We start from the raw sequence: 46,269 nt of genomic DNA, 5'->3' as shown, positions 1-46,269 counted from the left end.
CCGCCCCAACCTGGCACCCTTCGGCAACAGCGGCTCCAGCACCGCCCACTGCTCGTCCGTGAGATCTCCCCGACCCATGAACCGTGATCATCCACAGCCCAAGATCCACTTTCGATACAGGCCCTAGCGGCGTCGAGGCGAGCAGCTGGGCGGCGAACTGTGCGGTGATCGGCTTGCTGACGTTATCCAGCTTGAGCGGACGGTAAATCTCCAGAGCGGCCTCTTCCAGGGACAGGCCCTGCCCTATCCACGCGTCGACGACCCGGTCGGCCCGTGCGGTGGCCTTCTCCGTCTTGTCGGCGTCCGGCCAGGACCGTGCTGCGACGGATGCCAACTTGACCGCGCGGTACATCAGCCTGGCCATGGTCCAGGACGTGACCGCGAGGTCGTACTCCAGCGTCCACCAGTCGGACACGAACGTCTTCACCGGCCCGTCGTCGCCGGTGGTGAGCTTCGTGACGTACGCGGAGATCTCCTCCTCCGTCATATCCGTCCAGCGCGCGAGCTTGCCCCTCATATCCTCGGGAGTGTCGGCGGGCACGAGATCACGGTCGCGGATACAGGCCACGCGGACCGGGATCTGCTCACCGTCGCGCTGGAAGACCCGGCTGTAACGGAACAGGCCGACGTGGCCGACGTTGACCACGCTGATCCCGTATTCGTTGAAGGGCATGCCCAGGGCGTCGGCGAGCGCGGGCAGGAAGATAGCCTCGGCGTCTCCCTCGACCATCGCCAGCCCCCGGGCGAAGAACATGTTCGCCTTGGTGACGTCCAGGAACCGGGTCAGGAACGCGTATCCCTCTCGGTCAGACGCGTCACACCGCGCCGCAGCGGAAACGTACGTCCCCGGGCGACCAGGGTCAGACACTCGACCGGCGTCGAGGAGGCGAGGTTGGGGCTGTGGGTGGTGAGGATGACCTGCACAGGCGCCCTGTCACCTTCCTGCGGCCCTTGCGCCTTGTCCCGCAGCAGGTCCATGATCCGGGTCTGCAGCTGAGGGTGGAGGTGCGCCTCGGGCTCCTCGATCAGCAGCAGAGGAGCCAATTCGTTCTTGCCCAGCAGGAGCAGCTCTGCGGCCATGAACAGGGCGTTGTTGTAACCGAGTCCGCGGCGCGTCCACTCGTCGGATGCGGTGAAAAGGTTCAGTTCCAGCCGCTCCAGTGCGCGGACCAGCGTCGCGTCCGTGGCAACGCTGATCTTGGCGCGCAGGACGTCGTCACCGATCGCGAACCGCTGCAGGTACGCCGAGTTGATGTCATCACTCACCTCCGCGACAGCCTTGTTGTCGCGGATATCGCACTCAGCTCGCCGCAGGATTCCCCTCAGGGTCGACGGGGGTTCATCAGCGGTCGGGTCGAAGTCGTCGACGTCCTGGTCCTTCATCGCCGGGTAGCCGGCGAGGATCTGGGACAGCCGTGACCCGCGGCCCGAGCGCAGTTCCGCCTCTGCATCGCGAAGGGGGCGCAGGTAGGTTGCGCGCAGGAGTTCGCGAGCAGCGCCGTCCAGGGCGGGGCCGTTGCCGTCCGGCCCGGTCCGGGTGGTGACCGAGACCCGGTTGCGCAGCGGATCCATCCGCTGAGCCTTGAACGTGACACACAACCAGGCGGAGCCGTCGCGGTCGTGGGTGAGCAGTTCCAGGAAGACCGCCTGCTCCTCGGTCGACAGGTCGGTGAAGGCGCACCCAATGGTGAAGGTTTCCGCCCTCCCGTCCTTCCTGAGGTGGAAGTCGTCCTGGGAGACCTGGTAGTAGTCCGCCGCCGCGGATTGCAGGCACAGCCGGATCGCGTCGACGATCGCCGTCTTCCCGCTGTCATTCTCCCCGACGGGCACATTCGTCCCGGCCGTGAACGAAAGGCTCAGCGCATCATCATGCTCGCCCTCGCCGTGCGCCGCGGGTCCGAAGACCCGGAAGTTCTCGACCCGCAGATGCGCCAAGTACACACAGTCCCCCGCCGACAGAGGCCGCGACACCCTCTTCTCCGGAAGGAGCCCCCGGGCGGCACGGCCCTTGATCGATAAATTCGGAATCCTACGCTCTTCGTGCTCCCCGCCCGGGGAGAATCCGGCAAACCGGTAGGCGCCAACACCGCGAGGGCAACTCCCCCCGGCGACGGCAACGGAGCGCTGAAGGCTGTTGCAGAACGCCTGTGTTAGGGCATTCCTCTTGTATGGGTGGGGTGTTGCGGGCTGAGCCTTTGTGGGTGGAGACGTTCACCGGCCTGCGGATGAGCCGTTCGAGAAGTTGGTGAAGGTAGAACGGGAGCGAGGTGGTCACGGGCCTGGCGGGGGCCGCCCGTGGTGCCTTTCGCTGGCGGACCGGGTCCTGCTGGTGGCCGTCTACTACCGCACCAACCTCACGATGCGGCAGCTAGCCCCACTCTTCGAAATCCCCCCGGCCACCGTCTGCCGGGTCATCCAGCGTCTGCGGCCGCTCCTGGCGGTCGAGCCGACGCAGCGGCCCTTCGCAGATGTCGAACGGTTGTGGATCGTGGACGGCACCCTCGTCCCGGTCCGCGACCGTACGGTCGCCGCGTCCTCCCGCAACTATCGGTTCTCAGCGAATGTGCAGGTCATCATCGATGCGGACAGCCGTCTGGTGATCGCCTCGGCCCGCCCCGTCCCTGGTAACAAGGCCGACGCCCACGCCTGGCGGGAATCGGACCTGCCCGCCATCGCGGACGGGACGACCGTCATCGCGGATGGCGCCACTGCCCGGCTGCCGCGCTTCGGCCTCCGGGTGCGAGGGCGCATGAAGGCGGGGTAGCCGGTGAATTTTCCCTCGGCGCGACCCTCGTGCACGTCGAGAACCGCGAACGAGTATGGGAAGAAGGAGCCGCCCCACGGGGGCTGACGATGCGGCCCGGTGGTGCCTGTTCGACCCAGGCGGAGGGGATCTCGTCGACGGCGTACGTGGCGATGATCCGCTGGTATGGGGCGCCTTCCGGCCACCCTTGGCAGCCGTCGCCCTCCACGATGCGTGGGGACAGGCCGACGGCCGCGTTGTTCTTCGCGGCCTGCTCGGCCAAGGCGGGGTCAACCTCAACGGAGACGACCCGGTCGGAGCCCAGACGTTGGGCGAGCCACGCCGCGTTCAGATCCTGCCTGTCGGCAGTGGCGGCCGGGGCTACTGGGAGCTTTCGGGTCGCCGAGATACGGAACGGGACGCAGTGCGCCCTGTGGACGGGAACGGGACTCGGGACGCAGGGCCAGCTGCCCGGTCTCCGGGTGGACGTGACGGCCTGGAGGCGGTCGGACGGCTGCGGTGCGACGGAGGCGGCGATGTTGGGCGGCAGCAGCAGACCGCTGGGGCCAGGCTTTGCCCGCCCGGAACCTGTGGACCTATAATGCCGTTCGATTCACGACGAATTGGCGACCAAAGGGATGCCGGCGGCCCTGCGGAGAGGAGATCCCGATGCCTCGGAGATCAGGTCCCGGTTGGCGTCTGGCCCTCTCACGACGGCGGGGCCGGCCGACCACGCAGGCCGCACGGCTCCGGAGGACACGGAACGAGACCAACACCGCGAGCCCGACTGGTCTCGTGGGGCGCCTGCTTCAGGCGCGGGGATGGCTCGCGGCACTTCTCGGGGGAGCGCTGGCGTTGATGATCACCGGCGGGATCATGGCACTCCCGGGCCAGCTCTTCAACGTCCCTTCACTCAAGGACGACATCCGCTCGGGCCCTGACGTCTCAGTGGCCGTGGTGAAGGCACAGCTTGAGGATGAGGGCATGAGCAGGGTCACCCGGAAGGACCACCGGCCGAGCACGTCGTTGCGGCAGTTCCTCTCCCGGCAGGGAGCGGCATCCTCGGCGGAGTTCGATCAGCGACTCCAGTCGGTCGGGGCAGTGAATCTGGAGCGTCTCACACTTCGGGTCGTCTTCACCGGCCACCGGAACCAGACGGTCAATATCGTCAACATCGAACCGGAGATCGTGGAGCGCGGTGCACCGTGGTCGGGAACGCTCTTCAGCGTCCCGTCTCAGGCCGGCAGTCCCACCATGAAGATGATGTTCGACCTGGACCGCCCTCGCCCGGCCGCCAGGAAGGCGAGGTTCGACGAGGAGGAGGGCCGGATCACACCGGGCGGCCCCTTCTTCGGCGAACAGACGATCACTCTCAAGGACACCGGGCAGCAAGTGGTCGTGGTGCGAGCCGTGACCGCCCGCCACTATGTGGCCTTCCGGCTCAAGGCCACCTACATGCTGGGCGACAGGACGAGGAGCATCACCATCGACGACCACGGGAAGCCCTTCCAGGTCACCGCCATCAGTGGCGGATCGGACCGGCTGAAGGACGCGAAGTACCACCGTGTGTTCGCGCTGGAGAGCAACTTCTCGCTCTGCCAGACCGTTCCTGTCACCACTTCGGCCTGCGATTATCAGGGTTCATGATCGCCCGCCGACTGCGGTGGCCGCTGGCCGTTCTAGTGGCGGTCATAGGCGTGGTCGCCCTGACGCTGTCGTATGAGGACGACACCGGGGTGACAGCGCCCCGCTCATCCGCATCCCGCGCATCGACGCCCGCACGTTGCACGGAGGCCAACCTGGACGGCCTCACGCCGATGGTGCCTGGCGGGGATCACAAGGAGTTGGTGCAGTTCTGGCGGGGCATCGTCGGCCCCACCTACCGGGCGGCCTGCACCGAGGACTACCGTCGCCTCGCTCGCCTGCTGGAGTTCGAGGGATCGCCCGAGTACTTCAGCACCGCGGCTTGCTCGGGCTGCACGTCCCTGGAGATCGTCGCCATGTGGCGCGACGAGTACGGGTTCCGGGGCACCGATCTCGCACGGCTACTGGAAGCCCGCCCCGTCCAGACCCAGGGTGGGCTGATGTTCCGGCGGGGGAACGCCGTGGCGTGGTTCGCCCGGGGAACCCACGAGACCGCAGGTCAGTGGACAAGCTTCTACCCTCGGTGTGATCTGGAGCCCGACTGTGCCACGTACGCCTCCGACACCCCCTGAGCTTGTCGTTCAACCGTTGATCCGCCCTTGGATCGCCTCGTGGGCAGGCACATCCTCTGGCACCGGATTCTCGCCCTCAGCCGGGTGACACAGTGCCGGGCGCGGCGGACGCGGCAGCTGATCGTGTCCGTACCGGGATGCATGCCTCCGGGGTCGATCCAAAGTGTGCTGGCCTGCCGCGTCAACGGCAGGCACGTCCGGTCAACGTCATGTGGCGGGCCCGGGGTTCACCTTGGCGTTGGCAGGCTGCTGTTGGGCAGCGTCGCCGTCGGGATGTGCTGGTGCAGCGCGTTGGCGTCGGCGTCCAGTCCCTTTTCGGTGTAGATCTGGGCGGCCTCCCTCCAGCAGGCGACGGCTTCGGTCGCGTGTCCGAGGTGATGGAGCGAGGTGCCGAGGATCGTCAGCGGCGTGGCGAGTGTTTCGTCGTGGGAGCCGATTGATGTGCGGCCGAGTTCGACCGCGCGCCGGGCGTGGGTGAGGGCTGCGTGATGGTCACCGGTGCCTTGCCAGCCTCTGGCGACGGTGGCGAGGGCGCATGCTTCGCCGTCGGTGTCGCCGATGGCGTGGCGCAGTCCTGCGCTGCGGGTGCCGTGCTCGATGGCCTGGTGGTGGTTGCCGAGGTCAGCGTGGAGGTCGGCGAGGTTGCCTTCTGCGACCGCTTCCCATCGTCCGGGGCCGAATCCGCGGCTGAGTGCGAGTGCGTCCTCGAAATGCCGGAGTGCTTCGGTGAGACGGTTCTGGCGGCGTGTGATCTGGCCGAGTTCGGTGCGTGCGGCGATCTGGAGGTGGATGTTGCCGGTGTCCTGGGCGAGTGAGGCTGCTCGGGTGAGGTCGGGTTCGGCTTCGGGGCGTCGCAGGTGGGCCCGTGCTTCGCCGCGGGCGAGCAGGACGTTGGCCTCGTGGTCAGGTGTGCCGGTCCGCCGTGCTGCTTGGAGGGCTGCGGTGGCGGTGGTGATGCGGTCCTCCCATGCGCCCGTGAGTACGAGGAAGCCGAGGGCGTCGATGAGCTGCACGGCGTGATGGTCGAGCCGGTGGTCGACGGCGTGGTGGAGCGCAGCGACGAGGTTGGTCCGCTCAGTGGTCAACCAGTTCCAGGCATGGTTCCGCTCCAGCGCGCGGGCGAACGCCGTGCCGGTGGTCCGCGTCGGCGGCCGGCGCAGCCGCTCCAGCTCCGAGAACCGCGATCCCTCCGGCGTCTTCAGCGTCGCCACCAGATCCCCGGGCAGCGCCGGGTCCGCGCGGCGGGCGGCGCCCGCGACCGTAGCGTGCAGGCGCTTCTCCGCGGCCTGCCGCGCCTCCGACACCTGCCGGGCCAGCACCGACACCCCAGGCAGCAGGACCCGGTGACGGCGCAACCAGCCCACCGCGTGGTCGAACAACGCCTTCGGACCCTCAGCGTGCGTCCACGCCCGCCCGTGCAGGAACGTACGGAACCGACGGCCCCATTCGGCGTCCTCGTAGGGGTGGTAGCCGTAGGCGTCCCGGATCTCCCACGCGTGGTCGTACAGCGTCTGGCGTCGCTCCTTGTACCGCTTGACCACGGACGGGTCCTCGATGCCGAGCTGCACGGCCAGGAGACTTCACCGGCACCCACCCGCCACGTCGAACTCCACCGACAAATCCAGCCATCCGCGAGATCGAGTTCATCCCGAAATGCGGCATCCCCGCTGTACTCTGCGACAAGCTCGTCGAGGCGACTCGAGTCCGACCGGATCCTTGCCCTGGCTACCTCGCTCACTCACTCAGAGGATCACCACCCGCATGGCGACAAGGTCCGATCTTCGGAACTGATCACAACTGTGACTTAGTGGTCGGCTCCGGAACTCCTTCGGGGGTTGATCAGGTAGCCGGGGCGATGGAGGATTCTTCGTGTCGGCCGGGTTGGTGTCGGTCGAGTCGGGCCAGCAGATCGTCCAGGTCGGAAGTGGTGAACTTCCACTGGAACGGCTGTGCCGTGGTGTTGTAGCGGTCTTCGAAGGCTCGGAGCCGTTTGCGTACTTGGTCGAGGTTCGTGAAGTCGTTGGGTGCCACGACCTTGCGCTGCACGATGGAGAAGAAGATCTCTATCTGGTTTAGCCAGGAGGCGTGGACGGGGGTGTGGACCATGACCGCGTTCGGGAACTTGGCGGCCAGGCGGTCGATGGATTTCTTCCCGCGGTGTGAGGACCCGTTGTCGACGATCCAGAACACGCGTTTCGCCCTGGCGTAGGGCTCGGCGGTCATGACCTGCTCGACCAGGTTCATGAACGGCACGATCCCGGTGGTCGGCTCGCAGCGGCCGAAGACCTCTGCTTCGTGGACGTCGTAGGCGGCCAGGTAGGCCAGCGCGCCGCCGCGCTTGTAGGTGTGATTGACGCGCATCGCTCTGGCTTGGCCGGGGGCCAAGGTCGGATGGCAACGACAGCGGGCCTGGACGGAGGTCTTCTCATCGGCGGAGATGACGTACTCGTCCGCGCCCAGCAGTTCGCCCTCGAAGGAACGGGCGTAAAGATCCAGGACCCGCTGGGCCTTGGGCCGGAAGTCGGGGTCGGTGATGAAGATCCAGGACTGGTACTGCCAGGGTTTGAGCGCGTCTTCGCGCAGCCAACGGCGCACCGTGGACGCGGAGACGGTCGTGGTGATGCCGCGCGCGGTGAGCTCGGCGGCCAGCTCAGGACACGACCAGCGGGAGAGCGGGATGCCGCTCTCGGCGGGGAGTTGGCAGGCCAGTGCCTTGGCCTCAGCGACCTGTACAGGTGTGAACCGGGCAGGGCGTCCGGACCGTTTGCGGTCGGCCAGGGCTGGTAGACCGCCATGGGCGAACCGGCCGCGCCAGGTCCGGACCGTGTCCACGTGCAGGTGGGTCTCGGCGGCGATCCTGGCATTACCGCGGCCACGGGCAGCAAGAAGGACGACTGAGGCACGTTGCCGGGCTTGATGTGGAGTCTTGTGGCCGTAAGTCATCTTCTTGAGCCGGTGGCGCTCGGCGGCGGTCAGCACCACCGCCACAGCGTCGCATCTGGACAAGTGCCGGTCTCCCTGGGGCCTGCGGCAGGCCGATGGGGCCGAGCGTTTTCGACTGTTCCTCCGTTCTTCCCTGCCACTTCACTGGATCTTGAAGGAGATAGGAAGAGCAGGCAGGGACCGGCACGCATGACGGCGGCCCATCGTGATCGTTGAAGGTTCGTCAGCACCGAGGCAGGCAGCCGGCTGCCTACGCGTGCGTCTCGTGTGTCACCGAGGATCGGGGGCGCTCACGCGGCGGACCGGACTTCGATCGCGTGGCTGAGTGCGGTCTGCTCCTCGTCGGGAAGGCGACGTTCGGCGTGGAGCATGCGCAGGGCGGTGGTGATGCGTTCGTCGTCCTCGGGTGTGCCGAGGCTGCCCATGTACGGAGGCAGCAGCAGACTCAGGGCTTCGAGGTCCGTGCGTGCGCAGAGCTGGGTGAGGAGTTCGCTGACCGGGTCCTCGTGCTGCTGTGGTGCGGGCCGGGTGGTGGCGCGCAGTCCTGCGGCGATGCGGTAGCGGAGCCATTGCTGGTGGGGGCCGGCCGGGACCGCGTCGATGTGCTTGGCCGCGGCCTCGAAGTGCTCGCGGGCCTGGTCGATCTGGCCCAGGTCCCGGTGGGCTCGGGCCATGTTGCCGTGAAGTGAGGCGTAGAAGCCGCGGACACGGTCGCCGCCGACCTTGCCGGCCCGGTTCAGGCATACCTGGTTCCAGTGCAGGGTCTCCTGCGGGGTCGGTTGGTGCCGGGCGAGGTAGTGCGCGGCGATGCAGGCGTCGTAGTCGTCCTCGGCTGTGTCCCAGGCTTGGAGGAACAGGTCCCGTGCTTGGGCGTCTCGCCCTTCGGTCTCGGCCTGCATGCCCTGCACGCACAGCTGCACGACGACGTTCTGGGGGTCGGTCACGGCTCTCCTTGGGGTGATGGGGGTGCGGTGTTGCGCGGACGGAGTCAGTTGGAGGTGTTGAGGGCCACCGGCATGACCAGCGTGGTGAAGCTGCCCTGGTCCGCGGAACGCACCACAACGGGACGGTCTGCGGCGGAGATCTCCAGCAGGACGTCGGGCCCGACGCTGGCTTCCAGGGCGGGAGCAAGGATGGCAGGGTCGAATCCGATCAACTGGGGCAGATCTTCGTGGCAGATCGCAGGCAGGGTGGCGGCATGGGATCGATCGGCCAGAGAGACGACCAGCTCGTCGCCGGCGAAGCTCACAGCGATCCGTGCGGCGTCGCCGCGGCTGTTGACCGCGTCGCGAAGGGCCAGGCGATCCACGATCACGCGGTATTCGGTCGAGGGCAGAGCCGAGAGCATCTCTCGGTAGGAAGGGAACTCGGCATCGACCGTCGCCAGGACGCGGGACTGTGTCGCACTGCGTGCTCGGGCGCCGTCCGGTCCGACCTGGAGGGTGACTTGGTGGACTCGCGCCGCCCATTGACCGAACTCGATCAGGTCAGCCGTGTGCATCAGCAGGTGGCAGGGTCCTCCATCGAGTGCCGCCGGCTTCAGGACGCGCATCGACAGGCGATAGCGATCGGTGGCTACCAGACGAACTTCGCCGTCATCGATCTCGATGAGGACGCAGTCAAGCGCAGGATGCTCCCCGTCGGAAGCTGCGGCCGGCACCACCTGGCGTACCGCACTGGCGAGCTCCACGCCGTCGATGCGCATTTCCGTCGAACTGCTTGCAGTCGAGAGGGATTGCAGAGCCACCGCGACGGCTGCCTTGGCGGTCTGCGTCTGGTCCCGCATTCTCTCCAAGTGCCGTTCCAGTACCTCTCGGCCCGCGTGTTCGGGCCCGTCGAGCACCACGGTGACTTCGGCCAGCGGCAGCCCCGCTTCGCGCAGGCCGCGCAGGAGCACGGCACGGGCCTCCTGCGCGGGGCTGTAGAAGCGGTATCCGGTCGCCCCATCGACCCTCGCCGGCCGCAGAACGTGGCTGTCGTCGTAGAAACGCAGGGCGCTCGGAGCGAGGCCGACTCGCCGCGCGAAGGCGCTGATGCTCAGTAGTTCCGTGCTGCCGTCCATGGACCCGATTGTTGACCTTCATCCAACTTGAAGGTCAACCCGCTCTTCGGCCGGGTTCCACGCCACCACCTGGCACGGGAGCTCCCTCAGCGTCAACCCCCGAAGGACTTCCAAACTCGACCACTTAGCGCTGTAATTTGGCCCCTGTGGCAACCCGAACGCTCAGCGGCGGGACCGAGGGCTCGGCCTTCGGGAGTCAGGTGCCGGCCAGGCCCCATGCATCGAGCCCGCCATAGATATGGGCCCTCAGGCAGTGGGGAGCGCTGAAGCCTGAGGCTTCGCCGCGGTAGATGGCGATGAGCGAGTCCTTGCCCCGCCACCAGGTGTCAGCGAGTCCCTGGACTTCGGGTACCGGCTCGAATCCGTCGAGGTTCAGGTCCTCAACAGCGCTGCCTTTGATCTTCGTGATGGTCTTGGCCCAGTAGCCCGCGTGGCTGGTCAGCGCCAGGGCTTCCACCCATCCCTCTGTGCTGACGTGCAGCGGCGTCCAGTGGTCAGCGTCGATCCCGAACTCACCTCCTGGCCCGATCATGAACCCGTGGGCCATGGAGACACGACAGCCACCGGCCGAGAACCGCCATCCGTTCGCGGCCGAGCCCTCCGGGGCATCGGCTTCCAGAACGCGCGGGCCGCCCTCGTACTCAGGGGCCGGGGGCAGGGCGAGACCGCCCCAGCGCTCCTGGAAGGCGACAGCCCGGTCGATCTCGGCATCTGGAATCCCTTGCTTGAGCCATGCCTCCCGGAAAAGCTTGAGGTCGCGGCTTGGAACACGCAGCCCGTGTCCCTCGACGAAGTAACGAGCTCGCCGGCTCAAGCCTTCAGGCGCCTGAGGGATCAGCGGCACTCGGGGGTCTGCCGTCACGGTTGCTGCCTCTCGTATGGAGAAGTTGGTGCGGCCGGGTGCGGCGGTGCCGAGGGCTGTGGAGCGCTGGACCAACGGACGGGGTCGCCGTCGGCGCCGCCGGTGAGCCAGGAACCGTCGCCCAGCGGCACCAGCTCGTACGGGTTGCTCGCCTCGACGGTGAACTCGCCGCTGAGGGTGCCCGTGCGTACGTCGACCAGGTGATAGCGGAACCACTCCTCCTCGTCCTGACTCTCACCGCCCAGGGTGACGATGGCCGTGTCCTCGGTCAGGTAGCCGCCGCTCCATTCCACGAAGGACTCCTCCGGGTCGTACCCGAAGGCTTCGAGAGGGAAGGTGAAGAGCACGTCCCCGTTGGGGTGGTCATGGAAGGCGACGTCCGCCTGCCCGTGGTCCACGGTCATGAACTGACGCCCGGACGGAGCCAGGTCGATCAGGCAGCGGTCCTGCCACGGGTACGTCACGAACTCCGGCTCGCTGTCCACCCCGACCGTGCCCCGGAGAATGACAGAGCCGTCCTGGCCCTCACCGATGTCGAGGTAGATGCTGCCGTCCACGGGATGCACGTGGTGGGAGGCGCCGTGCCCGACCGTCTCCAACTCGCAGCGGGCGAGAACCACACCGTTGTCGGCATCGTGCACGACCCACTGGTCCCCGCCCCCGCGGCCCGCCATCGCGTCCGGCCGGTAGACCCACACCGTCCGACCGTCCCGCGACAGCACACAGCCAGGCCGGTGGCCATGGCGTACGTCAGAGTGCGGTTCGAAGTCCGAGGCCCACATGAGGTCGCCGGCGCGCGTGAGGCAGACGACTCCGTTCAGCGTCGTGTACACGACCCGCTCCAAATCCTGCCGGACCACCGACGCTACAGCCTCCTCGCCATCCCGCGGCTGGAAAACCGCTGCGGGCTCCAGCGTCCCGTAGACGCCGGCGCCCACGACGTAGGCGTGGATCCGCCCGTCGCGGAGACGCGTGATGACCTTCGGTGGCGGCTCAGGAATCATCCGCTGAGGCTAACGCCCAGCTCAGGAACCTCATGAGCCGGGGCGGTGGGCGCCCGAGTCGGGTAGTCGGGCCGAGCACGGTAGTTGGCCCCACTGGACAATTCCGATGCACGACCACAGACCGGTTGCTCAGAACAAGGAGTCCCAGAGGGCCTCTTCCGGGTCAGGTTCTTCTGGGTGGAGCATGCAGCGTCTGCAGCGCAGGAGTCCTGGTTCGTTAGTGCCCGAGGCGGCGCTCATCCACGGCAGGGCCTCCATGGCGTGTGCGCGCTCGTTGTCGGCGAGGGTGTCGACGGCCCGGCGGAGCTCCTCCGGTGCGGATTGGTCGGTGAGGCAGAGCCAGCCGACCGCCGCCGACAGACGGGCTTCGGGGGCCTCCGCTCGATCGTGCCACCGTTCGCGCAGCCACCTGAAAGTCGGCGGGTGCGGGTGGGCCCGGGTGATCTCAGCGGCGGCCAGGAGCAGGGCGGCGCGGACCATGGCGTCGCCTTCGGTGGCGAATCCGTTGGCCAAGGCAGTCCGGATGGTGTGGGCGGGGTCGGCGGCGGTCGCCAGGACGTAGGCGGCGTCGACGCGGACGCTGGGGTCGGAGTCTCCAAGAAGGGGCAGGAGCACGGTGGTGGCGGTGGTGATCGCGGCTCGGGCGGCGGCCACCGACCAGCCGGCCGGGTAGCCGGTCACCTCGTAGCCGTAGTCGTCGTGGGTATCGGGGGCATGGTGCCGGGGATCGTTGCGGTGGAGGAGGAATTCCTCGCGAGAGGCGACACCGTGGTGCCTGGCACGGGCGGGGCCGGAGAGGACTGCGAGGGCGGCGGTGCGGTGTGGGTGGTGGGCGTTGATGGCGAGGGGAATGAGGAACGGCACGGCAAGGGCAGCGGCGGCCCGGCTGTCGTCGGCGCACAGGCCCCACAGCACACCCGTCGCGTCCACGACCGGTTCGCCGCCAGCGCGCAGGAGGGAAACCGCCTCCCGGACGTCGTACCCATGGGGGAAGTTGCCCCAGGGGACGGCATCCAAGTCCAAGGCATGTCGAGGCTCGGGCAGGATGCTGGCCACCGCCGCCCGCACGTCGAACGGACCCCCCGAGAACGAGGCCAGGTCCGCCCCGTCCGTCACTTTCCGACACATCTCGAACGTCGGATCGGTCCGCCAGTCCACGTCACACCCCAACCGTCGAATCCCCGGAACTTGATCATGGCTGGCCCGGCGGCCCACCGGAAGCCTCTCGGCGGTGATCCAGCGGCTCGTACGGGGCCACCCATCATGCAGAGGGGCCAGCCGGAATGCTCAAGGGCCACCTACCGAGTTCAGTCACAGGTAGGCACAGGTTAGCTGCAACACTCGAGGGCCAACGAGAGCGCCAGGTCTCAACAACGCAGCGCTACCGAAGCAAGATCCGCCAACTGCTGCGCTCGTCCGCCAAGTAAAAATCTCGGTCGCAGTGCCGTTTCCACGGTTCCCCGAACGCTCTATCCCGGGACTTCAGGACCGACCGAAAGACCTGTGTTCGATATCGGGGCTGTGTCGTTGAGCCTCGCGAACCAGCCGTGACTGACGACCGACAGGGGGCTCGACTTGACCTCGGGCAGCACAGCCGAGCACGGACGAAGCGGAGGGCACTCCGCCAGACAGCGGCAGCAAAGCGCAGGAGGAGGAGTTCCAGTACCGGGACGAGTCCCGGCTCCAGGCCGGCGCGCAGATGACCACGACCACGATGGCGCGGCGCCTGCCCGTGCTGGTGCGCCGGTCGCTGCGGATGGCGTGGCAGGTGGACCCGTGGCGCGACGGCCGGGCCGCTCGCGTGCCAGATCGCCACCGGAGGGCTCGCCGCGCTGGGCCTGTTCGCCGTGACCGGGACCCTCACCGTGCTGATCGCCTCCGGCGACATCACCGAGCGGCTGCGGGAGGCGGCGCCGCAGCTGGTCGTCATCGCGGCCGCCGCAGGGCTGCGTGCCCTGCTGGGGGTTACGGTGACCTGGCTGACCGGGCGGCTGCGGCCGGTGCTCGCCCGGGCCGCGGAAGTCAGCATGGTCGAAGCGGCGCTCGGCGCGGAGGCCGCGGCGAACAACCAGCCGGGCTACAACGACCAGTACGACATCGCCGACCGCGGCACCCAGGTCACCCCCGACCTCGTGGAGGAAGCCCAGGACGTGCTGGCCGCAACGGCCACCCTCGCCGCCGGCGCAACCGTCCTCACCGTGATCCACCCGTGCTGCTGCCGCTGCTCCTGGTGGCGTGCCTGCCGCAGGCCGCCGCGTACGTACGCGCTGCTCGCGTGGTGTACCTTGCGGGCCTGGAGACGTCGGTGCGCCAGCGGATGCTGCACAAGCTGCGCTGGCACATGTCCTACATGGAGTCCAGCGAGGAGATGCGGGCCTGCCTGGCCGGTCCGTTCCTCCTGGGCCATTACCGGCGGCTGGCCGCGTCCATCAACGTCTCCGAGCGGGAGGCCGCGAACACGGGGGCGTGGATGGGCTTGGCCGGGGCGGCGGCCGGCGGGGTTGCCTCGGCGGCGGTCTGGGCGACTCTGCTGCGGCTGCTGGTCTCCGGCCGGATGGACCTGGCGGCGGGTGGCGGCGCGGTCTTCGCCCTGCAGACGGCGACCGGCTCGGTGCGGGGCATCATCAACGGAGGCGCGCGGCTGGTACGTGCAGGACTGGCAGAACTTCATCGACAACGCGCACGGGCAGGCGATGGTGGCCTCCCGTGGTTCGGAGGTGCTATCGGCGGCTCCGGAGCGGTTCGAGGTCCGTGACGTCACCTACCGGTACGACGGTGCGGACAAGGACAGCCTGTCCGGGGTGTCGCTGACGGTACGGCGCGGGGAGATCGTGGCGCTGGTCGGGGAGAACGGGTCGGGGAAGACGACGCTGTCCCGGCTGATCTGCGGGCTGCTGCTGCCGACCTCCGGGGAAGTGGCCTGGGACCTGCGGGCAGCCCTGCAGGGTCGACGGCAGGGCTGCCACAGTGCGCCGGTCAGGTGGTGGGGAGTGCGGCGGTGAAGGCGGTGGGGACGTTGACGACATCGCCGAAGCTGTACTTTCCGGGTCCGAAGTCGTCCTGGGTCAGGCCCTTCTTGCCGCCGCCCGCGACCACGAGCCATACGGTCGGGTCACCGGGTGAGAGAAGCAGGGTCCCCGGATCCGGGGCGCCCCGGCCGGCCGCGGCAGCGAGCCAGGCACCCGGGGCCCGCTCCAGCGTCTTCTGGTCGTAGCCCAGACCCGTGTAGTCCGCGAACGACAGCGCAACCGCTGTTCCGCCGGCCATGACGAAGACCGTGGCACTGGCGCCCGACACGTCCTTGACGACCGTCTTGTTCACGAGCGGCCGCGCCACCTGGGCCCGCAGCCACGTCCCCGGAACACCCATCAGCGTCTGCTTGTCATATCCGTTGGCCGTCCACTCGGGCCACGAGATCGGCAGCGCCGAACCGTTCACCATCACATACCGGCTCGGATCCGTACCCACCTGATCCATCACGACCAAACCATTGGACAAGGTCTTCGCCGTGGCGGACTTCAGCCATCCGCCGGGGACGCCCATGAGCATCTGCTTGTCGTAGCCGTTGGCCGTCCACTCGGCGCCGGAGATCGGGAGCGCCGCACCATCGACCATCACGTACCGGCTGGGATCCTTGCCGGACTGGTTCATCACGATGAGGCCCGTGGGCAGGCTGTTACCGATGATCTTGTTCAGCCAGGAGGTCGGGACACCCATGTCGGGGCGTTGGTCGTAGCCGTCGGCAGACCATTCCGCTCCGGAGATCGGCAGAGCAGCACCGTCCACCACGACGTAGCGGCTGGAGCCACCCGCCCGGTCGTGCACCACGGTCCCGCTCGGCGGCGCAGCAGGCAGTGAGTTGAACGCCGCGTCGGTCAGCACGACGATCTTGCTGAGGTCGTATCCGCCCGGGCCGACGTCGGCGCTCGCGACAGGCAGCCCGGCACCGGAGATGATCACCTTCACCGTCGGCCCGTTCGGAGCCTTGACCAGAGTGCCGCTGGGCAGCGCGGTGGGGTCGGGGCTGATGTCGTCGACGATCTTCTTGTAGCGAAGTGCCTTGTAGTCGGAGTTGGGGTGTCCGTCGAAGCGGGCCGCGTTGATGGATACGCCGGTGGCATGTCTCACCGGGGTGGTGCCGAACGAATAGTAGGAGAAGGTGGTGCGCGCCTCGTTGTCCCATTTCTCGAACAGGATCACGTGGTCGTAATAGCTGTTGAGGACGTCACCGGGCCGGAGTTCGCTGCGCGCGATAGGAGTGGTCGCGGAGTCGGCGAGTGCTCTGGTGTCTGCACTGAAACCCAGGTGCCAGGCCATCGAGACGTATCCGGAACAGTCCGTCCGGTACGCGCGGCCGCTGGAGTCCCTGTACGTGGCCCCCTGGTTGTAGGGGATGTCCGCGCGTCTGTCGTACCAGTATCTGGCCCGTTCGAGCACTTCCGAGCGGGTGATAGGGCCAGCCACCACAGAGGTGGCCGCCGCCTCAGCGGCGGTGGCCGTGTACGCCGTAGTGGAAACGGAGCCCGCCAGCGCGGCAACCATCACGAGTGCCACGGAGATGAATCTCCGACGTATAGCAGAAAGCACTGTCGCACTCCTGAATGAGGATGTGGATGTGATCAGCAGTGTGCGGAAGTACCGGCGGGCGCTGCCGGTGCGGAAGTGAAGCGAAGTCGCTGTCGCACGCGATGTGCAGGCGGAGGCGCGGAGCAGAGTCCGAGTTCTGTTTCCTGACTGCATTCGGCGTTCCGGGAAGTCGAACCCGAAGGCGCCCTGCCGCGCGCATACCTTATTCATGCGCCGGTAGGCCGGAATGAGCCGTATGCGATCAGATCTTTTCATGATGAGCAAGGAAGCGGCACCACCTTCAGCACAGACCCGGAATGTGCGACGAACTGGCCCGCGAATGGAAAGTGCAATGAGGAGCCTGTCTCAGCTACTCCCCAGTCGTGGGCGCTCTTTCGGGGTCCGGCGGGCAGAACTCGTCCGCGGCAGGAGCCTGCCCGCTGCGCTCGCATTGCTCGACATTTCCCCACCTCGGGACATGAAGGGGCTGGAGTGCTAGCAGGGGCTGAGGTACCAGACCCACCTCCAGTCCGCGGAGGCGTCCTCGCTGTAGCCGCCCGGCGAGGTCCAGCGCAGAACCTTGTCCTCGCTGTAGAACTTCGCGTACAGGGTGGACTTCTGGGCGTTCCTCCAGGATCCGGTCGTGTTCCAGGTGATGCGGTTGAGTGTGCCGCAGGTGAAGAAGTTCAGCTGGGTCCCGGTGAAGTTCTCCCCCTTGTACGCGCACACGTAGGTGCTGGGGCAGTTGCCGGCGGCCTGTGCCCCGCCCTTCGTGCCGAGGTCGCGGGCGTACTTCTCTCCCGGCAGTGCGAGTGTCAGGTCTCCGCCGGGCAGCTTGATCCTGTTGGCGGACACCTGCTTCCCGCCCCACTTGGCCAGGTTGGCGTCGATCTCGGCCTGCAGGGCCCTGGCCTCCGCGCCGCTCAGCCCGGCCTCCCGGGCCTGGCCCGAGAAGCCCGGCCGGGCGTCCGCGGCGGCCGAGCTCACGGTGGCCACGCACGCGGCCATCGCCATCAGCAGCGCGACCACCACCCGCCCCACTCCGGTGGATCCGTTGGTCCGCTGGCCGGTCCGAGTCACTGGGTTTCCCCTCCGTTTGACGTTCCCCTCAAGGGGATCCATCCCACTGTGGGGTGCGGGCGCCGCCCGGGTCGTTAGCGCTGAGCGCAGGGATCCTGTGCAGGGAGTGCATGGCGCCTCGCCGCTCCCCGGGCGTCATCCCGTACGCGGCACGGAACATCCGGCTGAACGCCGCCCCGTTCCCCAGCCCCCACCGGGCCCCGATGTCCTGGATCGACAGCCCCCGGAGCCGCGGCTCGGCCAGATCCGTGAAACAGCGCGCCAGCCGCTGCCGCCGCACGGAAGCGGCCACCGTCTCCTTCCGCTGCCGGAAAAGCTGATGCAGCAGCCGTACGGAGATATGGTGCCGCGCGGCGATGGCGCCGGGCGTGAGCGCCGGGTCGGCCAGGTTGTCCCGTATGAAGACGTCGATACGGGCCAGCAGCAGCCCGTGCCGCGCCTCCGGGGACAGGAACTCCTGTGCGTCGAGCCGTTGGGCGAGAAACCCGGCGGCCAGGTCCAGCCCCGTCTCGCCGAGCCGCGCCAGGCTCAGCTCGTCCAGCACCGCCGCCTGCCCCACCAGCGAGCCGAGGAAGTCGGCGAGTACCTTCCCGACCCCGGCCCGGGCGGACAGGCCGTGGGCGAGCAGGGAGTCGACCCGGGCCTCGGGCAGCGGCACCAGCGCACGCGGCAGATGCAGGATCAACGCCCTTGACGCCCCGATCACCGGCCCGCTCATCGCCTGACCGCTGTACGGCCGGGACGACGTCCACATGCTGAGGTCACCGGCCGCGAGCCGGGTCGTATGACGATCCTGCTCGACCCCCATCGACCCGCCGAGGATCAAGGTCAGTTCGTACGTCTCGGGGTCGGCCCGCCGGATGAGCTCCGCCGTGCGTTCCGACCGCAGACCGGGGAACGACATCTTCGTCAGCTGAATCCGCCCGAGGTCGAGCGAGCCCACGCTCCCCACGAAGTCGGACGCGAAATCGCTGGTGATGCGGGTCGGGGCGACCCCCTGCCCGACGAGCTGCCGCCACCAGTCGAAACGCTGGTCGCCCGGCAACAGCAGCGTGTCGAACTCCGCGAACGCCATCGAATCCCCCACCCGAGCGGCACGTGATCACACCGCTCAGAGTGGCCATCGGACCTGAGACGCGCAATCGTGCCTCGGCGGTACGGCAGAGGGCGAGGCCGGAAACAGTCCCCGTACGGCCCTCCGGTACCGCTCCCCACCCGCGCGGTCGCCTGGTGCGCCGCGTGCAGGCGCTTCCGGGCGCGTGCACTGATCCTTCGTCAGCTCCAGGTTCATGGCCGCCAGGTTCTCCGACTGGGGCCCCGGATCCGCATGTTCTGACGCGGGCCTTGCCGGAGGCGCTGGAAGGGGACCGCGGGAGGGCTCGGAGTGAGGATCTCGGCGGCCACGCGGCACACCCGGGCGGCGCGGAGTAAGTGACGAGCAATGAACCGACCAGCCGCAGAGGCCGAGACCACCAGGCCACCGGACCTCGGCACCGTCAGCAGCACGTCGACCCCGCCCTGTCCCGCCGCGTCGAGCTTTCACCCCGCAGCATCATCGAAGCCGGGATCGACGCTCTCGTTCAACCCCTGCGCCGGTCCATGGACACCTTCGACTACGGACAGGACGACGAGAAAGCGAGGTCGCCGTCCGCACGATCTCGCCGACCGGCACCTGGACCTGCCCCGACAAGGCGGCAGACTACCGATACGCCTACATCTACTGGCACACCATCGCCAACCTGACCGCCGTCCTCGCGACCTCTACACCACCGTCCACGGTGCAGACCACGAGACCTCGGCATGACGTTCGCCGCTCAGGTACCCCGCACGCAACGTCCATGGACCGAACACCTAGAGCGAGCGGTGGCATGGACGGCTTCCAGGCCGCAGTTTTTGGGCGAGGCTGAGGTGCGGTCGTGCGGGAGTGAGGCGGTCATCAGAGCCTGGATGCGGGCGTATCCGAGATGCCGTAGCAGGCGTCGGCGGCCCTGCGGGGCGGGCTGTTGAGGACGGCCGAGGGCTGCCCTTCTTCTTCGGTTCTCTCCCCTCGTACACCTGACGTAGTCGATTGCGGCCTGCGATGATCGGCGGGAACCGGAAGAAGGAGGACTGAAGGTGCAGCCCCTGCGCATCGAGGACCCTCAGTGGGCTGGTGCCTTTCGGCTCCTGGCGAGGCTGGGCAGTGGCGGCATGGGCGAGGTCTTTCTCGCTCGTTCGCCGCAGGGTGAGATGGCAGCGGTCAAGTTGATCAGTGCTCAGTATGCCGACAACACGGAATACCGGCGTCGGTTTCGGAGGGAAGTGGCTGCCACACGAACGGTGACCAGCCGGTGGACGGCCCCTGTCCTTGACGCCGATGTCGACTCCTCCCGACCATGGGTGGCCATGGGTTTCATCGAAGGCGTGACGCTAGGAGAAGCGGTGACGAAGGTGGGCGGGGCCCTTCCTGACAACGCTGTGCTGCAACTGGCCAACGGCCTTGCCGGGGCGCTCAACAGCATTCACCGCACCGGATTGGTTCACCGTGACCTCAAGCCCTCCAACGTGATGTTGACCTCAGATGGTCCGATGGTCATTGACTTCGGCATCGTTCGGACGGCCGACGCGAGTGTACTCACTCGTATCGGCGGGCTGATGGGAACGGTGGACTATATGTCGCCGGAGCAGGCGAGGGGGCGTGAGGCAGGTCCGGCCAGTGATGTATTTAGCCTCGGTTGCGTTCTTGCATTCGCCGCGACCGGCAGGCCGCCGTTCGGTAGAGCTGCGGACTTGGGCGTACCGGCGGTACTGATGAGGATTGTCTCCCACGAATACGACTTGGGCAGAGTTTCCCCGGATGTTTTACCCCTCATCACCGCGTGCCTGGCCCAGCCAGCATCTGACCGGCCGAGCCCCGCCCAGATCATGGAGGCTGCCGCGGTACGGTCCGCTGTAGCTTCGGCGCGCAATGGCGACTGGCTTCCCCAAGTGCTAGCTGATGCTGTCGCCCAACAAGCCGAAGCTGTGGCCGCTCTAGACTCCACACGTAGACGAAACGTTGTTCCCCCAACACCGACGGTCGTGCGCACGGGCAACGCGGCAGCAGAAACCGAGCTGGCTGCCACCCGGCGGCTCGGCCCAAGGCATGCCTGGCAACTACCACCCGCCACCCCGCCGGAACCACAGAAAAATCGGTTGGCCAAGGTCACAGCTAGTCTTCTAGCTGCGATTCTGGCCGGCCTTGTCGCAGCCACTGTAGGGGTCGTGCTCCCCATGTTCCACGGCCCCGATGACAAGCCCGGCGACAAGAATGAAGCAACACCCACACCCGAGCTGGGCGAAGTGCCCGACAGCCTCCTCGGCGAGTGGGAAAGTCCCGTCCCGTCCCGCCCCAATGGTCGGGTCTTTTACATATCCATTGCCCAAGGCTGGGCCTCGCAATTCGATGAGTCAGCTCCGGAGGAGGTGGTCGTCAGTACTGGCGGGCAGTGGGGCCCGACCTGTGGCCATGGTTACCTGACGTCAGCAGGTGAAAGTGGGATCCGATTCGATTTCGTCAGATTCAAGGAAGCGAACAAAATATGCGGTAGCGCCGGAGAACAAACAATCACCCTCGTAGATCCGAACCATATTGAATACCGAACTGAGGGATGGACTGTACGGCTGGCTCGTGTGCGCGGCACGTAAACGAGACCGCGCGAGAATTCGACAGATCGAATTTGACAGGACGTGAGTGGAGACTCAATTGGACGAGTCGAACGACAAATTGACGGCAAGTCGCTGGGATAACTATGTCTCTATTCGGAGCCCACAAGGAAGACCGGTTGTAAGTTCCGATTTGGCTTGTCGCTTGGGACCGCGATGACCAGCGAATTTACGGGAGCGTCCAGCCGACTTGACAGCGGATCTGTCCGGCCGATCTGTCGTTTCCGGCACGTCGGGCCGATGAACGGGAGAGTGAGACCGGCGAACCGTCCAACCAATTGTCAGCGACGGCGCGGAAGAGGGACCACGGCACAGATTCCGGTGTGTCGGCTTCCGACCAGGGGCAGCCTGCCGAAGAGGCAGGACACCCGGGCGATGCCGGGGCCGACCTCCGGAGACAGGAGCCGCTAATAGCGGCTTCAAACCGACAAGTTGCCGACAGAATTCTCGGACAACGACAATTGGCTTCGTTCATCCTCAGAGGTTCTGGCTCGCTTTTCGTGAGGCGTGCACGGTGAGTGACCGCTGACGCTCGGGCGAGCCGCTGGAAACTTGCCCGAAAATAGTCACCGGCGACCTTGGTGCTGACAGTTCGGCGTCATGGAGGAAACGACGCTGTGGCTGAAGGAACTGTTGTTCCCGTCGATCGCGGACGTGACAGTGCTGTCGGCAGACATGAACAACGAAGCGATACGCATCGAGGTCCGTGTGACAACGATCGGCTCAGAATGTCCGGACTGCGGCAGTTGGTCGAGCCGGGTGCACAGCTCCTACCTGCGGTTCCCAGCCGACGTGCCTACTGCGGGGCGGCGGGTGGTCGTCTGTCTGCACGTCCGTCGGTTCTTCTGCCCGGATACTTCATGCGGACGGCTGACGTTTGTCGAGCAGGTGCTGGGGCTGACCCGACGGCACAGTCGGCGGAGCGAGCGCCTGCGTCAGGTGTTGGCCGCGGTTGGCCTCGCGCTCGCAGGCCGGGCCGGAGCACGGATGGCCAGGGTCTTCGGAGTGCCCGTCAGCCGCAGTACTGTGCTGCGGCTGGTCGCCGCACTGCCCGAGCCGCAACCTCCGGCCCCGCGGGTGGTCGGCGTCGACGAGTACGCCACGCGAAAGTGCCGCGTCTATGGCACGGTGCTGGTCGACGTCGAGACCCGACGACCCCTGGACCTTCTGCCTGATCGTGAAGCATCCAGCCTGGCCAGGTGGCTCGCCGAGCGGCCCGGCATCGAGGTCGTCTGCCGGGATCGAGCTCCCTTCTTCGCGGAGGGCACCACGGCCGGGGCGCCCCAAGCGGTCCAGGTCGCCGACAGGTGGCATCTGTGGAACAACCTCGGCGAGGCCACCGAGCGCGCCATTGCCCGCCACCGCCAGTGCTTACGCGTCCTGGTTCCCGAGCCTGTCGGTCAGAGGACCAAGGAGTCCCCCGAGGAGACACCGGACTCGCCGTGGCAGAGCCAGCGGTTCGCCAATCGCATCCGGGCCAGGCACTCCACCGTCCACGCGATGCTGGAAGCCGGCCACAGCCGCCGCGCGATCGGCCGCCAGCTCCACATGACCCACCGCACCGTCAAAAGCCTTGCCGACGCCGCGAGACCCGAAGACCTCTTCCGCGGCCAGTGGCAGTACAACCGGACCTCCGCCCTCGACGAGTACAAGCCCTACCTCGACGAGCGCTGGGACGAAGGCTGCACCAACGCCTGGAAGCTCTGGGAGGAGATAGTCCCACTCGGCTACCAGGGCAGCTATGGCATCGTCAGCGCCTACCTCAGGAAGAAACGCACCTCACCCCGTACGGTTACCGCGCAGCCACCAGCACCTCGGGCGGTGACCCGATGGATTCTCAGCCGCCCGGAAACTCTCACCGAGCTCGAACAGCTAAGGCTCAAGGCCGTATTGGCCGAGTGCCCCGAGCTCAATGCGCTCGCCGGTCACGTGCGGTCCTTCGCCCGGATGCTCACCGAGCGCCAAGGCGAACGGCTCCCGCAGTGGCTCGACGCCGTCCGCCAGGACGACCTGCCCAGTCTCCACAGCCTCGCCGCTGGCATCGACCGAGACCGCGCCGCTGTCATCGCCGGCCTCACCCTGACCTGGAGTTCCGGTGTTGTCGAAGGACACGTCAACCGAATCAAGATGCTCAAGCGCCAGATGTTCGGCCGGGCCGGCTTCGATCTCCTCCGTAAGCGTGTCCTGCTCTACACATAGGGCCACGTCCCGAGTCGCCAGAGGTACTGGCAGACGAGGCTCAGGGCGCCATGTGTCGGACAAGATCCCGTGACTTCTGCTCCAGTGCGCCTGTCCACTCCTTTGCATGGGGATCCGAAGCCGTCTTGAGAGAGTGACTCTCGGCGCGCTTGGCCCCCTGCCAGCTCACCTCGATGTTCGCTATCTCAGCCAAGGCCAGCACCGTGGCAACGAACCCTTCGGACATAGTGGCCATGACGGCGTGCCTGGTTTTGCTGTGCCAGGCGAGCAGGGCATCGACGAACGCTGCGAATGCGACGGGGTCAATCTGACACTCGTCAGCTTCCATGGGGCCGATGCCGGATGGCAGCCCCACTTCGGCTTGATAGACGGTGACCTGGCTCATGAACAGCCGCGACGCCCCGTTGGACGGGTTCCACAAGGTTCGGTCGCCCAAGTCGTAGTACTGGCTCACGTCAGCCTCTCACCGCTGGTCATAGGAGGTCGACATTACGTTCAGTCAGTCCTCCACGGAAAGTGAGCCAGAACCACTGCTGCTCGACAAAGCCACTCGCAGCAGGCATCGACCGCGACCGGGATGCCGTCATCACCGGTCTGACCCTGCCCTGGAACTCAGGCATGGTCGAAGGCCACGTCAACCGGATCAAGATGCTCAAGCGCCAGATGTTCGGCCGCGCCGGCTCCGGCCTTCTGCGAACACGAGTCCTACTCGCTAAGTGACTCCTCAGCTTGCGGGCGGAGATCGTGGATCGGGAACGTCGTGGGATGCTCCTTGCACGCGTCTCCGTGCAGTTCTTCGGGCCGCAGCGCCCAGGCGATGGCCTCGTCCGGACCGCAGAATGAAGGATCGAGGTGGAACGTGGTCCGGGTCCCGAACGGTTTCGGCGCTACGAACTCTTCCCTGGAGCCGGTCGGGTCCATACCTACCAGCTTCTGGCGATAGCCGTGGCCATCCAGCCACACCTCGATGACCGTGTGGGCGCTGAGTGCGGCAGCGGCGGAGGGAGCCCAGCGCCGCCTGTCGAACATGTCGAGCAGGGAGCCGAAGAATCGCGGCAGAAGTCTCTCCCGTTCATCGGCGCTGGGGCGCTGATCGCTCTCCACCGTGAAGCTGAGATCGGATCCGATCTCGACACTGATCTGTCCATGCCTGCCGTCGCGACGGTGCAAAGCATCCCAGGCCACCGAGCGAAGGACCTCGGTGGGAAGCTCCGGGCTGCCCTGATCAACGAGAAAATACCCCGCTGGGCGGCGCCGCACGTGCTCGATGAAATCGACCACCCGAAGCGGCTCGACAGTGAACCCCTCCGCTCGCCCTCCCCTCTCTGCACTTTCAGCCAGCCACAGCCGATCATGGCACCCACCACCTGCAAACACCACGCTCCCTGATCGTCCGGTAGTCGTGACGGCTTGTCACCAATCACGGACGTTGAGCCAGAACCGCTACCGCTCCGTAAAGCCATGCGGAGGGCGCCGTGTGCGGACGCCTGGTCGATCCACGTCAGGTCCTCGGCCACGACAGTGCGCCACAGCGGATGGAAGCCGGTCACCACCGCTGTCACTTCCACTGCGGCCAGGCGCGGAACCTCCTGCCACGCGCCGACACGCGACGCCAGCTGCGGAAGCCGGGCAAGCGCCCGCTCGGCACCGGCCCCGCACAGCACCACGTCCCGATGCACCACCAGGTACAACGGCACGAGCGAGGGCGCCTGGCCCCCGGCAGCTGTCAGATGCCGGCGCAGCACCGCCACGTTCGCGCCGCCTGCCCAAGCATCTGCCACACCTGCTCGGACAGCCCCAGGGGGATCACATGATCGTGTGACAGGTTCTTCAAAAGTTCTTCATGGTCTCCGGCCTACCGTCACCGTGCCCGCCGCATCCGCGGCCGGGTGCGACAGGAGGAGCAGGAGAACCCATGAGGACGAACCGGGTAATACTGGCCGCTACAGCGTCAGTTCTGGCTCTCGCGCTGACCGGCTGCGGCAGTGATGACGGCGGTGCGAAGGTTCCTTCGGCGGGTGGAGCCGACACATCTGCCTCGGCGAGGGCGGACGGGGGTGGCAGCGGGGGCGGCGGTGAGAACGAATTGGCCGTGTATGTGAAGGGCCAGCGCGAGTGGGTGAAGTGCATGCGCGACAACGGCATCGACGTCCCCGACCCGGACGAGACCGGGCAGGTCGACTTCTCCGGGCAGGGTCTCGCCCTCAAGAAGAACCCGAAGTTCATGGACGCTTCGGAGAAGTGCTCCGCGAAGCAGCCCGCCCTTCCCGAGAGCGTCGAGGCGGCCAACCAGCCCAAGCTCACCCCCGAGCAGATCAGGACCAGGCGTGAATACGCCGAGTGCATGCAGAAGAACGGGGCCCAGGACTTCCCCGACCCAGGCCCCGACGGCTACGGCGACGACGACAACTCCGGTGCGGCGGGGTGGGATCAGAGCTCGGCCGGTGCGCAGCGGGCCGTGCGCACCTGCGCCCCCATCATCGGCGATCCGACCAATCCGCCGGCGGGCAAGGGCTGACGATGAGCGAGACAGTGACGCATGTCGATGACAGGCCCCGGAGAGCTTCCACGCCGCCGCGCGGCAGGCGGGGTCGGCGTACGGTGCTGATCGCCCCCGCCGTGGCCGTGGTGGCGGCGGTCGCCGTGGTCGGCGCGCTCGGACTCGGGGGCGGGGATGACGCAGACCCCCGCGCCCCGCTCCGGTCCGGCTCCGTCGTCTCGGTGACGCGGGCGACGTTGACCGAACGCACCACCGTAGAGGGTCAGTTGGGTTACGGTGCGGAGCTTCCGCTGCCCGTCAAGGCACAGGGGACCGTGACCTGGCTGCCTGAGCCGGGCGCCACGGTCGAGCGCGGCGACGAGCTGCTCCGGGTCGACGACCGGCCGGTGGTCCTGATGTACGGAAGCCTGCCGACGTACCGGTCCCTGGGGCTGACGGCCCAGGAGGACGGGCGGGGCTCGGACGACGGGAACTCGGACGAGCGGGAGAACGACGGAGGAGGGGACGCCAAGTCCCCGAACCTCTCCGGACCAACAGCGCCGCCGGGGGGTGCCGGAACCGAGAGGACCTCCGGCTCCTCCCGGGCGGCGCGTGAGCTCAAGGGCATGGACGTCATGCAGTTCGAGACGAATCTCGCCGCCCTGGGCTACACCGGCTTCACCGTGGACGAGAGGTTCACGAGCCTCACGGCCGACGCCGTCAAGCGTTGGCAGAAGTCGCTCGGTGTGGCCCAGACCGGCACGGTCGATGCGGGTGACGTCATCTACGCCACGAGCAAGGTACGGATCGGTCAGCCCGGCACTCGGCTCGGTTCGCCGGTCGGGGAGAACACCCTCACGTACACCGGGACGGCTCGTAAGGTGACGGTCAACGCCTCTGCCACAGAGGCCGCCTGGGCCGTCCGCGATGCGCGCGTCACGGTCCAGCTGCCCAACGGCAACCCTGTGCAGGGCACGGTTGCGGCGATCGGCAAGCAGGCGACCGCCCCCGAGGGGGGCGGAGGTGAGGGCGGCGGGACGGGCCGGCCCGCCACGATCCCGGTGACCGTCGCCATCGGGGACCAGAAGAGCGTCGGACAGCTGGAGAGCGGACCCGTCACGGTCGAGTACGTGGGCAAGGAGGTCAACGGCGCGCTGACCGTCCCTGTCTCCGCGCTCGTCGCCCTCGCCGAGGGCGGACACGGTTTGGAGACCGCGGACGGGCGATTCGTCGCTGTGAAGACCGGGCTGTACGCCGATGGCGACGTCGAGGTCAGCGGCGCCGCGGTCCGCGAGGGCATGAAGGTGAGGATCCCCGAGTGAGCGGCGACGCTAGGACGGTCGTGGAGTTCGACGCGGTCTCCAGGACCTATCCGGGCGGCGTGGCCGCCGTACGGGATGTGAGCCTGCGCATCGAGCGGGGTGAGCTGGTCGCGATCGTCGGCCCTTCGGGGTCGGGCAAGTCCAGCATGCTCAACCTCATGGGCAGCCTCGACCACCCGTCCGCGGGCCGGGTCCTCGTCGACGGCCACGACGTCGCGAGCCTGTCGGACCGGGAGGTCTCCGCGCTGCGCGCCACCCGGATCGGCTTCGTCTTCCAGCAGTTCCACCTGGCCGTGGGCGTCCCCGTACTGGACTCGGTCGCGGACGGGCTGCTCTACGCGGGCACGCCCATGCGCCGTCGCCGGGCCAAGGCGTCGGCCGCCCTGGAACGGGTCGGGCTCAGCCACCGCCTCCATCACCTCCCGTATCAGCTCTCCGGCGGCGAGCGCCAGCGGGTCGCCGTGGCCCGTGCCGTGGTCGGCGGGCCGTCCGTGCTGCTGGCGGACGAGCCGACCGGCAACCTCGATTCGACGTCGGGCGCGGCGGTGCTGACGCTGCTGCGCGAGCTGAACGCCGCGGGCACGACCGTCGTCGTGATCACCCACGACCGCGAGATCGCCGCCGAGCTGCCGCGCCGCATCGAGATACGTGACGGCCGCCTGGTCGCCGACGTCGCACAGAACCCGACGATTGGGGCGCGCCGATGACGGACCACACGACCGGGTCCTCCCGGCAGGACGGCCGCATCGCGGACCCCGAGACCGTCCGGATCCGTGCGCTGACGCCCGGGTCCCTGGCCCTCGCGGCTCGGGAGCCGTCACGGCCGGGGGCCGGTCTGCGCGCCGCCCGGCTCGGTCCCTCGGACGTCGTCCGGCTGGGCGGCACCGGCCTGCGGACCCGCTCGCTGCGGGTCTTCCTGTCCGCCCTCGGCATCGCCATCGGCGTCGCCGCCATGATCGCGGTGGTCGGCATCTCGGGCTCCGGACAGGCGGAGGTGGACCGTCGGCTGGACGCGCTCGGCACGAACCTGCTGCGGGTCGCCCCGGGAGAGACCCTCGACGGCGCGGGGGCCAAGCTCCCCGTGGAGTCCGTGGCGATGATCGGGCGGATCCCACCCGTGCAGCAGGTCGCCGCCACCGGGTCGACGGGGGCGCACGTCTACCGCAATGACCGCATCGCCATCGGCCGCACCGGCTCCCTCGACGTCCTGGCGGCCGGCTCCGACCTGCTCCCGGCTGTCGGCGGTCACGTCGGCAGGGGCCGCTGGCTGGACTCCGCGACGGAGGAGTATCCGGCCGTCGTCCTCGGCGCGACCGCCGCCCAGCGGCTCGACGTGCACACCCCTGGCACCCGACTCTGGCTCGGCGGCCGCTGGTTCTCGCTGGTGGGCGTCCTCGACCGGGTGCAGCTCGCGCCGGAACTCGACAGCGCCGCGCTGGTCGGCCGGCCTGCGGCCAGGGCGTACCTCCGCTTCGACGGGCATCCGTCGACGATCTACGTCCGGGCGAAGGACAGCCAGGTCACGTCGGTACGGGCGGTGCTCCCGGCCACGGCGAATCCCGCGAAGCCCGGCGAGGTGCAGATCTCCCGGCCCTCCGACGCGTTCGCGGCCCGCGAGGCGACCAGGTCAGCGCTCACCGGCCTGCTGCTCGGCCTCGGGGGCGTCGCACTCCTGGTCGGCGGGGTCGGCGTCGGCAACACCATGGTCATCTCGGTCCTGGAACGCCGGCCGGAGATCGGTCTGCGCCGAGCCCTCGGGGCGACGAAGGGCCAGATCCGCACCCAGTTCGTGACGGAGTCCCTGCTGCTGTCGCTGATCGGCGGCCTCGGCGGAACCGTGCTCGGGACATTGATCACGGCCGGATACGCCTTCAGCCGGGACTGGCCCACTGTCGTCCCCGTCTGGGCGAGCGCGGCCGGCATAGGTTCGACGCTGCTCATCGGCATGATCGCCGGCCTGTATCCGGCGGTCCGGGCGAGCAGGCTGTCACCGACAGAGGCGCTGTCCGGCACATGAGCCGGACAGCGCTCGGGGCGGGTCCGGTGGCCGCCGTACACGTTCGAGCCGCCGCCGGGCCTTGCGTCGTCGCGGATCCGGGCCGGTTGCGCGGGGGCTGCGTTGCGGGCGAAGGCCCGGGCGCAGTCGCCGCCGCCCACCGTGCCACAGCTGTGATGAAGCCTGTTGTTCGAGCGGGCGGCGACGAGGACCGCGCAACTGGTGCTGGAGCCGCCGTGCTGGTCGGGCGCGCCCGTCCCAGGGCCCCGGACATCCGGGGCGTCGTCCGGGAACATGGTGCTGCTCGACAGACGCCGGCCGAGTCGGTGCGCAAGCAGGTCCGCATGTCGCCGTCGCCGCCCACCGTGCAGCAGTGGCAGTCGAGTGTCTGAATCGCGTTGCCACACCGGCGATGGCGCAACCGGTGCTGGAGCAGTTGCGCCGGTTGGCGCCGTGGCCCAACTCACCCCACGAACGGCCGTCCTTGTCCGAGGCGCCGGTACCACGATCGGCGTGCGCAGCGGCCGGGGTGTCGGTGCCCATCGGGACGGCCAAGGCAACCACCGCGACGACAACGACGGCGACGGCTACGGCTACGGCGACGGCGGGAAGGATCGCCGCGAGTCGACGCTCCACTCAACACCCCGGCAGTGCCGTTCGTCGGCACTGCACCCAGGAGCCTGACAGCGCGCAGGGGAACGCAGCGGTTTTCGCACCAACCGGAGCGCGGCCGGCATAGACACGATCGTCCTCCGGCGATCCTGAAGAAATGGTTCCGCTGCCGAGTAGCCGCTTTCCGTACTTGATCGACCTAAAGTGAGTCGACTCAAAAGTCGACTGAAAATCCGCCACTTCTGAGACGCACTGATCGATTCCATACCTTTGTGGAACCCCTCCCGCAGCCTGGCGGCCGTCCCGTGGTCCGGGAGACCCGACCGAAGGAGTCCTGGTGAGCGCACGTGTGCCGAAGTCCGTGGCGGGAGGCCCGCGATGAGCTTCCGGCTTCGGGTGCTCGGTGTGCTGATGCTCATCGCCGTGACGGCCACAGCCGCCACCGGCTGGCTCACCCTGCGGCAGGCCAACCGGCAGGTGCAGGAGGCTGTCGCGGCCGGCCAGAAGGAGGTCTCCCAGGTCATCGGCGAGCTGCGCGCGTACGGCTTCGCGCACGGCACCTGGGACGGGTTCGCACCGGTGGTCAGCGCGCTGTCCAAGGACACCGGACAGCGCGTCCGGGTCGCCACGGAGACCGGCATCGTGCTCGCCGACTCCGACACCCTCGCGGGCCGCGAGCCGCGCCCGCTGGGCAGTCAGCCCACGGTTCTGGTCGACCCGCGCCCAGTACTGCGGTTCGACCAGAACCTGACGCCGAACGCGGTCAGGAAGCTGACCGTGGTGGCGATCCTCGAATACCGCGCGGCAGCGGCCGACGCGGCATGCCTGACCCGGGCCGGGGCCGAGATGACGGTCCGCACCGACCAGACGGGCATCCCCGTGGTCACCGCCGAGAGCCGGCCGGCCCAGTGCACGAAGCCACAGCCCGCCCGCGATTCTCAGCAAGCCCGGGCCCGGGCCGCGGTCAAGGTGTGCGAATCCGTCCAGCCCCTCGTCCCCTGCCTTCAACGCGTTCTCAACGAGCGCACCGCCTCCGCCGCCCCGCCCCGTCTCGAAGTGCACCTCGGACACCAGGACGAGTCCGCGCCCACGATCGCCGCCGCCCCCACCGTCGCCGTAGCCCTCGGAGTCGCGCTCGCCGCGGTCCTCGGGGCGCTGCTGCTGAGCCGGGCTGTGCTGCGGCCCGTGCGAACCATGACGCTGGCCGCCGAGGGCCTCGGCGAGGGGAATCTCGAGCGGCGCGTTCCGGTCGCCGGGCGGGACGAGATCGCCCAGCTCGGCAGAGCGTTCAACCGCATGGCGGACTCCATCCAGGCCGGTGAGGATCGCCAACGCCGTCTCACCGGCGACATCGCGCACGAGCTGCGCACTCCGCTCGCCAACCTGCGCGGCTACCTGGAGGCCCTGCGGGACGGGGTCATCGAGCCGACGTCCGAACTGCTCGACTCGCTCCACGAGGAGGCGCTGCTCCAGCAGCGGATCGTGGACGACCTCCAGGACCTCGCGCTCGCCGAGGCCGGCGCGCTCACCTACCACCGCTCCGAGATCGATCTGCGAGACCTCCTCGAAGCCACCCGCACCGCGTACCGTGCCCACGCCGGGAACGCGGGCGTGACACTGGAGGTGGACGCCCCGCACCCGGTGCACGTGACCGCCGACGCGGACCGGCTCCGCCAGGTCGTGGGCAACCTCGTCGGCAACGCGCTGCGCGCCACGCCCTCCGGCGGGCGCGTGACACTGGCCCTCGTCCCGCGCGACGAACTGGCCGTCCTCCAGCTGCAGGACACCGGCAAGGGAATACCGACGGAGCACCTGCCGCGCCTCTTCGACCGCTTCTGGCGGGCGGACGCGTCACGGGGGCGGGCGACCGGCGACAGCGGCCTCGGCCTGTCGATCGCCCGGCAGATCGTGACCGACCACCAGGGCACCATCGACGTGGCGAGCACGGTCGGGGTGGGCACGACGTTCACCATCGTCCTGAGCGCGCGCCCGGCCCCTCCTCACCGAACGAACCCTCTCTGAAACTCTCAACGAACCCTCTCCGAACGAACCGCTCAGGTCCCGGAGCCTCGAATCCGCCCACCTCCCGGGGCCCTGGGACCGCGCACGTCCGGCACCCCGGAGCCGCTCAGGTTCCCTCCGCGAGCCGGTAGCCCCGTCCGTACACCGTCTCCAGCAGCCTCGGGCTCCCGGGCACCTCCAGCTTCCGCCGCAGGTTCATCACGTGCACGTCGATCGTCCGCTCCAGCACATCCTGATCGAAGCCGAAGACCCGCTCGATGATCTGGGCCCGGGTGAAGACCCGCCCGGGCTCAAGGGCCAGCGACTCCAGGATGGAGAACTCCTTCGATGTCAGCGCCACCGGCCGGCCCGCGATCCGGACCTCGAACCGCGCGGTGTCCAGCTCCACCACTCCGACCCGCAGCAGTGTCGTTCCAGCCGATGCCGACTTCCTGGCCCGGCGCAGCAGCGCCCGTACCCGCGCGGTCAGTTCGCGCGGGCTGTAGGGCTTGGTGAGGTAGTCGTCCGCGCCCAGATCGAGCCCGAGGAGCATGTCCTCCTCGGTCCTGCGGGCAGTGAGCAGCAGGATGGGGACGTCCTCGGTGCCCGGATCGGTTCTCAGAATGCGGCACACGTCGAGTCCGTCGACGTACGGCAGCATCACGTCGAGCACGATCAGATCGGGCCGGATCGACCGCGCTCTCTCCAATGCGGCGCGACCGTCGGCCACGACCTGCACCGCATTGCCCTCCCGTTCCAGGTAGATCCGGATCAGCCGAGACTGTTTCCCGTCGTCCTCGGCGACCAGAATCCGAGCGCTCAACGCTTCTCCCCCAACGAGATCCGGTAATTCCAGCACCGTAATACAGGAACCGAGCATTCCGGCCGCCGGTCGCCGCTGCGCGAAAAGCCGGCCTGCCGGACGGCCGCCACCGACCGCGGAAGGAACGGTAGGACGCCCGGCACGGGCCAGGGCGCGGTGGCTGAGCCCGTCGAAGTCCGGAGGCGTCTTCAGGAGCTCGCGCGGCTCGGCTTGGTCGGAGACGTACGGAGCCGACAGCTGCCGTGCCCGTGGCGCAGGGCGAGCGTGTCCAGGTCGGCCGCCGCCTCCAGGAGGTCGTCCGGCACTCCAGCGCCAAGCTGCGGAACAGGGAGTCGACGAGGTCCGGGCGGTCGGTGTTGCGCGCGCAGGTGATGCCCTGGCGGTCCATCACGTGCGCGCACAGCAAGGCCGGATGAGCCGGGCCGATGCGGACCAGGCGCTTGCCGTACGCGGTCTGGGCCGCGCGGCTGGTCGTCCATCCCGGACAGGCTCGTCAGGAGACGGTCAATGTGCGGTCATGTCCCATTTTCTGCGGTGAGCGAGATGATTTGAGTGTCCCGCATCGGGGACACTCCCCCGGTCGTTGTTCTGTCCTGCGCGGACTCCTGTCCGATCGCGGCTCCACCGGAGCTCACGCCGTTTCGGCGTCCTCCCTCATCTCACGCCGCCATGCCTTGTTGTACGCCACCCAGTCGGTCGGGGGGTACGTCGCCCGCGGAGCGGCCAGGGCCTTGTCGATCCGGGCGGCGAAGTCGCCCTTGAAGAAGGAGTCGAGCTCACGGAGCAACCGCAGCGCCTGCACGGTGGCCTCACCGAGCGGGCGCGCCATGCGGTTGGTGCCGGAGGGGACGCAGAGCGGCTCGTCGTGAAGCCGTCCGCGTTCGAAGGCGGCCTGCCTCTCCAGGCCCAGGGCGTCGAAGCCGGCGTACGAAGCGATTCCGTCGAGGCTCTTCCGCACCCCGCTGATCATCTCGCCGAGCCCGATCACCGTCTGCCTGGGGCTTCCGGCAGTGCTCCCTAAGTCGTATTCCTGTCCGGCCAGCTGCTGGGTAAGGCGCTGGTCCTCGCCCTTGAGCAGGGCGAGAACCTCGTTCAGGGTCCGACCGACGCGCCTCAGCTCTTCCAGGTCGTGGTTCATCCGCATCTCCTCGTCTGGGGTGCATCTGACCTTAGAGGCGGGAGTACGGGTCGGAAGGAGCTTTCCGGGCAATCTCCGCCCCCCGAGTGAGAGCCGGCCCGGTGGCTGCGCCCCGATCGTCGTCCCGGCCGCCACCAGAACCTCCAGCGGAAGGCCCGGCCGTACGGCTCGACGGCACGACGGCTCGACCCGGCCGGTCCGGCCCTCCGCGCCAGCCGTGAAAATCTGTATACGGTCGCCTGGGGCACAGTGATAGACATCCGGCGTGCACACCACTCTGGACTTCCCTGACCTGCTGCGACTCATCGACGAACGGTCGGCCGCCTTCCGCGCCGCGGTCGCCGCCGCTCCCAGCCTCGATGTGCGGGTGCCGACTTGTCCCGAGTGGACGCTGTTCGATCTGGTGCAACACCTGGGCGAGGGGCGTCGTGCCTGGGCAGCCACCGTCGCCGCAGGGCCTGACGCCACGGCCAAGTCCGTCCCACAGGGCGACCCGTCCCCGCCTCGGGAACGCGAGGCCCTGCTTGCCTGGTTGGCCGCGTCGGCGCAGGAACTGCTGGACGCACTGCGGGAGGCCGGCCCGGACCGCGGTTGCTGGACCTGGTGGGGCAAGTCGCAGTCGCCGCAGACCTGCGGCGCCGTCGCCCGGCACCAGCTCCACGAGATCGCGGTGCACGCCTACGACGCCCAGCTCACCGTGGGCGCCCCGCAGCCACTGCCGGACGCGGTGGCACTCGACGGTGTCGAGGAGTTCCTCACCACCATCTGCACAACGACGGTCGCCTGGCCGCACGAGCCCGCCGGTGTCGACTACCACGCCACCGAGGGCCGCTCCTGGCGCAACCGGCTCTCCGAGGACGGCGCGCGGCTGGACCGCCTGCCCGAACCCGGCGCGGGAGCCACCGCCGACGAGGAGCCGGACGCGGCCGACGCCTCCGCCCGAGGCACGGCCAACGAACTGGTCCTCGGCTTCTACGGCCGTATCCCGTTCAACTCCCTGAAGCTCGAGGGCGACGGGCGTATCTTCGACCAGCTGATCGCCTGGGACCCGGAGCAGTAGTCCGCGCCATCCTGGACACGATCCACCACCTGGTCCACGACCCAAATGATCGCCGGTCGCTGGCGGATGATCGCGAGCCTCAGGAGTGTCGATACCTCATGCGCTTCTTGGGTGGCGTCGTCGCGGCTCCCGCCGGTCGGTGTGGCCGCCGGCGGGATGGTGGTGGCGCCGGCGATCAGGTGGTGGTGGCCGCCCGTTCTGCCCCGCTCGACCGGGCTTCGTCGGGCGTCGTGTGGCCACCAGGTCGTGGGGGCTTCCAGGTCGACGTGGACGTGACCACGCGGAGGCTCGATCAGGTCGGGTGCCTGAGTCTTCGAATGTGCCTCCGGGATCGGTGACGTGCGTCATACGGTTTCTCTCGCAACAGCGGTCGGGGCAGGGGAGGCGACGATGGCGGTGAACGGTACGGAGTACCGCATGTGGGCGCGGCTGGCGCAGCGCGAGGATGTGCCGGAGGCGGCGTTCGCCGCGGTGGTCGACGGGTTGCTTCCTGGTGACGAGGGCTTCGCTCGGGGGTGGCAGGAGGATGTGTTCAGGGAAGCGCTGCCGTCGTTGTTCGGCCGGGTCGGTGAGCAGGGGCTGCGTGATCGGTTGATCGCGGCGTCGCCCGGGCGGCTTCCTGATCTCATTCGGCAGGGTGCGCTGGGTTCGCGGGACGTGCCGGCTGTTCTTCGCTGCCGTCCGGCCGACAGTGAGCTTCTCGCTGCGCTGGCGTCGCATGACGTGCACCGGAGGTTAGTGGTCGAGCTCGTCGAGTCCCTGGGTCAGGAGGACCTGCTCGGGGTTGTTCTGGCGGCAGAGACTCCGCGACCGGACAGCGATCTGCGCCGGCTTCCGGTGGCGCCGCAGTGGCTGGTCGATGCGGTGCTGCGACGCGCTCTGAGTCTGATGGCCGCACAGCTGAAGGTCTTCGCGGCGGTGAACGCCGAGGCGAAGGGGCGCTACTGGGGGCCGTCCGGGTGGCCGTCCTGGAGCACGGTGGGCATGGTGCTGGGTCGATGTCCGGACCGGTGGCTGGAGCTGACGCGGGATGAGGGGTTCGGGCGGGTGGTCCAGCACGTTCTCCTGGACTATGTGGAGACCGAGAAGCTCCCTGACGAGGTTCTGGCCGCATGTCTGCCGGCCCTGGCGCTGCCCGAGTGGGCGGAGCTCCCGATGCCGGGGAAGAGCCGGCGTGAGCGGCTGCGGAACATTGCCCGGCGTGTGGTCCGGCATCCCCGGCTGACGGAGATGGCCACAGGCGTCCTGCACGAGGCGACCGCACACTGTGTCAAGGAGGGAAGCCTGCTCCACGCCAAGAAGTTGCGGAACTTCCAGCCGTACGAGGTGGTGTCCCTTGCTCATGACCTCGCTCTGACCAGCGGCGACGCGAAGAGTTTGGCGAAGGTGTGGGAGGCCGTCGCACAGCTGCCCCAGCCCACGGCCGTGGAGCGCCCCCACCCCGACGACGGGCCTGAGCCTCCCGCGCCGAAACGCCTCCTGAGCGATGACAACCGTGTCGACGCCCTCGCCGCCCTGGCCTGCAACCCGCATCTCAAGCGGCGCCTGGTCTTCGATCTGCTGGACGACCTCCACCCTGCTGAGATCCAGTGGCTTCGTACCTACGACGACGCGGTTCCGGCGTGGCTCAAGGAGGCGGCTGTCCAGCACAAGGCGAGCCCTGCCCAGCAACAGCGGGAAGTGCCCCGTCTCCTGACGGACGAGGAGCTCGACTCCTGTGCGGACCCGGAAGCCGTGATGCAGTCCTGGCTCGATGCGGTCAGGGAGCACCGGGGCTCCTTCTTCGACCAGGTCGAGTACGCGGTCATCAGGTCGCGTCACCGCACCGATGGGCTGGTTCGCCAGGTACGCGCTCACATCGTGCTCAGCTGCTACGACCAGCCCGTGGCGGCCGATGTTCTCGTGCGCATGTGCGGAGACGACCCCGTCCGGTGGAACGCCGTGGCCGAAGTGCTGGCCTCGCAGCAGTCGCAGGACTGGTACGACGAAACCTTCGGACAGTTCATCGACCGCATGAACGACCGGCCCGCGTAGTACGTCAGGTCTCTGCCGGTCGGCCGGTTCCGCCCTGGCCGACCGGCAGTCGGGCCGGTATCGGCGCAGTCGTCGATGCTGGGGTGGGGGCGTCGCCCGACAGCGGCGTCGTCCGACAGCGTCCCTCGGGCCGCGAGAACCTGCTGTCGCCGCGACGCGAGGATCTCGACACCCGCTATCCGGTGTGTCCATGTCGTCGCCGACAGGGCCGGTGGTCGTTCAGGCCGACAGCCGCTCTTGTTTTGTATTTGAACCTTTGATGTAAATCAGGTTATTTACTGGAGTACGCAGGAGGCCGGGCGGCCTTTCCGCCCGGCGCGGTACTCATTCCCGCCTTCGTCGACTTGGCGAAGTGGTCGGAGGTTCGCGTCCGGCTCGACGGGGCGCGGTCCGTGTGTCTTCCGACCCGCGTGGCCGTCGCACCCCTGATGAACAGGCAGGACGACGGGATCGCTCGTCCCGGCGCGCGCCGGGGGTGGAGCGGCGGTGCGTCCGGCGTCCTTGTTGATGTCGCAGAACTGCCAGAAGGTGGCTCCCGTCCCTGCTGCAATAGTGATCACATTTCTTTGTGACGCCCCACAACAGGACGGGATTCGTGTCCACAGCAACGACCACTTCCATTGACTCCACCGATCCGCCGACCCGGTCGCCACTCGTCTCGTGGCTGGCCGTGATTTCGGTGATGCTGGGGATCTTCTCGATCGTCACCACCGAAATCCTGCCGATCGGATTGCTGACCTCCATCGGGTCGAGTTTCACCATTTCCGATGGAATGGCCGGCCTGATGATGACCATGCCGGGCTTCCTGGCGGCCATCTCGGCGCCCGTGGTCACCGTGGCCACCGGGCGCGTCGACCGGCGACTCATGCTGGGGGCGTTCATCCTCCTGCTCGCGCTGGCGAACTTCCTCGCCGCGGCCGCCTCCAGCTACTGGCTGGTCCTGGTGTCCCGCGTGATGGTCGGCATCACCATCGGGGGGTTCTGGTCGATCGGCGCGGGGCTGGCCGGCCGGCTGGTGCCCGCGAAGTCCGTCGGCCGGGCCACCGCGGTCATCTTCTCCGCGGTACCGCTCGGCTCCGTGCTCGGCGTGCCCCTGGGCACCTTCATCGGGGACGTCGCCAGCTGGCGGACCGCCTTCCTGGCCATGGGAGTTCTGACCCTCGCCGTCTTCGTCCTGCTGATCCTCGTGGTCCCGCCGCTTCCCGCCGAGGAGCCGACTCGCCTGCGCGTACTCACCGGGATGCTGAAGAGCGTCAACACCCGTTACGCACTGGTGATCACTTTCCTCGTCGTCCTGGCCCACTTCGGCGCCTACACCTACGTCACCCCGTTCCTGGAGCAGGTGACACACGTGGGCGCCGGGGTGATCACGGTCTTCCTGCTCATCTACGGGGCGGCCGGCATCGCCGGCAACTTCCTGGGGGGATCCGCCGTGGGGCGCTACCCAAGGGCCACCTTCGCGGTGGCCGCCGCGATGATCGCCGGGGCGACACTCCTGCTCCCGGTGCTCGGCGGGGGCCGGGGTGGAGCCGTCGCCCTGCTGATCCTGTGGGGCGTCGCGTACGGCGCTGTGCCGGTCTGTTCCCAGACCTGGTTCGCCAAGGCGTGCCCCGACTCCCCCGAGGCGTCCTCGGTGCTCTTCACGGCTTCGTTCCAGGCCACCATCTCGATGGGGGCCCTGGCCGGAGGCGTCGTGGTCGACCGTTCCTCCCCGTCCATGGTCATGGCGCTCGCCGGTACGGCCGCAGTTCTCACCGTGGTCGCCATCGGCCTCCACTACGCCCGAAGGATCACCTGGCCCGATCCGGCGCACCAGCCGTAGGACCCGGCTCCCTCTTCCGGGCTCCCCGCCCGGTGTCCGGTCCGCCGCAACGCCTTCGGCCGCGGCGGGCCGGATCAACGACCGGCACCACAGCTCCGTCCCGGGGACCCGGACGCCCGCACGACACCGGCGTCCGCCGTCCCTTCCGTTTCCGCTGTTTCGTTCTTCGACCGAAGGAGTACGTCGCTTATGTGCGGCATTGCGGGCTGGATAGATTTCACGCGCGACCTCGGACAGGAGCGCGCCGTCGTCGACGCCATGACGCGGACCATGGCGTGCCGCGGACCGGATGACGAAGGGGTGTGGATCGACCGGCACGCCGCCATCGGCCACCGCCGGCTGTCGGTCATCGACCTGGAGGGCGGCCGTCAGCCGATGACGGCCGAGGAGAACGGGCGTACGCTCGCCGTCCTCACGTTCAGCGGTGAGATCTACAACTACCGGGAGCTCAGGTCGGATCTCGCCTCCCGCGGGCATCACTTCCGTACCCGCAGCGACACCGAGGTGGTGCTGCGGGGGTACCTGGAGTGGGGTGAGGGGGTCGTCGACAAGCTCAACGGCATGTTCGCCTTCGCCGTGTGGGACGTCCGCACCCAGGAACTGCTCCTCGTGCGGGACCGGATGGGCGTCAAGCCCTTGTACTACTACCCCACGGCAGACGGTGTCCTGTTCGGGTCCGAGCCCAAGACCATCCTGGCGCACCCGGGCATTCCCCGCCGGATCAACACCGACGGCCTGCGGGAACTCCTGGACATGGTCAAGACCCCCGAGCACGCCATCTTCACCGGCATGTACGAAGTCCGGCCCGGGCACACGATCCGCGTCCGCCGCGAAGGTCTGGTCAAGCGCTGCTACTGGGCCCTGGAGGCCAAGGAGCACACGGACTCCCTCCAGCAGACCATCGACACGGTCCGCGGGCTCCTCGAGGACACCGTGAGCCGTCAGCTCATATCCGACGTGCCCCTGTGCAGCTTGCTCTCCGGCGGACTGGACTCCTCCGCCGTCACCGCCCTGGCCGCCAAGGCGCTGGCGGCCGAGGGCGCGGGGCCCGTTCGTTCCTTCTCCGTCGACTTCGTCGGCGCGGAGGAGAACTTCGTCCCCGACCCGCTGCGCAGCACGCCCGACGCGCCATTCGTCCGGGATCTCGCCCAGCACGTGTCCGCCGAGCACAAGGAGATCCTGCTCAACAGCGACGACCTGAGCGACCCGGGGGTCCGCGCGGCGGTTCTCGCCGCCACCGACCTGCCTCCCATGTGGTACGGAGACCTGTGGCCCTCTCTGTACCTCCTCTTCAAGGCGGTACGGGAACGCTCCACGGTCGCCCTGTCCGGCGAGTCCGCCGATGAACTCTTCGGCGGATACAGCTGGTTCCACGACCCGGAGGTCCTCACCGCCGAGACGTTCCCCTGGCTCACCACGACCCCGGGCCCGTTCTACGACGGAACACCGCTGTTCGACGGCGGCCTCCTGGGCACTCTCGACATTCCCGGCTACCGGCGGTCGAGCTACGGCGACGCGATCGCCGAGGTCCCGGTGCTGCCCGGCGAGACAGGGCTCGAGAAGCGTATGAGGGAGATCAGCTACCTCAACCTCACCCGCTTCCTCAACACTCTTCTGGACCGCAAGGACCGGATGAGCATGGCCGTGGGGCTGGAGGTGCGCGTCCCGTTCTGCGACCACCGCCTCGTCGAGTACGTGTTCAACGCCCCCTGGGCCATGAAGACCTTCGACGGCCGTGAGAAGAGCCTGCTGCGCGCGGCCACCCGCGATGTGCTGCCCGAGTCCATCGCGAAGCGGGTGAAGGCCCCCTACCCCAGCACCCAGGACTCGGGGTACGAGAAGAAGCTCCGCGACCGGCTCGCCGAGGTCATCGGTCAGGGCAACGCGCCGATCCTGCCGCTGCTCGACCTGCAACGGACCCGCGGCCGCCTCGACGGCAGCATCAGCACCGCCAGCACGCAGATCACCCGCATCGACCTGGAGGTTCCGCTCTGGCTCAATGCGTGGATGGAGAAGTACGACGTCGCGCTCGACCTGTAGCACCGCGTTCCGGTCCGGGGCCCAGGGCCCCGGCCACCCGTACCCCCGGCGGCCCTTCCCTCCCCCGCGGAGGGCCGCCGGGTTCTCCCCTTTCGGCGCCGTTCTCGTGTAAGGAACCTTCGATGGCTTCCTCGTACGGTCCCCGTCCACTCGCGAAACCCCGGGTGCCCGGGCCCGAAGCCGACTGGCCCGACCGGGTGTCGGAACTGGCCGGTCAGCTCGACGGCATCCTGGCCGGGTTGGGACGCCTGGACCTCGACGGTGTGTCGCCGGCGTCGGCGTACCGCCCCTCGGACGCGGCCTCCCGCACCGACCGGGAGACGCCTGATGCAGCCCTGTGAGCTGACGGTCACGGCCGCCGCGGCCGTCATCGGCCGGCGCGAACTGTCCCCCGTCGAGCTCATCGAGTCCGTGCTGGACCGGGCCGAGGAGACCGAAGGGCGGCTCAGCGCCTACGCCTTCGTGGAGGCGGAGCGAGCGCGAAGGGCGGCGGCTCGGGCGGAGCGCGAGATCCAGGACGGTGGCCACCGCGGGCCGCTGCACGGCATTCCCTATGGTCTCAAGGACCTCATCGACTCGGCCGGGGCGCCGACCTCGGCCGGTTCCCGGGCGTGGGAAGGACGCGTACCGGTCCGGGACAGCGAGACGGCCGCACGGCTCCGACAGGCGGGCGCGGTGCTGGTCGGCAAGACGCACACCCACGAGTTCGCCTACGGGCTGCTCACCCCGCAGACGTTCAACCCCTGGCGGGCGGACCGGACGGCCGGCGGGTCCAGCGGGGGTTCCGCGGTCGCGGTCGCGGCCGGTTCGGCTCTCTTCGCCATCGGCACGGACACGGGAGGCTCCATCCGCGTCCCGGCCGCCCTGAACGGTGTCGTCGGTCTGAAACCCACCTACGGACTGGTCTCCTGCGCGGGCGTGGCGCCCCTGTCGTGGTCCCTGGACACGGTCGGCCCGCTGACCCGTACCGCGGAGGATGCCGCCCTCGTCCTGCGCGCCCTCGCCGGTCCCGGCCCGGCCGCTTCCGGCCCGCCCCCGGAGCCCGCCGGACGGCGCGACGATCTGGTGGGACTGCGCGTGGGCGTCCCCGAAGCGTTCTTCCTCGACCGCGTCGACCCCGAGGTGGAGGCGGCGGTACGGCAGTCCGTCGACGAGCTCCAGGAGCTCGGGGCGACAGCCGTGCCCCTGGTCGCGCCGCTGACCGAGCACATGGAAGCCACCCATTGGGGGCTCATGGCTCCGGAGGCTTCGTCCGTGCACGAGGACGGACTCCGGCGGGCGTCCCACCTCTACGGGCCGGATGTCCGGCTGCTGTTGGAGGCCGGGGCTCGTATCCGGGCCCTGGACTACCTCCGGGCCCAGCGTTCCCGCACCTTGATCCACCGGGCCTGGCTCCGTCTGTTCGACGAGGTCGACGTGATCGCCGCCCCCACGGTCCCGCTGTGCGCGGTGCCCCGCGGCCAGGACGCGGTCTGCTGGCCGGACGGCTTCACCGAGTCGGTCACCTCCGCGTACGTCAGACTCTGTGCGCCCGGCAACGTCACGGGGTTTCCCACGCTCTCCCTGCCCGTGGGCCTGGACACGGACGGTCTGCCGATCGGGATGCAGCTGATGGCCCGCCCGTTCGACGAGGCCACCCTCCTGCGCACCGGGGCCGTCTTCGAGCGGTCCCGCAGGAGCCGGGCCCGGTCCGGGCCCGTGCTCGCCCCCTGGCAGGCGGGCGGCACCGCACAGCGGCCCGATCGCCTCTGACCTTCATACTGCCGTTACGCTCCCGTCGGCCGGGTGCCGACCACGGAAAGGGACTCGTACATGAACGCCGAACCATCGCCCCTGTCCGCCGGAACGGCGGACGCCTTCTACCAGGACCTGGGAGGCGGCCGTTTCGCGAGCGCGCCGGCCACCGCTGGGCCCTGGAGTGCCAAGACCCAGCACGGCGGGCCGCCCTCCGCGCTCATGGGCCGTGCCATGGAGCAGCACGAGCCGAGGCCGGGCATGCGCATCGCCCGGGTCACCGTGGAGCTGTTGCGCCCGGTGCCCGTCGCGGACCTCCAGCTCCAGGTGCGGACCGTCCGCTCGGGCGGCAGTACGGAGATCCTGGAGGGCGAGATGACCGCGGACGGCGAGCCGGTGCTCGTGGCCCGCGCCTGGCGGCTGGTGGCCAGCCCGCCCGACACCCCGTCCCTGTGCCACGGGCCGGCGGCGCCGGCCCGGCCGGGTCCCCAGGCGGTGCACGCGATGGCGGGCGCCCACCTCGACGGGTACATCGCCGCCATGGAGTGGCGCTTCGAGCCCGGCCGGGGCTTCGACACACCCGGCCCCGGCACCGCATGGGCGCGCCAGCGCATCCGGCTGGTCGGCGGGGCCCAGGACACCCCGCTGACCCGGGCCCTCACCCTGGCGGACAGCAGTTGGGCCGTGGCGTTCGAACTCGACCACCACGCGGGGCTCGTCATCAACACCGACATCACGCTCGCCCTGCACCGCGACCCGGTCGGCGAGTGGCTGTGCCTGCGCTCCGACACCGCGGCGAGCCCCGCCGGTTCCGGTCTGGCGCTCGGACAGCTCGACGACGCGACGGGCGACTGCGGCCGGGTCCTGCAGACCCTGCTGGTCACCGAACGCCGAACCCGCCACTGAGCGGGGCCTTTTGACGCGGCCGGCCGCGAGCACCGGGCGGGGTGCTCGCGGCCGGCCGCGTCAGGAGGCGGCGTCTCAGCCGGGCCAGTCCACCAGCAGACTTCGCGGTCCGCGGAAGGAGACGTTGGCCGGGAAGTCGAAGTCCTGCCCCGCCACCATCTTCAGGTCCGGCACCCGTTGGGCCAGTAGGTCGAGCGCGATGCGTGCCTCCATCCGCGCCAGCGGGGCGCCGATGCAGTAGTGGATGCCCTTGCCGAAGGCGAGATGGCGCCGGGCGTCGCCCCGGAGGATGTCGAAGGTCTCCGGCTCCTCGAAGTGGTTCGGATCCCGGTTGGCCGCGCCGAGCAGGATCAGGACCTTGGCCTGGGCGGGGATCTTCACTCCGCCGACGTCGACCGCCCGGGTGGTGATGCGCCGCCAGGCGGGGATGCTGCTGTCGAAGCGCAGCAGTTCCTCGATCGCCTTGGAGATCAGCGACCGGTCCGCGCACAGGGCGGCCCACTGCTCCGGGTTGGACAGCAGCTGGCGTATCGCGTTGCCAGTGAAGCTCGTCGTGGTCTCGTGGCCGGCGAAACTCAGCCCGTAGGCGACGTTGGTGATGTCGGCGAGGGACAGGGCGTCCGGGTCGGCCTGGTGGATCCGGATGAGATCGCTGGTGAAGTCGTCCACCGGCTCCGCGGCCCTCTTGGCGACGAAGTCCTCGCAGTACTTCCAGTAGTGGGTCATGTTCGTCGCGATCTCACGCTGTTCGTCGGCGTCCGGACGGCCCCAGCTGAACGCGATGCGGTTGCCGCACCAGCTCTTCAGCATGTCCATGTCCTCGTCGGGGAAGCCGATGAACGTGAAGATCATGTACGCGGGCAACGGGTAGGTCAGCGCCCCCACCAGGTCGACCCGGCCGGGCTCGATGGCGTCCACCAGCTCCGTCGCCTTGGCCCACACCTTCGGCTCCAGGGTGGCGATACGGCGCGGGGAGAAGCCCGTCATGTTGTGCTTCCGGATACGCGTGTGGCGGGGCGGGTCGCAGTCCGACATCACCGGGTAGGCGTGGAACCCCTCCTTGAGAATGCCCTGCGCCTCCGGGGACATCGGAAAGACGGGACGCTGCCCCACAGCCGCGGAGAAGGTGCCCGGGTCCTTGAGGACCGCTTCGACGTCGTCGTACCGAGTGATCACCCACATGTCGATGGCCGAGGCGTAGAAAGCCGGGGCCTCTTCCCGTACCGCGGAGTGGATCGGATATGGATCGGCGATATACGGCTCGCCCAGCGGGTCGAAACTGTGATGTACCGGGCATGATGCCGCCGCGTTGGTCGATGTCATGGCACAACCTCCTGGACTCGGTCATTCAATTGTCTTGTTTTTCACCGGACTTGAAAACCTCATAGTGGTGAACTGCGTAATAGAATTCACTCATGACCGAAAGGATCAGCCTGCGTCAGCTGCACTACTTCGTCTCCTGCGCGGAAGCCGGAACCATGACCGGAGCGGCGCGCCAGCTGTATGTGTCCCAGGGCGCGGTGTCCGTCGCGATCGCACAACTGGAAACCCGTATCGGAGTGCAGTTGATGCTGCGCTCCAAGGCCACGGGACTGACCCTCACCGAAGCCGGACGACTGCTGCTGCCGGAAGCGCGCGCCCTGCTCGCCCGGGCCGACGAACTCCAGACCGGCATGCGGGACCTCGGCCAGACGCCGGCGGGCCGGCTGGTCATCGGCTGCTTCACCACCATCGCGCCCTTCCTGATCCCCCGGCTCCTGGAGGAGTTCCAGGCTCTCCATCCGCGGGTGACCCTCGACTTCGTCGAGGGCTCCCTCACCGATCTGCAGGGGATGTTGCGCGAGGGGCGGTGCGAGCTGGCCGTGCTGTACGGCGTGGACATCCAGCCCGGGATCGACTTCGACACGCTCTACGAAACACGGCCCCACGTGCTTCTTCCGTCCGGGCACCCGCTGGCGGACAAGGAGAAGATCGGGCTGAGCGACCTCGTCGGCCACGACATGATCGCGCTCGACGTGCCGCCCAGCCTGAGCTACTTCAGCGACGTGCTCGCCTCCGCCGGGGTCACCCCGGCCATACGGCACCGCACGGAGAGCTTCGAGATGGTCCGCAGCCTCGTCGCCCGGGGCGTCGGCTACTCCCTGCTGATCCAGCGCCCCAAGCTCGACGTCAGCTACGAAGGACGTGGGTTGGCGGTCCGGGGCATCACGGACACGGTGCGGCCGCTCCCCGTGGTGCTGGCCCGCCCGGCGGGCGTCCGACTCACCCGCCGGGCTGCCGCCCTCACCGCGTTCTGCCATGCGAATATCGCCGCCTATGCGGAAGCGATCTGAGGGTGTCTCCCGGCGGCTGTCCGCCGGTTCTCGGAGAATCCCCGATAATCTGTCCCGACTCCGCTTCCCCGTCAGGCGGGGTGCTGAATCGGCTCCGCCTCGACCACCGCGTGATCCTTGGGCAGCATCTCGTACCCCCGTGAACTTCCGGGAGATCCCAGATCATCGAAAATCTCACGGTCCGCCGCGCGGTAGGGAATCATCGCCTCGGGCAAATCGTCCTCGTAGAAAACCGCCTCCACGGGGCAGACCGGTTCGCAGGCTCCGCAGTCGACGCACTCGTCGGGGTGGATGTACAGCTTTCGCGGTCCCTCATAAATGCAGTCGACCGGGCATTCTTCGATGCATGCCTTGTCCTTGATGTCGACGCAGGGCTGTGCGATCACATAGGTCATGACTCACTCCAGAATCAACGGGCCGGACGGCTATGGCGTGTGCCGGTCGGTCACGGTCCAGGTGTCGCCGGCGCTGAGAAGGCCGGCCAGGTCGCCTTTGCCGTGGTGTTGGATGGCGGTGTCCATTTGGTTGGTCATGAGGGTGTCGTAGACGGGGCGTTGGGTGTTGCGGAGGACTCCGATGGGGGTGTGGTGGAGGGTGTCGGGGTCGGTGA

General features: G+C 68.5%; 37 protein-coding genes and 5 pseudogenes. 21 read left to right on the top strand and 21 right to left on the bottom strand.

Going from position 1 to position 46,269, the window contains the following annotated elements; all coding sequences use genetic code 11:
* Both ACLJPL_RS33380 and ACLJPL_RS33375 read right to left on the bottom strand, forming a co-directional pair.
* The coding region (locus ACLJPL_RS33380) for an ATP-dependent endonuclease (RefSeq protein WP_411084699.1) at positions 1-754 on the bottom strand (754 nt) is incomplete at its 3' end.
* A 29-nt stretch (positions 755-783) separates the two neighbouring features.
* Positions 784-1,935, bottom strand: coding sequence for an ATP-dependent nuclease (locus ACLJPL_RS33375; protein WP_411084698.1), 1,152 nt, complete (start codon positions 1,933-1,935; stop codon positions 784-786).
* Positions 1,936-2,168: 233 nt separating this feature from the next.
* Here ACLJPL_RS33375 and ACLJPL_RS33370 point away from each other — a divergent pair.
* Positions 2,169-2,707: pseudogene (locus tag ACLJPL_RS33370) on the top strand (helix-turn-helix domain-containing protein); the annotation flags it as partial.
* Here ACLJPL_RS33370 and ACLJPL_RS33365 read toward each other — a convergent pair.
* Complete coding sequence (locus tag ACLJPL_RS33365; protein ID WP_411084700.1) at positions 2,691-3,068, bottom strand: protein-L-isoaspartate O-methyltransferase family protein; 378 nt, start codon at positions 3,066-3,068, stop codon at positions 2,691-2,693. The pseudogene ACLJPL_RS33370 and the gene ACLJPL_RS33365 sit on opposite strands and share 17 nt — an antisense overlap.
* A gap of 533 nt (positions 3,069-3,601) precedes the next feature.
* Here ACLJPL_RS33365 and ACLJPL_RS33360 point away from each other — a divergent pair.
* Entirely contained in the window at positions 3,602-4,390 is a 789-nt protein-coding gene (locus tag ACLJPL_RS33360) for a hypothetical protein (protein ID WP_411084697.1), read from the top strand.
* Positions 4,387-4,959, top strand: coding sequence for a hypothetical protein (locus ACLJPL_RS33355; RefSeq protein ID WP_411084696.1), 573 nt, complete (start codon positions 4,387-4,389; stop codon positions 4,957-4,959). The genes ACLJPL_RS33360 and ACLJPL_RS33355 overlap by 4 nt, the downstream gene beginning before the upstream one ends.
* 227 nt (positions 4,960-5,186) lie before the next feature.
* Here ACLJPL_RS33355 and ACLJPL_RS33350 read toward each other — a convergent pair.
* From ACLJPL_RS33350 to ACLJPL_RS33315, 8 genes and pseudogenes are all read right to left on the bottom strand, one after another.
* Positions 5,187-5,723, bottom strand: a pseudogene (locus ACLJPL_RS33350) (tetratricopeptide repeat protein); the annotation flags it as partial.
* 339 nt (positions 5,724-6,062) lie between these two features.
* Positions 6,063-6,533, bottom strand: a pseudogene (locus ACLJPL_RS33345) (DUF4158 domain-containing protein); the annotation flags it as partial.
* A gap of 265 nt (positions 6,534-6,798) precedes the next feature.
* On the bottom strand, positions 6,799-7,941 hold the full coding sequence (locus ACLJPL_RS33340; protein WP_411084695.1) for an IS630 family transposase: 1,143 nt from the start codon (positions 7,939-7,941) through the stop codon (positions 6,799-6,801).
* Positions 7,942-8,192: 251 nt separating this feature from the next.
* Positions 8,193-8,846, bottom strand: a complete 654-nt coding sequence (locus ACLJPL_RS33335; RefSeq protein ID WP_411084694.1) for a hypothetical protein — start codon at positions 8,844-8,846, stop codon at positions 8,193-8,195.
* Between the two features lie 44 nt (positions 8,847-8,890).
* Positions 8,891-9,964: a MerR family transcriptional regulator gene (locus ACLJPL_RS33330; RefSeq protein WP_411084693.1), complete on the bottom strand. Its 1,074-nt coding sequence runs from the start codon at positions 9,962-9,964 to the stop codon at positions 8,891-8,893.
* Positions 9,965-10,160: 196 nt separating this feature from the next.
* On the bottom strand, positions 10,161-10,826 hold the full coding sequence (locus tag ACLJPL_RS33325) for a hypothetical protein (protein WP_411084692.1): 666 nt from the start codon (positions 10,824-10,826) through the stop codon (positions 10,161-10,163).
* Positions 10,823-11,830 carry a hypothetical protein gene (locus tag ACLJPL_RS33320; protein WP_411084691.1) on the bottom strand — a complete coding sequence of 336 codons (1,008 nt, stop codon included), beginning with the start codon at positions 11,828-11,830 and terminating at the stop codon, positions 10,823-10,825. The genes ACLJPL_RS33325 and ACLJPL_RS33320 overlap by 4 nt, the downstream gene beginning before the upstream one ends.
* Before the next feature lie 129 nt (positions 11,831-11,959).
* Positions 11,960-12,946, bottom strand: coding sequence for a hypothetical protein (locus ACLJPL_RS33315; RefSeq protein ID WP_411084690.1), 987 nt, complete (start codon positions 12,944-12,946; stop codon positions 11,960-11,962).
* A gap of 526 nt (positions 12,947-13,472) precedes the next feature.
* On the opposite strand from ACLJPL_RS33315, the pseudogene ACLJPL_RS33310 reads away from it, so the two are divergent.
* Positions 13,473-14,754 (top strand): annotated as a pseudogene (locus ACLJPL_RS33310) (ATP-binding cassette domain-containing protein); the annotation flags it as partial.
* A 52-nt stretch (positions 14,755-14,806) separates the two neighbouring features.
* On the opposite strand, the gene ACLJPL_RS33305 reads toward ACLJPL_RS33310, so the two are convergent.
* The 3 genes from ACLJPL_RS33305 to ACLJPL_RS33295 all read right to left on the bottom strand — a co-directional run bounded on the left by ACLJPL_RS33305 (position 14,807) and on the right by ACLJPL_RS33295 (position 18,551).
* Positions 14,807-16,384 carry a hypothetical protein gene (locus ACLJPL_RS33305; RefSeq protein WP_411084689.1) on the bottom strand — a complete coding sequence of 526 codons (1,578 nt, stop codon included), beginning with the start codon at positions 16,382-16,384 and terminating at the stop codon, positions 14,807-14,809.
* A gap of 507 nt (positions 16,385-16,891) precedes the next feature.
* Entirely contained in the window at positions 16,892-17,476 is a 585-nt protein-coding gene (locus ACLJPL_RS33300; RefSeq protein WP_411084688.1) for a peptidase inhibitor family I36 protein, read from the bottom strand.
* A 28-nt stretch (positions 17,477-17,504) separates the two neighbouring features.
* Positions 17,505-18,551, bottom strand: a complete 1,047-nt coding sequence (locus ACLJPL_RS33295; RefSeq protein WP_411084687.1) for a helix-turn-helix domain-containing protein — start codon at positions 18,549-18,551, stop codon at positions 17,505-17,507.
* Positions 18,552-19,591: 1,040 nt separating this feature from the next.
* On the opposite strand from ACLJPL_RS33295, the gene ACLJPL_RS33290 reads away from it, so the two are divergent.
* Both ACLJPL_RS33290 and ACLJPL_RS33285 read left to right on the top strand, forming a co-directional pair.
* Positions 19,592-21,142, top strand: a complete 1,551-nt coding sequence (locus ACLJPL_RS33290; RefSeq protein ID WP_411084686.1) for a serine/threonine-protein kinase — start codon at positions 19,592-19,594, stop codon at positions 21,140-21,142.
* A gap of 618 nt (positions 21,143-21,760) precedes the next feature.
* Positions 21,761-23,359 carry an ISL3 family transposase gene (locus tag ACLJPL_RS33285; protein WP_411084685.1) on the top strand — a complete coding sequence of 533 codons (1,599 nt, stop codon included), beginning with the start codon at positions 21,761-21,763 and terminating at the stop codon, positions 23,357-23,359.
* A 40-nt stretch (positions 23,360-23,399) separates the two neighbouring features.
* Here ACLJPL_RS33285 and ACLJPL_RS33280 read toward each other — a convergent pair whose 3' ends face one another.
* Positions 23,400-23,813, bottom strand: coding sequence for a DUF6086 family protein (locus tag ACLJPL_RS33280; RefSeq protein WP_411084684.1), 414 nt, complete (start codon positions 23,811-23,813; stop codon positions 23,400-23,402).
* Between the two features lie 62 nt (positions 23,814-23,875).
* On the opposite strand from ACLJPL_RS33280, the gene ACLJPL_RS33275 reads away from it, so the two are divergent.
* Positions 23,876-24,079, top strand: a complete 204-nt coding sequence (locus ACLJPL_RS33275) for a hypothetical protein (protein ID WP_411084701.1) — start codon at positions 23,876-23,878, stop codon at positions 24,077-24,079.
* On the opposite strand, the gene ACLJPL_RS33270 is transcribed toward ACLJPL_RS33275, so the two are convergent.
* Complete coding sequence (locus ACLJPL_RS33270; RefSeq protein WP_411084683.1) at positions 24,065-24,640, bottom strand: hypothetical protein; 576 nt, start codon at positions 24,638-24,640, stop codon at positions 24,065-24,067. The genes ACLJPL_RS33275 and ACLJPL_RS33270 overlap by 15 nt on opposite strands.
* Before the next feature lie 805 nt (positions 24,641-25,445).
* Between ACLJPL_RS33270 and ACLJPL_RS33265 the strand changes: the two genes are divergently transcribed.
* The 5 genes from ACLJPL_RS33265 to ACLJPL_RS33245 all read left to right on the top strand — a co-directional run bounded on the left by ACLJPL_RS33265 (position 25,446) and on the right by ACLJPL_RS33245 (position 31,790).
* Entirely contained in the window at positions 25,446-25,877 is a 432-nt protein-coding gene (locus tag ACLJPL_RS33265) for a hypothetical protein (protein ID WP_411084682.1), read from the top strand.
* An 83-nt stretch (positions 25,878-25,960) separates the two neighbouring features.
* A complete protein-coding gene (locus ACLJPL_RS33260; protein ID WP_411084681.1) occupies positions 25,961-27,160 on the top strand; it encodes a peptidoglycan-binding domain-containing protein in 1,200 nt (399 codons plus the stop codon).
* Complete coding sequence (locus tag ACLJPL_RS33255) at positions 27,157-27,867, top strand: ABC transporter ATP-binding protein (protein WP_411084680.1); 711 nt, start codon at positions 27,157-27,159, stop codon at positions 27,865-27,867. Before ACLJPL_RS33260 ends, ACLJPL_RS33255 begins: the two co-directional genes overlap by 4 nt.
* Complete coding sequence (locus ACLJPL_RS33250; RefSeq protein ID WP_411084679.1) at positions 27,864-29,177, top strand: ABC transporter permease; 1,314 nt, start codon at positions 27,864-27,866, stop codon at positions 29,175-29,177. The genes ACLJPL_RS33255 and ACLJPL_RS33250 overlap by 4 nt, the downstream gene beginning before the upstream one ends.
* 969 nt (positions 29,178-30,146) lie before the next feature.
* Positions 30,147-31,790 carry a sensor histidine kinase gene (locus ACLJPL_RS33245; protein WP_411084678.1) on the top strand — a complete coding sequence of 548 codons (1,644 nt, stop codon included), beginning with the start codon at positions 30,147-30,149 and terminating at the stop codon, positions 31,788-31,790.
* A gap of 106 nt (positions 31,791-31,896) precedes the next feature.
* Here the strand turns inward: ACLJPL_RS33245 and ACLJPL_RS33240 are convergent, their stop codons facing one another.
* Positions 31,897-32,592: a response regulator transcription factor gene (locus tag ACLJPL_RS33240; RefSeq protein WP_411084677.1), complete on the bottom strand. Its 696-nt coding sequence runs from the start codon at positions 32,590-32,592 to the stop codon at positions 31,897-31,899.
* Between the two features lie 242 nt (positions 32,593-32,834).
* Here ACLJPL_RS33240 and ACLJPL_RS33235 point away from each other — a divergent pair, with 242 nt between their 5' ends.
* Positions 32,835-33,008, top strand: coding sequence for a hypothetical protein (locus tag ACLJPL_RS33235; RefSeq protein WP_411084676.1), 174 nt, complete (start codon positions 32,835-32,837; stop codon positions 33,006-33,008).
* 215 nt (positions 33,009-33,223) lie between these two features.
* Here the strand turns inward: ACLJPL_RS33235 and ACLJPL_RS33230 are convergent, their stop codons facing one another.
* Complete coding sequence (locus ACLJPL_RS33230) at positions 33,224-33,730, bottom strand: hypothetical protein (RefSeq protein ID WP_411084675.1); 507 nt, start codon at positions 33,728-33,730, stop codon at positions 33,224-33,226.
* Between the two features lie 265 nt (positions 33,731-33,995).
* Between ACLJPL_RS33230 and ACLJPL_RS33225 the strand changes: the two genes are divergently transcribed.
* The 7 genes from ACLJPL_RS33225 (at position 33,996) to ACLJPL_RS33195 (ending at position 43,326) form a co-directional block, all read left to right on the top strand.
* Positions 33,996-34,790 carry a maleylpyruvate isomerase N-terminal domain-containing protein gene (locus ACLJPL_RS33225; protein ID WP_411084674.1) on the top strand — a complete coding sequence of 265 codons (795 nt, stop codon included), beginning with the start codon at positions 33,996-33,998 and terminating at the stop codon, positions 34,788-34,790.
* A gap of 390 nt (positions 34,791-35,180) precedes the next feature.
* The gene (locus ACLJPL_RS33220) at positions 35,181-36,824 is read left to right on the top strand and encodes a hypothetical protein (protein ID WP_411084673.1); all 1,644 of its coding nucleotides are present in this window, start codon (positions 35,181-35,183) and stop codon (positions 36,822-36,824) included.
* 595 nt (positions 36,825-37,419) lie between these two features.
* A complete protein-coding gene (locus tag ACLJPL_RS33215; protein ID WP_411084672.1) occupies positions 37,420-38,646 on the top strand; it encodes an MFS transporter in 1,227 nt (408 codons plus the stop codon).
* A 189-nt stretch (positions 38,647-38,835) separates the two neighbouring features.
* Positions 38,836-40,686, top strand: a complete 1,851-nt coding sequence (asnB, locus tag ACLJPL_RS33210; RefSeq protein ID WP_411084671.1) for an asparagine synthase (glutamine-hydrolyzing) — start codon at positions 38,836-38,838, stop codon at positions 40,684-40,686.
* 122 nt (positions 40,687-40,808) lie between these two features.
* The gene (locus tag ACLJPL_RS33205) at positions 40,809-41,027 is read left to right on the top strand and encodes a hypothetical protein (protein ID WP_411084670.1); all 219 of its coding nucleotides are present in this window, start codon (positions 40,809-40,811) and stop codon (positions 41,025-41,027) included.
* A complete protein-coding gene (locus ACLJPL_RS33200) occupies positions 41,014-42,438 on the top strand; it encodes an amidase (RefSeq protein WP_411084669.1) in 1,425 nt (474 codons plus the stop codon). The genes ACLJPL_RS33205 and ACLJPL_RS33200 overlap by 14 nt, the downstream gene beginning before the upstream one ends.
* A 60-nt stretch (positions 42,439-42,498) precedes the next feature.
* The gene (locus tag ACLJPL_RS33195; RefSeq protein WP_411084668.1) at positions 42,499-43,326 is read left to right on the top strand and encodes a thioesterase family protein; all 828 of its coding nucleotides are present in this window, start codon (positions 42,499-42,501) and stop codon (positions 43,324-43,326) included.
* Positions 43,327-43,401: 75 nt separating this feature from the next.
* Here the strand turns inward: ACLJPL_RS33195 and ACLJPL_RS33190 are convergent, their stop codons facing one another.
* A complete protein-coding gene (locus ACLJPL_RS33190) occupies positions 43,402-44,649 on the bottom strand; it encodes a cytochrome P450 (RefSeq protein WP_411084667.1) in 1,248 nt (415 codons plus the stop codon).
* 92 nt (positions 44,650-44,741) lie between these two features.
* On the opposite strand from ACLJPL_RS33190, the gene ACLJPL_RS33185 reads away from it, so the two are divergent.
* Positions 44,742-45,659, top strand: a complete 918-nt coding sequence (locus ACLJPL_RS33185) for a LysR substrate-binding domain-containing protein (RefSeq protein ID WP_411084666.1) — start codon at positions 44,742-44,744, stop codon at positions 45,657-45,659.
* Positions 45,660-45,730: 71 nt separating this feature from the next.
* On the opposite strand, the gene fdxA is transcribed toward ACLJPL_RS33185, so the two are convergent.
* Both fdxA and ACLJPL_RS33175 read right to left on the bottom strand, forming a co-directional pair.
* The gene (fdxA, locus tag ACLJPL_RS33180) at positions 45,731-46,054 is read right to left on the bottom strand and encodes a ferredoxin (protein WP_411084665.1); all 324 of its coding nucleotides are present in this window, start codon (positions 46,052-46,054) and stop codon (positions 45,731-45,733) included.
* Between the two features lie 30 nt (positions 46,055-46,084).
* Positions 46,085-46,269 (bottom strand): annotated as a pseudogene (locus ACLJPL_RS33175) (hypothetical protein); the annotation flags it as partial.

This window comes from Streptomyces sp. cmx-18-6 (genome assembly GCF_046548915.1).
GTDB lineage: Bacteria > Actinomycetota > Actinomycetes > Streptomycetales > Streptomycetaceae > Streptomyces.
This window is presented reverse-complemented; position numbering and strand designations above follow the sequence as displayed.

Bases quoted from the DNA above. Each gene is read 5' to 3' on its own strand.
- ACLJPL_RS33320 (WP_411084691.1), bottom strand. From the start codon at position 11,830: ATGATTCCTGAGCCGCCACCGAAGGTCATCACGCGTCTCCGCGACGGG.
- ACLJPL_RS33205 (WP_411084670.1), top strand. From the start codon at position 40,809: ATGGCTTCCTCGTACGGTCCCCGTCCACTCGCGAAACCCCGGGTGCCC.
- ACLJPL_RS33245 (WP_411084678.1), top strand. From the start codon at position 30,147: ATGAGCTTCCGGCTTCGGGTGCTCGGTGTGCTGATGCTCATCGCCGTG.
- ACLJPL_RS33185 (WP_411084666.1), top strand. From the start codon at position 44,742: ATGACCGAAAGGATCAGCCTGCGTCAGCTGCACTACTTCGTCTCCTGC.
- fdxA (WP_411084665.1), bottom strand. From the start codon at position 46,054: ATGACCTATGTGATCGCACAGCCCTGCGTCGACATCAAGGACAAGGCA.
- ACLJPL_RS33190 (WP_411084667.1), bottom strand. From the start codon at position 44,649: ATGACATCGACCAACGCGGCGGCATCATGCCCGGTACATCACAGTTTC.
- ACLJPL_RS33330 (WP_411084693.1), bottom strand. From the start codon at position 9,964: ATGGACGGCAGCACGGAACTACTGAGCATCAGCGCCTTCGCGCGGCGA.
- asnB (WP_411084671.1), top strand. From the start codon at position 38,836: ATGTGCGGCATTGCGGGCTGGATAGATTTCACGCGCGACCTCGGACAG.
- ACLJPL_RS33230 (WP_411084675.1), bottom strand. From the start codon at position 33,730: ATGAACCACGACCTGGAAGAGCTGAGGCGCGTCGGTCGGACCCTGAAC.
- ACLJPL_RS33200 (WP_411084669.1), top strand. From the start codon at position 41,014: ATGCAGCCCTGTGAGCTGACGGTCACGGCCGCCGCGGCCGTCATCGGC.
- ACLJPL_RS33295 (WP_411084687.1), bottom strand. From the start codon at position 18,551: ATGGCGTTCGCGGAGTTCGACACGCTGCTGTTGCCGGGCGACCAGCGT.
- ACLJPL_RS33195 (WP_411084668.1), top strand. From the start codon at position 42,499: ATGAACGCCGAACCATCGCCCCTGTCCGCCGGAACGGCGGACGCCTTC.
- ACLJPL_RS33220 (WP_411084673.1), top strand. From the start codon at position 35,181: ATGGCGGTGAACGGTACGGAGTACCGCATGTGGGCGCGGCTGGCGCAG.
- ACLJPL_RS33355 (WP_411084696.1), top strand. From the start codon at position 4,387: ATGATCGCCCGCCGACTGCGGTGGCCGCTGGCCGTTCTAGTGGCGGTC.
- ACLJPL_RS33360 (WP_411084697.1), top strand. From the start codon at position 3,602: ATGATCACCGGCGGGATCATGGCACTCCCGGGCCAGCTCTTCAACGTC.
- ACLJPL_RS33250 (WP_411084679.1), top strand. From the start codon at position 27,864: ATGACGGACCACACGACCGGGTCCTCCCGGCAGGACGGCCGCATCGCG.
- ACLJPL_RS33285 (WP_411084685.1), top strand. From the start codon at position 21,761: ATGGAGGAAACGACGCTGTGGCTGAAGGAACTGTTGTTCCCGTCGATC.